This window comes from Streptomyces sp. 3N207, assembly GCF_052246355.1.
GTDB lineage: Bacteria > Actinomycetota > Actinomycetes > Streptomycetales > Streptomycetaceae > Streptomyces.
This window is the reverse complement of record NZ_JBQQBV010000002.1, coordinates 1-57671: the sequence shown is the minus strand read 5'-3', so window position 1 is coordinate 57671 and position 57671 is coordinate 1. Positions and strand designations below refer to the sequence as shown.

General features: G+C 68.4%; 33 protein-coding genes and 2 pseudogenes (1 of these 35 running past the window's edge). 13 read left to right on the top strand and 22 right to left on the bottom strand.

Annotated features, from left to right (window positions below; translation table 11 throughout):
* From ACTWP9_RS03380 to eccD, 9 genes are all read right to left on the bottom strand, one after another.
* Positions 1-15465, bottom strand: partial view of a lonely Cys domain-containing protein gene (locus ACTWP9_RS03380; RefSeq protein ID WP_443244433.1) — the 5' portion only. The gene continues 59703 nt to the left of window position 1, outside the view; only the first 15465 of its 75168 coding nucleotides appear in the window; it begins with the start codon at positions 15463-15465; the stop codon falls past the left edge of the window.
* A gap of 15 nt (positions 15466-15480) precedes the next feature.
* A complete protein-coding gene (locus ACTWP9_RS03375; protein WP_443244432.1) occupies positions 15481-15873 on the bottom strand; it encodes a hypothetical protein in 393 nt (130 codons plus the stop codon).
* Positions 15870-16343: a YbaB/EbfC family nucleoid-associated protein gene (locus ACTWP9_RS03370; RefSeq protein ID WP_443244431.1), complete on the bottom strand. Its 474-nt coding sequence runs from the start codon at positions 16341-16343 to the stop codon at positions 15870-15872. Before ACTWP9_RS03370 ends, ACTWP9_RS03375 begins: the two co-directional genes overlap by 4 nt.
* 136 nt (positions 16344-16479) lie before the next feature.
* Complete coding sequence (locus ACTWP9_RS03365) at positions 16480-19461, bottom strand: AAWKG family protein (protein ID WP_443244430.1); 2982 nt, start codon at positions 19459-19461, stop codon at positions 16480-16482.
* 141 nt (positions 19462-19602) lie between these two features.
* Positions 19603-20133, bottom strand: coding sequence for a type VII secretion system-associated protein (locus ACTWP9_RS03360; protein ID WP_443244429.1), 531 nt, complete (start codon positions 20131-20133; stop codon positions 19603-19605).
* Between the two features lie 288 nt (positions 20134-20421).
* Entirely contained in the window at positions 20422-20748 is a 327-nt protein-coding gene (locus ACTWP9_RS03355) for a WXG100 family type VII secretion target (RefSeq protein ID WP_443244428.1), read from the bottom strand.
* A 75-nt stretch (positions 20749-20823) separates the two neighbouring features.
* Complete coding sequence (locus ACTWP9_RS03350; RefSeq protein ID WP_443244427.1) at positions 20824-21057, bottom strand: hypothetical protein; 234 nt, start codon at positions 21055-21057, stop codon at positions 20824-20826.
* A gap of 308 nt (positions 21058-21365) precedes the next feature.
* Positions 21366-22871 (bottom strand): type VII secretion protein EccB, encoded by a 1506-nt coding sequence (eccB, locus tag ACTWP9_RS03345; protein WP_443244426.1) that lies wholly within the window; start codon positions 22869-22871, stop codon positions 21366-21368.
* A 16-nt stretch (positions 22872-22887) separates the two neighbouring features.
* Complete coding sequence (eccD, locus tag ACTWP9_RS03340; protein ID WP_443244425.1) at positions 22888-24288, bottom strand: type VII secretion integral membrane protein EccD; 1401 nt, start codon at positions 24286-24288, stop codon at positions 22888-22890.
* A gap of 382 nt (positions 24289-24670) precedes the next feature.
* Between eccD and eccCa the strand changes: the two genes are divergently transcribed.
* Complete coding sequence (gene eccCa / locus ACTWP9_RS03335) at positions 24671-28642, top strand: type VII secretion protein EccCa (RefSeq protein WP_443244826.1); 3972 nt, start codon at positions 24671-24673, stop codon at positions 28640-28642.
* A 138-nt stretch (positions 28643-28780) separates the two neighbouring features.
* Here eccCa and ACTWP9_RS03330 read toward each other — a convergent pair whose 3' ends face one another.
* Complete coding sequence (locus ACTWP9_RS03330) at positions 28781-29983, bottom strand: S8 family serine peptidase (protein ID WP_443244424.1); 1203 nt, start codon at positions 29981-29983, stop codon at positions 28781-28783.
* Positions 29984-30238: 255 nt separating this feature from the next.
* Between ACTWP9_RS03330 and ACTWP9_RS03325 the strand changes: the two genes are divergently transcribed.
* Positions 30239-33553: a right-handed parallel beta-helix repeat-containing protein gene (locus ACTWP9_RS03325; protein ID WP_443244423.1), complete on the top strand. Its 3315-nt coding sequence runs from the start codon at positions 30239-30241 to the stop codon at positions 33551-33553.
* 346 nt (positions 33554-33899) lie between these two features.
* Here ACTWP9_RS03325 and ACTWP9_RS03320 read toward each other — a convergent pair whose 3' ends face one another.
* Positions 33900-34241 (bottom strand): hypothetical protein, encoded by a 342-nt coding sequence (locus ACTWP9_RS03320; protein ID WP_443244422.1) that lies wholly within the window; start codon positions 34239-34241, stop codon positions 33900-33902.
* A 102-nt stretch (positions 34242-34343) separates the two neighbouring features.
* On the opposite strand from ACTWP9_RS03320, the gene ACTWP9_RS03315 reads away from it, so the two are divergent.
* The 3 genes from ACTWP9_RS03315 to ACTWP9_RS03305 all read left to right on the top strand — a co-directional run bounded on the left by ACTWP9_RS03315 (position 34344) and on the right by ACTWP9_RS03305 (position 39517).
* On the top strand, positions 34344-35561 hold the full coding sequence (locus ACTWP9_RS03315; protein WP_443244421.1) for a DMT family transporter: 1218 nt from the start codon (positions 34344-34346) through the stop codon (positions 35559-35561).
* Between the two features lie 254 nt (positions 35562-35815).
* Positions 35816-37108, top strand: coding sequence for a hypothetical protein (locus ACTWP9_RS03310; protein ID WP_443244420.1), 1293 nt, complete (start codon positions 35816-35818; stop codon positions 37106-37108).
* 438 nt (positions 37109-37546) lie between these two features.
* Positions 37547-39517 carry a DUF6461 domain-containing protein gene (locus tag ACTWP9_RS03305; RefSeq protein ID WP_443244419.1) on the top strand — a complete coding sequence of 657 codons (1971 nt, stop codon included), beginning with the start codon at positions 37547-37549 and terminating at the stop codon, positions 39515-39517.
* A 129-nt stretch (positions 39518-39646) separates the two neighbouring features.
* On the opposite strand, the gene ACTWP9_RS03300 is transcribed toward ACTWP9_RS03305, so the two are convergent.
* Positions 39647-40411 carry a TetR/AcrR family transcriptional regulator gene (locus ACTWP9_RS03300; RefSeq protein ID WP_443244418.1) on the bottom strand — a complete coding sequence of 255 codons (765 nt, stop codon included), beginning with the start codon at positions 40409-40411 and terminating at the stop codon, positions 39647-39649.
* 92 nt (positions 40412-40503) lie between these two features.
* Between ACTWP9_RS03300 and ACTWP9_RS03295 the strand changes: the two genes are divergently transcribed.
* Complete coding sequence (locus tag ACTWP9_RS03295) at positions 40504-41574, top strand: amidohydrolase family protein (protein ID WP_443244417.1); 1071 nt, start codon at positions 40504-40506, stop codon at positions 41572-41574.
* A gap of 9 nt (positions 41575-41583) precedes the next feature.
* Here ACTWP9_RS03295 and ACTWP9_RS03290 read toward each other — a convergent pair whose 3' ends face one another.
* Together ACTWP9_RS03290 and ACTWP9_RS03285 are read right to left on the bottom strand one after the other, a co-directional pair.
* Positions 41584-41856, bottom strand: a complete 273-nt coding sequence (locus ACTWP9_RS03290; RefSeq protein WP_443244825.1) for an SDR family NAD(P)-dependent oxidoreductase — start codon at positions 41854-41856, stop codon at positions 41584-41586.
* Between the two features lie 26 nt (positions 41857-41882).
* Complete coding sequence (locus tag ACTWP9_RS03285) at positions 41883-42620, bottom strand: SDR family oxidoreductase (RefSeq protein WP_443244416.1); 738 nt, start codon at positions 42618-42620, stop codon at positions 41883-41885.
* 129 nt (positions 42621-42749) lie between these two features.
* Between ACTWP9_RS03285 and ACTWP9_RS03280 the strand changes: the two genes are divergently transcribed.
* Together ACTWP9_RS03280 and ACTWP9_RS03275 are read left to right on the top strand one after the other, a co-directional pair.
* The gene (locus ACTWP9_RS03280; protein ID WP_443244415.1) at positions 42750-43334 is read left to right on the top strand and encodes a TetR/AcrR family transcriptional regulator; all 585 of its coding nucleotides are present in this window, start codon (positions 42750-42752) and stop codon (positions 43332-43334) included.
* Positions 43334-43471, top strand: coding sequence for a hypothetical protein (locus ACTWP9_RS03275; protein WP_443244414.1), 138 nt, complete (start codon positions 43334-43336; stop codon positions 43469-43471). The genes ACTWP9_RS03280 and ACTWP9_RS03275 overlap by 1 nt, the downstream gene beginning before the upstream one ends.
* A gap of 93 nt (positions 43472-43564) precedes the next feature.
* On the opposite strand, the gene ACTWP9_RS03270 is transcribed toward ACTWP9_RS03275, so the two are convergent.
* A complete protein-coding gene (locus tag ACTWP9_RS03270) occupies positions 43565-44575 on the bottom strand; it encodes a formylglycine-generating enzyme family protein (RefSeq protein ID WP_443244413.1) in 1011 nt (336 codons plus the stop codon).
* Positions 44572-46107, bottom strand: coding sequence for a sulfatase-like hydrolase/transferase (locus ACTWP9_RS03265; protein WP_443244824.1), 1536 nt, complete (start codon positions 46105-46107; stop codon positions 44572-44574). The genes ACTWP9_RS03270 and ACTWP9_RS03265 overlap by 4 nt, the downstream gene beginning before the upstream one ends.
* 471 nt (positions 46108-46578) lie before the next feature.
* Between ACTWP9_RS03265 and ACTWP9_RS03260 the strand changes: the two genes are divergently transcribed.
* The 5 genes and pseudogenes from ACTWP9_RS03260 to tnpA form a co-directional block, all read left to right on the top strand.
* Positions 46579-47820 carry an ROK family protein gene (locus tag ACTWP9_RS03260; protein ID WP_443244412.1) on the top strand — a complete coding sequence of 414 codons (1242 nt, stop codon included), beginning with the start codon at positions 46579-46581 and terminating at the stop codon, positions 47818-47820.
* A 16-nt stretch (positions 47821-47836) separates the two neighbouring features.
* Positions 47837-48652 (top strand): ABC transporter permease, encoded by an 816-nt coding sequence (locus tag ACTWP9_RS03255; RefSeq protein WP_443244411.1) that lies wholly within the window; start codon positions 47837-47839, stop codon positions 48650-48652.
* Entirely contained in the window at positions 48649-49431 is a 783-nt protein-coding gene (locus ACTWP9_RS03250) for an ABC transporter ATP-binding protein (RefSeq protein WP_443244410.1), read from the top strand. Before ACTWP9_RS03255 ends, ACTWP9_RS03250 begins: the two co-directional genes overlap by 4 nt.
* A gap of 102 nt (positions 49432-49533) precedes the next feature.
* Positions 49534-50517, top strand: a complete 984-nt coding sequence (locus tag ACTWP9_RS03245) for an aliphatic sulfonate ABC transporter substrate-binding protein (protein WP_443244409.1) — start codon at positions 49534-49536, stop codon at positions 50515-50517.
* Positions 50518-50592: 75 nt separating this feature from the next.
* Positions 50593-50805 (top strand): annotated as a pseudogene (gene tnpA / locus ACTWP9_RS03240) (IS200/IS605 family transposase); the annotation flags it as partial.
* Between the two features lie 418 nt (positions 50806-51223).
* Here the strand turns inward: tnpA and ACTWP9_RS03235 are convergent.
* From ACTWP9_RS03235 to ACTWP9_RS03210, 6 genes and pseudogenes are all read right to left on the bottom strand, one after another.
* The gene (locus ACTWP9_RS03235) at positions 51224-51496 is read right to left on the bottom strand and encodes a hypothetical protein (RefSeq protein WP_443244408.1); all 273 of its coding nucleotides are present in this window, start codon (positions 51494-51496) and stop codon (positions 51224-51226) included.
* 330 nt (positions 51497-51826) lie between these two features.
* Entirely contained in the window at positions 51827-54358 is a 2532-nt protein-coding gene (locus ACTWP9_RS03230) for an FtsX-like permease family protein (protein ID WP_443244407.1), read from the bottom strand.
* Positions 54355-55173 (bottom strand): ABC transporter ATP-binding protein, encoded by an 819-nt coding sequence (locus ACTWP9_RS03225; RefSeq protein ID WP_443244406.1) that lies wholly within the window; start codon positions 55171-55173, stop codon positions 54355-54357. The genes ACTWP9_RS03230 and ACTWP9_RS03225 overlap by 4 nt, the downstream gene beginning before the upstream one ends.
* A 372-nt stretch (positions 55174-55545) precedes the next feature.
* The gene (locus ACTWP9_RS03220) at positions 55546-56256 is read right to left on the bottom strand and encodes a response regulator (RefSeq protein WP_443244405.1); all 711 of its coding nucleotides are present in this window, start codon (positions 56254-56256) and stop codon (positions 55546-55548) included.
* Positions 56253-57500 (bottom strand): sensor histidine kinase, encoded by a 1248-nt coding sequence (locus tag ACTWP9_RS03215; protein WP_443244404.1) that lies wholly within the window; start codon positions 57498-57500, stop codon positions 56253-56255. The genes ACTWP9_RS03220 and ACTWP9_RS03215 overlap by 4 nt, the downstream gene beginning before the upstream one ends.
* 38 nt (positions 57501-57538) lie before the next feature.
* Positions 57539-57671: pseudogene (locus tag ACTWP9_RS03210) on the bottom strand (FAD-dependent oxidoreductase); the annotation flags it as partial.

Genomic DNA, 57671 nt, shown 5'->3' with positions numbered 1-57671 from the left:
GCCGATCCAGCCACTGTCCCCATACAACACCAACCCGGTCGGCTGGTGCAGGAACCCGCCCCCCAACCGCCTCCACCCGTCAGCCTCCAGCACCTCAAAACGCGGCTCTCCGCCCGGCTCATCCGCCGGGAGTTCGATCGCGATGCGCCCCGCATCACTCACCTCATACCGCCACCGGAACGGCTCAGAACGCGAATCCGCACCCCGCCCCGCAACACGCTCGAAGGAGAACCACTGCTCCTCAGCGCCCTTCCCCTTCCCCACCTCGGGAACGTCCTTACCAGGCACCTCTTTAAGCTTCGCCTCAAGCTTCTCCACCACCACCTCACGCCCCAGCGCCCACCCCGCCTCCAGCGGATCCACCCCGGTATCCCGCGAACCACCCCGAGCACCACCTGTCTGGCCCGATTCCCGGCCGAGGGCGACCAGGTCCGGAAGGCTGTTGATGTTCCGTCCCGCAGCGAGCGCCTGTGCCCACATGAGCTGGACCGACCAGCGCTTCCCGGTGTCCCAGGGGGTCGTCTCAGGCAGGTGCAGCGCCGCGCGGCCCCACCTGGCGAACTCCTCCTCGGACAGCCCGTTCATCCGCGCCCCGGCATAGGTGAGGGACCACAGGGCACGCGTGAGATCCCACTGGCGTGCTGAGGCACCCTTCGGCAGCTGCAGTACGTACTCCGCCACCCCGTCCAAGGTGAGGTACCGGGCAGCGCTGAACAGCTCTTGGGCCCTCCCCTGTGCGCGCAGGATGCCAAGGAGATGCGCCTTCGGGTCCCTTTCGAACCACGTCAACGCGTCATCCAGGACCGCCTGATGCGCATCCTCCCTCGACTTGCCCATGCGGATGTGGTCACGCGCGAGGAGATGCCACAGGTCGAGGCGGAAGGAAGTGAATTGGGTCAACCTTGGGTCATTGTCATGAATCATGCCCAGCGCGGTGATGCCCCGCATCCTGTGCGAGAGCGTCTCCTGGTTTTCCTCGACCGCGTCACCGAAGACCTCCCGCAGCATCCGCATCAGAGTCGGGTTTCGCCACTCCGTCGACTTCCACCGTCCGGGGTCACCGGTGTCCGGTTCGGGCAGCAGGCTGATGCGCGGCCGGGACGAACCATCGCCCGGGTCCACATCGATACCGCCGGTGTAACTGTGGACGTCCCGTCCGTTGCGGTCGGAGTACCACTGGGTCTCGAACCACGGCGAGAACAGCACCAACGGCCTTCCCAGCTCCACCTGATCCAGCGTCGGATCGACGTCCAACAGGGCCATGACCTGCTCAGGAGGTACCGCCAGGGTTTCGTTGGGCAGGTGAAGCTCCACCGCACCCGTCCCGGTCCGATCACCGGTGCGCGCGATGTAGGCGTCCTCAATCCGTTGCGCCCCCGGTAGCGCAATGCCAGCGCCGGTGAATTCGGTCTCGCCCTGTATCGGGTCGCGGCTCCAGTCGCGGCCGTACGCCGTACCGTCAGCCTTGCGCAGCACGGTGGAGCTGCTGAACGCGCCGCGCCTCTTCAGATCGGCGACGGCCAGATCCTGGGGGCTGTCGATGTCCTCTGCCGCGGCGAGGGTCTGCGCCCACAACATCTGCATCAGCAGGAGTTGCTCGTCATCCCAGGGAGTTGCCTCGGGCAGGTGCAGCGCCACGCGGCCCCACCTGACGCGTTCCTGACCGGACAGCTCGTTCACCCTCGCTCGGGCGTTGGTCAAGGCCCAAAGGGCACGCGCGAGATCCTGTCTGAGTACTGGGGCGCCCTTCGGCAGCTGCAGCACATGCTCCGCCACCCCGACCTCGTCCAGGTCCTCAGCAGCGTCGAACAGCTCCTTGGCCCTCCCCTGTTCGCGCAGGATGTCACCGAGCTCCGCTTCCGGATCGTCGTCGAACCACGCCAACGCCTCATCCAGGACCGCCTGATGGGCATCCTCCCTCGACTTGCCCGAGCGGATGTGGTCACGCGCGAGGAGATACCACAGGTCGAGGCGGAAGGGAGTGAAAGCGCTCAGCTCCGCGTCGTTCTCGAACAACCTGCTCAGCCGGGCGATGCCCCGCAGCCTGTGCAAGTACATCCGCTTGTCGTCCTCGACCCTGTCGCCGAAGACCTCCCGCAGCGCCCGCACCAGAAGAAGCATCTGCTCTTGTGTTTCGACCGGCACGGGACCCGGCTCGTCCGGGTCATACAGTTCTACGTCGCGTACCAGCTTCTCCAGCCCGGGCAACTCCCTTCCGTCGGGCAATATCTCCACTCCACCGGGCAACCTCCGTTCCTCGGGCAACTCCTGCAGTTCTTCACTGGACAACGGCTCCGGCTTGAAGAAGACGACCGACGTCGCCCCGCCCCCAGGGAAGGCCGAACGGTAGCGGGTTGAGATGTTCGCGTCCCGGAGGCGGCCCACGGTGCCCGTCATGCTGCGGATCCTGGTCCTGCTCACGTTGGCCATACGCCGGCCAAGCGGCACCTCCACCAGCGGATCATCGACGCGCCGCGCGGGCTTGTGTATCACGGGACGCCGCCGGGGGTCGCCCGTCACGCCGCTGTAGCACATCTCCGTGAGGAGCGTGAACCCCTTGGCGACCGCCTCGACAACATCAGGGTGTTCACCCCAATACAGGGCGGTCTGCCCATTGTCCAGCTGTACCTTCTGGCCGTCCCATTTCCGGAAGTCGTTCGCACCGGGCACGCCGTGCCCAGTGAGAGCGTAGACGCGCGCCCCCGGACCGACAGGTATTTCGATGTCCTCCTCGGTGTTGACGCCCCGGCGAGCGGCCTCGAACAGCGTTTTCACCGCCGAGCGTTCGGTGTAGTGCCAGGATGACCACTCACCGAACCGGCTATGGTCGTCGGCGTCGGCCGTCGCGCTGAGGCCGAACCAGTTGCCGCCGCGGTCGACACTCGGCCGGTTGAAGAGATCGCTGGCTCTGACCGACTTGCCGTCGAGCGTGCGCAACAGCCGGTCGTGGGGCCGTACCGGTCCCTTCACAGGATCCACAGGCACCCAGCTTCCGACTGGCTTCTCGGGATCGTGATCGATCAGCGCCAGCACATACTTACCGTCGATCCGCCCAAAACGTCCGTCGCCGCTGGGCACCCACACCCTGCGACCCAGCCGAGTGGCGACATCGCGGATCATCCCCCGAAGGGCCAGCCCCGCATACGGCACGGGCAGCACCAGCTCCGCCTTCCTGCCCTTCCTGCCCAGCACCGCGTCCAGCTCCGCCAGCCTCGGGTCCCCGTTCACCGCGGCGACTACGAGGTCCGCGGTCAGAGGTTGGCCGTTGAGGCGGGCCGTACCGTCCTCATCTATCCCGGCCGCAAGCAGGTAGCCCCCATCCCCCCACAGCGCTTGCGCGTCCGGCCCCAACTCCGGCGGCGCGTCCGGATGTTTCTTATAGACATGGACCCGGTTCGGCACAACCGGTCCTTCCAATGGCAAACCGGTCCAATTACGTCCAAACGCCACCACCGTGCCACTGCCGCCCGCCACCTGCCGGAACATCGCGTTTTCGTCCGACCGCAACGAGGCGATATCGGGCCCAGCCACCGCCTGCGCCGCGCCACTGGACTGCACGTCCTCCATAGCATCCGAATCCGACTCGCCGTCGGAGATGCTCTCCGGGTCCGACTCGTACTCACCGTCGGACGACGCGTCGGCGTCGGACGAGTCGGCGGCCTCGTCCACGGGGGCGGGGGCAGAAGCGCTCCAAAGTACCGGGCGGCCCGGGAGCGGAGCACTTGTGGGAGAGGACGGGTCTTCGGGTACTCGCAGGTCGAACTCATCGGCCGTCGGAGGCGGCGCCGTAAACACGCTCGAGTTGACCAAGGCGAGCCTCGGGAGCCCCTGGGACGGGGCCGGGGCCACGTTCACGGGGTAGAAGGACGCGTAGACGGGGTGGCCGAGCCGCTGGGCCGCCGCGTGCGCGAAGCCCGGAAGGCGCCGGTCGAGCTCCGGGATGGCCAGGACGATCGGGATCTCCAGGCTCCCGTCCTGAAGATGGGGATCATTGGCCAGCAGCTCGATGAACGCCGCGCGCGACACGCTCTTGGTGATCTTGTCGAAGGTCACGAGAACATGGCCGGATCGGTTCGGGTCCATCGACGCCCGCACGACATAAGGCTTCGGCTTGGGGCTCCCGTTCGCGTCCTTCCCCGCCCAAGGCGCGTCCACAAGTCCGCCGGGCGTCTGGAGCTTCGACAGGTCGATCGGTGCCTTCGGACCGGCCGTGAAGTCGCGCCCCGACGCCTGCTTCGAGCCGACGGACGGCAGGATCGTGCCGTCTCCCAGGGCGTTGAGAGTCTCCAGATGCAGTGCCTCCAGGACGCCCGGGTCCGACACCTCGCGGCCGAGGGCGTGGGCCTTGGTGACCAACTCCCGGATGTCCGCCCGTTGCGATCCGGTCACCTGGGCGGGGTCGATGTTCAGGACCTCAGCGGCCGTTTCGACCTCCGTGTCGGGCGTCGGCAGTGTCTCGTGCATCGCGACCCGCGCCCAGAACATTCGGATGCGTTCCGCCTCGCCCACCTCATCAGGGCCGGACAGATCAAGGACCTGGACGGCCTCGCTCTGCAGGTCGACGCCGCGCATCCACTCCAGGGCCTGGTCCACCGCGGGCGGCAGCGTCACGAAGTCGCGCAGGCTCGTCCCGGAAGGCGCACTGGCCGCCGCGAGGACGACAGCCCGGTAGTCCGCCCGCTTGGCCTCCGTCCTACCCTGCGGCAGCCGCGCCTCGACGATCCGGTGGAACAGATCCATCGTGAACGGGCCGGCGTCAAGGGGCCCGGAGGCCCGGAGTTTGGTGTCCTTCTCCCACATCCGGTCCAGTGCGGCGGCCCCGCGCAACAATTCGGCGTACTCGGGGTCCTCATCCACGTGGACGTCGTCGTCCACCTCGTTCCCCAACGCCAGCTTCAACGCCCGTATCAGGACCAGCGTTCCGTCCGCCGACAGCCCCGCCACCTCCGCTCGGCGGTCGAGTTCGTCGGCATCGGGCTCCGGAAAGTTCACTACGACCGAGCCTCGCCGCCCCTGGCGGTCGGTGGCCACAACCCAGACCCACTCGCCATCGACCTTCCGGATCCCCACTTTCCCGATGACGCAGCGGTTCTTCTTCCGGGTCTCGTTGGCGAAGTGCTGTCCAATGGAGGGGGTTCTGAGTAGGTCCGCGACGTGCAGCGCGCCTTCCGGCCCGCTTTCCTCGAAGAACGGCACGTTCCTGCTCCTGGAGGAACCGGCGAAGCAGATCAAGAGGTCAAGCCAGTCGTTCTTGTCGAGGGCTTGGATACTCGGGCGGCGCGCGATTTGCCGGGGACCCTCCGCGCCTTGAGCGGTGTAGGTGTCGCCTCCCTTCAGTGGAAACGTTATTTCGACCGGTTGGCCGTGAATGTTCGCCTGGTGCCCCTTCGTGCCCGGCACCAGAGACGCAGCGGGCATTCGGTACTTAGCGGAGTAAGTACCGGTGGCAGGGTTGTAATGGACGAAATTCGATATTTGGCCTTGATGACGAACGGCCTCCTCCAGCGTCTCGCCGTCGTCGTCTACCTCTGGCAAATCGTCGGGCGCGACCCAAACACGACCGGTCTGCCACTCCGATTCGTCGCCGACGATGACGTGGCTCAGCACCTTGCTGTACCAGTCGGGAACGTCCGCGGTCGGGCCGGGAGCAAGGCCGGGCGGTGTTATGAACCAGGCGCCCTTCGGTTTACGTTCGGCGTAGGCCACCCCGATGCTGAGGGTGCCGGGCGCGAGTTCTGTGGCGGCGGCATGCCCGCTGTGCGACCACACCATCCGGCCGGTCCGCTGTGCCAGCAACCTCGGCAGATCAACATCCCCGGCGCCGGCATGCTGCATGACCAGCACGATGGGGTGGTTGGCGGGAAGGCCCTCCTGCTCCAGGTCACGCGCGACCAGTTCGACGAACTCGCGGTAGCGCATGTGCCGTATCGAGCCATCCCGCCACGGCACGTCGACCGTGCCGGGACGTCCGAAGGAGGCCACCGCGAAGTAGGGCCTCGGCCCACGGCGCCATGGAGCGTCCCGCGGGCGCTCATCCTTCACCTTCCCGTACGTCCCATCCAGACGCCGCTTGAAAATGTGGTAAGTGTCGGCCTCCAGCTCACTGACCTCGCTTGTGTCCTCGATTGTGTCCTCGGCCCAGTTGAGGCCGGGGACGCGCTGGCCGCCCAACGTGAAGTAGCGGTTCCGGTGCTCGCCGATCATGTCCTGACGGAAGGCTTCATACGCGCCGAGCGACGCGATGTCGGTTGCCCAGCCGTCCCGGTGCGCGTCGACCACGAGCTTGTAGAGGTCGAATCGGGCAGTCGCGTCCACAGACTCGTCCTCGGACGCGTCCTCCACGGACTCATCGTCGGACGCCTCCTCCGCAGACTCATCGTCGGACCAGTCACCCACGAACTCGTCCTCGGACGGTTCCTCGGGCAGCTGCAGGAGGCGGCGAGCCAGGGCGTCCATGTCCAACGGGCCGGCACTCAGTTCAGGTTCGGCCATGCGGAGCTTGTCCAGCGCCAGAGGCGAGACGAGGTCAATCGTCACCTGACCCTGGTGAGCGCCTGTGCTTCCGTCGCCGCGTCCGACGATGTCGAAGTGGGCCGAAGTCAAGCGGCTGTCCGGCGACTCATCGGCCTGGCGAGCGTCCAGGGCACGGCTGAGATCGCGGATGAACTCGTCGGACACGGCCTTCGCGCGGTCTTCGCCCAACTCTTCGCCCTGCGGCTGTGCGCCCGGACGGTCGGCGTACCCGGAGATCACGACAACGTCCAGGGGCTCGCCCCGATGCCAGCTGCGCAGACCCTGCTCGGCCACCTGGTCGGCCAGCTCTTGGGTCTTGCGCCGGTCGTCGGGATCCAGGTCGCTGGAGCCCGGGGCGAACTGAAGCCGTGGCGCCTCCTTCACCACAGGACCGGCGGGCTGCTGCACAGTGCTCGCGGGAGTCACCGGCGCGGTGTGGATCGGCAGCGACGAGGTGGTCCCGGGCCCGGGCATCGTCGGCGCGGAGGCCGACCAGACGAAGAAGGGCGGCCTCACGGACTGCTCAGGCACACCGGCAGGGTCCTCGACGAGCGTCCTCCCATCATCGGACAGCGGCCTGGCCGCTTCCGGGAGATCCGAGTCGCTGCTGCTGGTGGTGGCGGAGCCGGAGTCCGACTCGCCGTCGAAAATGCTCTCCCGGCCCGACTCGTACTCACCGACGGACGACGCGTCGGAGTCGTCGCTGCCGGACATGCCGAGGTCGTTGGACAGCTCCAGCACCACCTGACCCCGGTGGTCGTCCGTGCCTTCACGGCTCCGCTGAACGACGTGGAAATCGCCCACAGCCAGGCGGCGGCTGCCCGGCGGCACGGGACCTTGGAGCCTATCCAGCTCAATTTCGAGATAGTCGAGGAACGCGCCATACACGACCTGCGCGCGCTCTTCGCCCAACGCCCGGACCTGCGACTGCACGCCCGGGCCGTCGCCGTACCCAGAAATCACCACACCGGACACGGCACCGTCCCGACGCCTGTCCTTCAGCCTCTCCCGGACCACCCTGGTGGCCACTTCCTCGATATCGAGTGCGTCGTCCGCTGTCAGGCCGATGGACCCCGCGTCGAACTGAATCCGCCTCAGCTCCACCGGTGCAGGACCAGGCTGCTGTCCCGCGCCCACGGGAGCAACCGGCTCAGTGTGGATCGGCCGCGACGACGCGGCCCCGAGCCCGATCCCAGGCACCGCCTGCCCCGATGCCGTCCGGGCGACGGAAGCCTCCGGGGACGCCGTGGACGCGGGGTCCGGCGCCTTGTTCTGGCCGCTCGGCGCCCTACCCTGGCCGCCCGCGACGACGAATGCCTCGTCATCGGAGAACGCGCTCTCGTCGTCCGAGGAAAGCGCCTCGCCGCCGGAGAACACGCTCTCATCGCCCGAGGAGAGCGCCTCGTCATCGGAGAACACGCTCTCGTCGTCCGAGGCTTTGTCCTGCGAGGACGCGAAGTCAGCCTCAGCCACGTCCCGACTGGCCGAAACCTGGGCCGGGGCACCGGGCGCCGGGGCGGGGGCGGGCTCGGTCGGTACCGAAGCCTCCGGGCGGGGCCGGGGGGAATCGGATGCGCCCGGGGCCGGGGGGGCGTAGGCGGCGGGTGCGGGACCGGCCTTCGCCGCGGCGCGGGGGGCGACCTTCCACTTGCCCTGCGCCCCGGGGCCCGTGTGCGTGATGACGACGGGGCCCGTGCCACCGGCCCCAGGCAAGGTGAATGCTTCGTCGGTGTACCAGGCATCCCTGCCCAGCGCGTCCCGGACCTTGTCCGGCAGATCGGGGTTCAGCCGGCCCAGCTCCGAGATCGCCAGAACCACCGGCGTCTCCAAGCTGCCGCGACCGTACAGTTCGCGGTCGTGGACCAGCAGCTCGACGAACTCCTCCTCTGTCACCTCACGCCGCAGCCCCGCCCGGTTCGTCAGCGCCAGCCGGCCGTTCCCGAGCGCCTCGGCCGCAAAAGCGGACGCCCGCTTCTGGGCCTTGGCCTGCCACTTCGCATCTTGTGGGTCCGCCGACTCCGAGGGCTTGACCCGGGCCATGTCCAGCCCGCCCGGCAACTCCAGACCCGACCAGTTACGTCCGCTGAACTCCTCCCCTATGCGGGTGTCGTCGTCCATGAAGCCGTCGGAGCGTAGCTGGAAGGCGGCCAGTGCGTCCCAGTCGCGCGGCTCCCGGCCGACGAGTACCGCCCGGGCCACCGCCACCTTCAGGTCCTCGCCCGTTCCCGCGTCCTTCCGGTGCAGCACCCGGGCAGCGAACTCCGCCAGCCGGCCACCAGGGTGTTTGTGCGTCGGCTCGGCCTCGCGTGCCAGCGCCTCCTCGGCCTCGACCATCGCCCAGAACAACTTCGAGCGCTCCAGCGGCCCCACATGACCGCCAGCAGGCAGATCGAGTACCCGCCGGGCAAGGCCCTCCCGGTCCTGATGCTGCCCCACATAAGAGACAGCCCGCGCCACCGAAGGAAGCTTGTCTCCAGTGAACTCCGAGATCTTGAGCTTGGGCTTGGCCGCCCGGGCTGTGACCGCGGCCGCCAGCATGGCACGCAGCTTGCCCCGGTAGTCGGCGTCATTGACGGCGTCACCACTGATCACACCGGTCCGCACGGCAGCGACCCGATGGAACATGGCCAAGGTGAACAAGGGGGCCACCTCGGACAGTTCGGTGTCCTTCTCCCGCATCAACTCCAGCGCACCGACGCCCCGCAACAACTCCCCATATTCAGGGCTCTTGTGCACATCCGGGCCGAACACCTGCCGCAGCGCACGCATCAACCGCCGCCCACGCAGTTCCAGATCGCCGGAAAGGCCTGCGTCCCTCGCAACCTGCTCCAGCGCCTCCCCCACCGGCTCAGGCGGGGCAAGCACCCACTTCCCCCTCCGGCCCCGCGGATCGGTGTACAACCACAGCTCGTAGTCCTGGTTCCCCGTGTGCTTCGGCCCCGCCGTTGCGGTCGGCCTCGTTCCGCCTCGCACGTCCATGTTGAGGTCGGTGCCCACGCCCTCGACGAGGGAGATGGTCGCCAGCGGATCAGCCACAAAGGGAGGGGGAGCACCCAACTGGCCGTCAGCCGCGTCAACAGGCCGGTCGCTCACTGCGGCGCCCCAGCATGGCCCGAGGGACGTGAGGCCGTCTTTCCCTTTCTCCTCCTGGACTTTCCGCATACTCGGCCGCCGAGTGAGAAACCTCGTAAACGCGTCACGCCTCATAAACGCCTCGGTGCCGTCTTCCAAGACCACGGTTACGGAGTTCGGCCCTCCGTGGCTGTACCAGGTGTAGTCCGAGCGACCACCCGGCACCGGCTCCGACTCACTGAGCTTGTTCCTGACGAAATCGTAATGGCGCGAGCGGGACATATCACCCAGATGCCGCAAAGCGTCTTCTTGGTCGGCCAGTTCGGGGCGCGGGAGCGAAACGCGGCCGTTCGGCCGGTGGTTGTCGTCGATGAGGGTGTAGGTCACCACACGCCGATGCCACTCCGGCGCGTTCGGGTCGGGGGCCCTCCAGTCCTCCGGCTCGTTGCGGATCCAGACCCCGGTCGTCACCCCCTTCCGCCACACCGTCTCGATCACACGTACACCCGGGGCGAGTTCCGTGGCGGTGGGCTCCTCACCCGAGAAGGCCCACAGCGTCCTGCCGGTCTTCTTCGACACCCACCTCGGCAGCACCAGCTCACGCCCACCAGAGGAGGGGAACGCCAGAGCGATCGGCACATCCTCCGAAAGCCCCGCCAGCCGCGGATCCTCCGCCAGCCCGTCCGCAAGCTCCTCAAACCCCAGCCGCACCTGCGAGCCGTCCAGCCACGGCATCATCACGTGATCGTGCCCGCCCCGGGACGCCGCCACCACGAACGGCTCCCGACCACCCCGCCACGGAGCCAGCTCAGGTGGTCCGTCGGGGTTCTTGGCACTCCCCGTCCTGACCAGCATGGTTTCCAGACGGAAGTCAGGATCACCCGTCCAGTTCAAACCGGGCGTCCCCCCGCTGCCGGTCAGCTCCGGGTACTTCCGCACCCGGGACAACAGCTCCGCACGGTGCTGCGCATTCACGCGGACGCCATCCAGACGCAGCACCTGACGGGCCACAGCATCAATATCCAACGGCCCCTCACGCAGCGCCGGATGGTACTTCCGCAGCACATCCAGCTTCTCGACCACCGAGGAATCCGGAACAGAAAACTCCACCAGCGCATGTCGCCGCACCACATCAGAGGGCATTCCGGCATCCAGCCCGCGCCGGACCACCGACCGCCCCCCGGTCCGCGCCCGCACCAGCACATCATCCACATCCAGCCGCCGCGCCCCCTCCGGCAGCCCTTCCTGCGCCCACGCCAGCCTGCGGTCCAGCGCACTCCGGAAGTGCCTCACCAGCGCTTCGGCCCGCTCCAGACCCGCATCCGTGGCCGACTTCTTCCCGTTGAGGAACGTCCCGTTCCCGAAACCCGTGACCTCCACTACTACCGGCAGCCCCGTCCCGCGATTCGCCACCGCCACCTCGGCCACCCGGCCGGCCGCCTCCTCCATCTCCCCACGCCCCACCCCGGACGGCTGCTGCCGCGCGTTATGGTCGAACTCCACCCGCCACAGCCCCGACTGCCCCGGAACGGCTTCCGACTGCCCCGACCGCGAGACCAGCGTCGGCCCTGATACGGGGTCAGGGGCGCCGTAGCCGGGCTTGGTCGCCTTGTCGGCCACCACGTGCGCTTGGGAGGACGACTGCACGAACTCCGGCAGCCTGTCCGTCGCGACCCTCCCCGTGGGATCGATCACCAACGCCTGCGCCTCGAAGGACGAAATGCCCGGCAGATCCTCCGACAGCCGACTGCCCTCGCCCTTTGACACATCCACCCACACCACACCGTCCGAACCACCCTCCGCACCACCGAGGTGGTAGGCAGCCCACGCGTGCCCCACCGCACCGCCCGAACGCCGCGCCAGCACAAACGCCGCCGTACCCGGCTTGCCAGCAGCAACCGCCTCCCTCACCACATCCCACGACCGCACCCCACGCCAACCCGGCCCCGGCACCAGATCAGACGCCGCCGACTTCCGGCCGATCGCCGAATCGTCCAGCGCGACCGCCGCCTGCACACCGCCCGGATACAACTCGTTCCGCAGTGCCTCCAGCAGCGTCAGACACCGCTCAACCGACACGCCCTCCTCCGGCCCGTGCTGTGCCACACGGTCCACCAACCCCTGCAACTCCTCACGAGTCAGAACCGGACGGGCCCCGCCCGTGACCGGCCCCCGCCCCGGCTCCGACTCCCGCTCCAGCCCCGGCGTCCCCTCACCCGACAACGGACCGGACACACCCAGGGGCGCTGCACCGACGCTGCTGATGTCCGAACCGGCGTCCGACTCGCCGTCGGAGATGTTCTCCGGGCCAGGCCCGTACTCACCGACGGACGAGGCCTCGGAGTCGTCGCTGTCGGACATGCTGAGTTCCAACCGACCCCGGTGACCGGATGGGGACGCGGGCGCGATCGGGACGGACGACTCCGCAGCGGCCGTCACTGCGCCGCCGAGGCCCCGGGCCGGCAATCCCAGCGCACGCCGGAACGTGTCGGCCAGCTCCGTGCCCGACGGCACGCCCGGCTCCGCATCCGGGCCGTACGTCAGCAGGTGTTCGGCGACCTGCCGGACCGCGTCGCGGAAGTCCTCTCCCGCGTGCCGCGAGTCGGCGAGCGCCGGATGGCGCTCCAGCGGCAGCACCAGCGAAACGGCCGAGTCCCACGCCCGGCCGAGCGCCGCCGCGCCCACGCCGCGCGGCGCCGCGTCCGCGAACTCCGCGTACGCCGACTGCCACATACGCCGGGACGCGCTGGCCGCGACCGCATCGAGTGAACCCCTCCAGGGCCCGGGCCGCACCATGAGCGCCTTCACCTGCTCCAACGGGCCCAGTTCGCTGCCACGTACCGGCAACGGGCCGCCGACCGGCTTTGCGGTGGTCTGCTGTGGCGTGTCCAGAGTGATGCCCGCGGCCTCGAGGTCGGCCCTGCTGACGCTGTCGTCCGGGCCGAGCAGCGGCAGGTCCTGCGACAGGTTCTCCGGCAGATCCTCTGCGAGGATCTGCCGGGCGATCCACTGCCGTTGGGCGTCATCGCGCGTGACGGCAGGCACCTGCGGCGCCTCGTCCGGGGCGCCGGGGCCCGTCGAGTACGGCGTGACGCCGAGCGCGCGCAGCCGCGCCGCGGTGTCGAGCAGCTTCCCGCGCGCCCGCTCGGCCCGGGTCCGCGCGTCAGTCAGCGTGAGGGCGTCGCTAGCACTGATCGTGGTGCCCTCGTCGGTCCCCGCGTCGATCCGCTGGCTGAGCGTATCGAGGGCGTCGACGGCGGTGACGAAGGTGCCGAGTGCGTCCGCGTAGTCCTCCTGGGCATGGCGGAGGTCCTGTTGGCCCGGGGTGTGCGGTCCGGCAGCGCCGGATTCCAGGTTCTGGTACGGCGGCGTCCCATCGGACGAGGCGACCGGTGACGGCGCCTTGCCGTTGACCGGGCCGGCGGGGCCCGTGACGGGAGTCGGCGTGAGGTCGGCGGACGAGTCGTGCGTTTGAGTGGGTACGGGTGTCGCAGGTCCGGGCTCGCTCGGCTGCGGCGTGTCGGAAGTGACCGGGCCGTCTGTGTCCGTGCCGTCTGCGATGCGGCTGTCGCTGCCTGGCGCCGAGGCCGGGGCTGCCCCGCTGCCGGTGCTCGTCTCTCCGTCGGGCGCCGTCTCACCGTTCTGGCCCGGCCGCTGTGCCGTGGGCTGGTTGCTGCCGGACTGGTTGCTGCCCGGCTGGTTCGCCCCCGGCTGGTACGGAGCAGCGCCCGGAGGCAGCGCGGACGGGGTGGGCTGGGCGCTGGTCGGGTCCTGGCCCTCGCGCGTGGAGTGCGGCTGCGCCCCGGGGGTGTCCTCACCCAGCGACGGATCGGGAGTGCCGTCGCCCTTCGCTGAGCCGTCGGCGATGCCCGGGTCCGGTCGCGAGACGGTGGAGACGGGGGCAGGCGAAGTGGGCCCGGTGGCCGCACCGTTGGGGAGCACGGAGGAGCCCGGTGGAGGCGCGGTCTGCGTCGGGCCCTGACGATCGTCCGGGCTCAGCCCCGCAAAGTCCTTACTGGCGTTGAGGTCCGTCGCATCGTTGGAAGAGAACTCCGAGACGGTGGGTTCGTCCATCCCGGACTCGTTCAACGGCGGGTCCAGCATGCTGTCCGGGCCGAAGCCCTTGTCCGCCAGAGCGTTCACGTTGGGGGTGTACGGCGCCGAGGTGCCGTTACCCGACAGCGCCGTCGGCGAGTTGAGACCGGACGCGTCAGTCGGGTCGGCGCTCAAAGGATCGTCGGTGCCGGTGCCGAACGAGCTGACGGAGGAGTTGTCCGAACCGTCGTCGAACAGGTCACTTTCCGGGGACGAGTCGTCCTCCGAGGAGGAGTCGTACGGGGGCCGGGAGGAATCCGCACCATCGAGACCCGTGGAACCGGATGCGGGTCCCGTGCCGGTGCCGGTGCTGGGTCCCGTGCCGGTGCTGGAACCGGGGCCGGATCCCGTGCCGGTGCTGATGTCGTTCTGACCACCCGTCCCGGAGGAGGGGTCGGGCGTGAACTCATCGGAGGTGGACGGTGGCCCCTCGGGGGGCGTGGCCAGGGTGTCCGTGGACGTGAGGGGAGATGTGCCCGGGGACGTGGTGGGGAACGGCTGAGGAGGTGCCGGGGTGGAAGAGGCGGAAGGGAGCGTAGTCGGCGGCGTGTTGGTGAGCGATGCGTCCGGAACGCTCTCCGGGAGGGTCGAAGTGCCGCCCCCGGCGGAAAGAGTGTCCGAGCCAGAACCCGCCCCGGTCCCCGTTCCGTTCAGCGCATTCTGGAAAGAGGTGTAGCTGTTCTTGATCCAATCAGTCAAGGCGTTCCCATGGGGGAACGCCTTGGTGTGCAGCCAGCTTGCGGCATCCTTCAGCGCGCTCCCGGCGCCCATGTGGACGAGTGCACTGGTTCCGGCGCCGGCGAAGGTCAGCACGCTGAATTCCCCGTCGCCATAAATTGCTTCGAAGGTGGCCATCTCGCCCAGACCCTCACCGGTGCCGTGGGTCAGGAAGGTCTGGGGAATGTCGTAGGCCGCGTTCGCCACCGGGTCTGGCCTCTTGAGGTGGTCCTTGGCTCCCGGGTTGTCCGCGAGGTTCTTGAGAACGTCGTCGAACGTGTCCTTGCCGACGTTCCCGAACGGGTCCTTGTCGATCTTGTTGAAGAGATCGGTGTCCAGGTTGTTCTTGTAGAAGTCGTTCAGGCCACCCTTGAAGTACTTTGCGAGGTTCCCCAGAAACTCGATGAAGGTACCCGTCAAGAAGCCGGCCAGGGCGGAAGGTCCGAGGGACTCCGGGTTGAAGTCGGGTTTGCGTTCGGGCGGGTTGATCGTCATCTGAGCGAGCTGAACCCCGAGGTTCTGGAGCAGCTCCTCCATCATTTCCACGAACCCGCCGACGATCGGAACATCCGTCAGCAGCCGCTGCATCGCCATTATGATCGCCAGCGCGGTACGAGCCCTGACCAACGCCGCCTGTGTCAGCGACAGACCACCGGTGAAGTAGGCCATAGCAGAGAGCGCCGCCAGCTCCACGAGCATGAGGGCGATCTCCGAGACGATTTCCCAATGGGCGTTCTGGATCTTCTGGGAAAGTCCGACCTGTCTGAGCGCCAGATCGCGCAGCTCCTGGAAGACCTGATCGAAGCTGCCGGACGAGGACATCAGAGGCTTCATGCTCTGTACGAACACTTCCGCGACGGCCGGCGGAAGGGCGTAGCTCGCCCCACGCACGAGTTCCTCGGCCTCACCGAGGAACTCTTCGAGTTTTTCGAGGACGTTGGAGTAGAGATTCTGGCTCTGCCAGGCGAGGAAGGCTTTGGCCTGCAACGGCATTTCGCCGGTCAGGATGAAGATCCAGACCCGCTCTTCCTCGGTGAACTCTTCCGCACCGAGCCCGCCCTCGCTCACCTCCTCTTCCTCCCCTTAGCGCTTCCCGCCGCTGGAACCGGCGTCGCCCGCATCCAGGTCGTCCAGGTCGTCCAGGTTCATGCTGCCGCTCTGCTGACTGATCATGTCCTCTGCATCTTGCTGCGCCCCTTCAATGCTGCGCAGGCTCTGCATTGTCGCGCTGGCAGCTGCCTTTGTGACTTCCCTCATCGTCTCCAAGAGGGCGCTGATCTGTTCGTTCGCCTGCACATAGTCGGGGTGGACAGTGTCATAGAACTTGTCGCTGTAACCGTCCCAGCCTTCATGCAACGCCTGTTCAGCTTTGAAGTCTCCGTTGATCTCGTCAGGCTTCTCCCCATGTTTGTCCATCTCGTCGATGAACGGTTGCAGCTCCCTCGGATATGCCTCGAAGGCTCCGTAGCTGCTCATGACCGGCCTCCGGATGCGTCGTCCGCGTCCTCGTGAATCTCATCGTGCAGCCGGTTCCTCGCGGACCTGCCTCCCGCACGCCCACCGCCCTCGAGCGCCGACCCGAAAATCCGGTCCCAGTCCACGTCGACGCCCTGGGAGCCGGGCACGGAGGGGTTTTGCTGGAGCAGCGGTTCGAAGGTGTCCCGCACCCGCTGGGCGATCTGCCGACGCCCCCGCTCGGCCGCCTCCAGTACCGAGGAGGCCAGTTGCGGGCCCGTCATATTCGCGTGCTTGCCGTCGAGAAACTTCAGGCCGGCCAGCTCTCCCTGCGGACCGATGGTGACCTCCACCGCTCGGTCACCCGAGCGCACCGTCTCGGAGGTGTCGCGCAGGTCCTCCTCGGCCCGCGCCACGGCGGCCCGGGTGGCCTCCAGGTGAGCTCTGGCCTGGGCGACGCGCTCCTCCATCGACTCTGTCGGCTCTGTCATTGGGACCTCCTCGATAGCACTTGGCGAACTGGTCGGACTGCGGTTTCGGTACGCGCTCGGGCAGCGGCTTCGTTGCGGGCTCGGGCTTCGTTGCGGGCTCGGACAGCGGGCGCGCGGACGGGGGCCTGGGCGGGGCTCATCGGCCGATCACGGCGGGTGTCCCTCCCTCGTCGCTCCCCCAGACGTCCTCTTCCTCCGGCACCCACGCTTCCCGTTCGCGGTCTCCGCTCTCCGTCTGCGGCCGGCCGCCCTGCCCGCCGGCACCCCCCGTCGGCGGAGAGAACGGCGTGCCACCGCTGGTGTTGATCATTGCTTCGCGGTCGTCGTAGCGGCCGGCTGCCCTGCCGCTACTGGCTCGCGGGCGGCGGTTGCTGACGACTTCACCGTTGTCGATCACATTTCGGACCCGCTCGGAGGGCCCGTCGCCGCCCCCGCCGCCGCCTCCCCGCCCCGGCATCGCACCAGGGTTCAGCGGCATACCGCCCGGGGAACCGGTACCGGAACTTCCGCTCATGGCACCGCTCTGGGACGAGGTAGGTGAGGATGCGTCTTGCGGCCCCTCGTACGGCTTGGCGTCGTACAGCTCCTCCTCCGGATTGCCATACGCGGAACCGGAGTTGTCACTGCCGCCGGAGGTGCCGGGGTCCTGAGAGCCGCCGGAGGCCGAACCGCCGTCATTGAGGTAGCCCGTGGTAGTGGTACCGTCCGGGCTGGTCATCGAGGTCGCGCCGGTGTCCGGGTCGATGGTCGATGTGCTCCCGTCCGGGAAATCCGTGACGACCTGACCCTCCGAGTCCAGGTGCGAGACGCTGCCATCGGGATTCGTCAGCACATCGCCCGCGTTGAGTGGGCCGGATGTCTGCGTACCGTCCGGGTCGGTAACCGTCGCACTCTGGGTGTCCGGGTCGATCGTTGTAGTACTGCCGTCGGGGTATTCCGTCACGATGCGACCGTGGGAGTCCACATAGGACTCGCTGCCGCCGGGGTTGGTCAGTGAATCGTCGCCATTGACCGGACCGGTGATCGTCTCCGGCGACGGCTGGGGCAGATCACTGCCGTTGAGCGAACCGCTCTGGTTCAGATAGTCCTCGGCCTGCTGTTGCTGCTCCTCCTGATACGCCAGCTGCTGCTGCCGGTACTCCTCCTCTTTCTGCTCTTGTTCCCTTTCCAGTTCTTCCTGTTCTTTCTCCTGCTCGCGCTGGAGTGCTTCCTGCTCGGCTTGCTGCTCTTCTTGATACGCCAGCTGCTGTTGCTGGTACTCCTCCTGCTCCTTCTCCTGCTCGCGCTGGAGCGCCTCCTGCTCTTTCTCCTGCTCCCGCTGCTCCTTCTCCTGTTCGCGCTGGAGCGCCTCCTGCTCCGCCTCGTACTCCCGCTCCTCCTTCTCCTGCTCCTTCTTCTCCCGTTCCTGCATAGCCCGCTGCTGAGCCATCTGCTGAGCCGCGAGGGCCTGCTGTTCCTGCTGGTACTGCTCCTGCTGCTTCTCCTGCTCCTTTAGCTCGGCCTCTCGTTCGGCTTCTGCCGCCGCTTGCTCCTTCTCGGCCTCCTTCTCCTCGGCCTCCTGCTCGGCCTTCGCCGCAGCCTGTTCCTGCTCGTACTCCCTCTCCTGCCGGGCCTGCTCGGCCTTCGCCGCAGCCTGTTCCTGCTCGTACTCCTTTTCCTGCCGGGCCTGCTCCGCCTCGGCCTCAGCCTGCTCCTGCTCGTACTCCCTCTCCTGCCGGGCCTGCTCGGCCTCGGCCTCAGCCTGCTCCTGCTCGTACTCCTTTTCCTGCCGGGCCTGCTCCGCCTCGGCCTCAGCCTGCTCTTTGTCGGCCTCTTTCTCGTCCTGCCATGCCTTGTCCACCGCAAAGGAATCCGACATGGTATCCCCAACGGGGGGCCTGATCGCGCCGAGGTGGAAGCCGTAAGGGGCCCACGCGCTTTCGATATTCTTCAGCGCCTGCTCCGCCGGCTTCCCGAGGTGCTCCTGGACGGAGTCCCACCAACGCTGCTGCGCTTCCAGACCGACGGCTTTCCAGGTGGACATCTCGTTCAGCTCCCCCTCCCCGTAACGAGTCCCGGAGTGGTCCACGGCGTCCGAGCGGAAAGCAGACGTGACGGTGTAGAATTCTACATTCTCACCTTCAGTGTGCCCGTACTCGTCGGAGGCAATACCTGTACCCGTGTCAAAGTGGTAGAGGATCTGCGATATATTATTGTCCCAGACGTGATCAACAATTTCCGACAGCAGGTCCGACAGCCACCGCAGGGGATTCCCCATAGCAATCTCCCACGACGCCCAGGCGTCGTAAAGGTTGCGGACCTCCGTGTAGAGAGCCTGTGCCGCTTCGCGTATCGCGACGCCCTGCTTTGACTCAAAGTCATTTCCAGGCGCCGTCATGTCCTCGAGAAGCCGCTCATACCTCCTGTTCAGCAGATGGATCAGGTCCCAGAACACGCCGGCGGCCTGCCCCTTCCACTGGTCGCTCTCCTCTCCACCGAGCGTCTTCTCCCAGCCGTCCAGCACCTGCTTCCGCTCATCCACAAAGGTGCGGACCCGGTCGAACGCGGAAGCCACGGACTCGAAGGACCCCAGTCCGACGCTTGACTCGGGCTGTACCGACAGGCCGTTCCACACGAAATCTTGCGTACCCAGGGGCTTGTTGAGCAGTTCCGAGAGAGCCAGCCCGGTCCCGTACGCGTACTGCGTCAACGCCGTCGTGTCCCACGTCTTGCCCTCGTCCGACCCTTCGCCACCCCTTAGCCAGCCACCCGTCGGAGGCCCATCGGTCCTCTTGTCACCGAAGAGCGTGAAGCGGGCCTTGTAATAGACAACCGTGTTCCCCTGCTCCGATTCTGGCGCTTCCGGATCTGGCTCTCTCATATAGAAAGGGATCACGAAGTCCATGTCCTCGATGCCCCAGCCGGCGTTGTTTACGCGCCACTGGAGATCATCCGGATCAACACCGACTACGTCTTCCTGCTTCTCAATATAGATTTTCATGAGCGGAATACCGTCGTCGGTGACAAGGCTGTCGAAAACCTCGTCGACCGTCGGGGCCGGATATCCCGTCAACTGGCTGACCGCATCCCGCCAGGGATCTTTGTCATAGGGGGCACGTCCATCAGAAAGCGATTCCATAACTGAGCTCCGTCGTACTGGGGGAGATCTGCCGGAAAAGGTGCCGATGACTCCCGGTCGGAGTGCCCCTCACCCGGGGCTTCTCGTTCGGATATTCGTAGGGCCGCGCAGATCCGAACGGGAGTCCCTGAACTATTGTCATCAGACTCCGCTGGAGCTACCCGAGTTCTCGGCGGCGAGGTCGTCCTCCACGTCCTCCAGGGCGTCGATCAGTTTCTGCCCGTCGATCTTCTCCAGACTGTCCCCCTCTGCGCTGAACAGCGAATCAATGCTGTCACGCAGGTTTTCCTCAATGTCGCGGAAGAGCGTCACCTGATCGCTCAAAAATCCATGGAGCTCCGTGGCCATGTTGGAGACACGTTTACTCATCTCCGCACCGCCGACCGTGTCCCCTTCGCCTGCCATCGGCCCGATCATAAGCGGCCACGGCGCGTCCTTCGCCACACTGTCCGGAGGAGCCGCGCCCCCCGCCAGCATAGCCATGGTGGGGACCATCCAATCCGGCATGGGCATACCAGCGATGGCCAGAACCAGGCTTATCGGTGAGTAGGGCCCCGATTCCGTTCGAATCTTCTTGAGTTCCGCCTGGAACTCCTCGATATCGACGTTCAGGAATTTCTCGATCCACGCCTTGTCCAGCGTGAGCGGGGGCTTCCCGCCGGGGTCCGTCATCTCCTTCGTCCTTTCCCGTCGTCCGGTCCCACTGAAGCCTGTCCGCCCGGACCAAGCCGGCCGTATGGCAGCTGGTCGAGCATGCGGTCTGACTCTCTTGTCCGACGGTTTCGAGTCGTCGGCGCGGAGAGTTCCGCGGAAGCCTGGTCAGCAACCCCGCGGAGGGCACGGCGGCCTTACAGCAGCCGTCACCCGTTCTTTCGATCCATCCGCCGGGCATCGCCCGACGGCGAGCGCCCGCGTGAGCCGTCGCGCAGGCAGCCGCCCGGCTGCGTTGCGAGCCGCCGTTCAGCGGCCGATGTTCACGCCTTCCCAGCCTTGGGTCAGATTGCGCTCGGTCTGCTTGAAGCCCGCGGACACGTCGTCGAGCAGTGCCGCATTCGACTCGACCAGGTCACCCATCCGTTGGGCGGCGTTGTCCCAGGCGGTCTGCTTGTCGTCGTAGGCCGCCCTGTCGTCGCCCTCCCAGCTTGTCCTGAGCGCCTGGAGCTCCATGTTGAGCTGGGAGAGAATGTTCTTGATCGCCTTGTTCTGCATACGCAGGTCTTCGGCGGCGTTGTCGGCGTGGCCGTAGTTGACATAGATCACGCCATCGGTGAGTCCGGAGTCACTCATGAGATGCCTCGTTTCGGTTCGACTCAGCGGGGAGCGCGGCAGGCAGTCGGCCCGGCTCCCGGGTCAGTTGTGTTTTTAGCCCGCAGTCGAGGGGCCGGCGAGTTCGTCGAAGATGCGGCCTGACTCCTGGTACTGCTGGTTGATGGCGTCGTTCGACGAGCCTTCGGTCAATCCCTGCTGCCTCAATGTCTCGTTCAGCTGCTCGACCATGTCCCGCAGATTCTTCGAGATGATCTCGGCCTGCTGGTCCCATGCGTCGAGCAGGTCCCGGTAGTTCTTGCCGACGGATCCACCGACTGCGGTGCTCATGTTGAACTTGGTTTCCTCGACGCTCTGCCGACTGTTCTGAACACCGGTAAACGCCTGTTCCAAGGCGTTGATACCGTTCCGCGTCGACTGTTCCTCGGACCGTGTAAGAGCTGACATGGAATTCCCTTTCTGGTGGGGTCGCCGCCAGGCGTGACGCACTGGTGGCTGACGCGACCAATTGCGTTGGACCACCATCCAGTTGGCCCAGTAAATAAAATGCTAGAGGCCGCGAACGGTGATCGCAACACTTGCTGTCAAGTATTCGTAGAATTCAACACGTTCATCAACACGACAGCAGGTGAATTAACTCAGTGCTTACTCGTTGCTGACTCGGCATCACCTGACGTCTTCTCGCGGAACTTTGTTTTCTTGTCAGCGCATCGTGGAGCCGTCGAGTCGCCCCGTCCCTTACTCGCGCTCTTCCGAGTCAGATCAGGACCGGTGGGCAGCATGGACAACAGCGCGGACGGAATACCCTGGGCCTGTTTCTCGTTGTAACCGAGCGCTTTCAATCCGTCGCCAGAAGGCACCCGGTATTTCATTCCGGTGTCCGTCACGAGATAGAGCGTGTCGCCGACATCTCCCCCGCCTGCGCCCAGCGCGTGCACCAGGGCGCCACCGCCCGGCGGCACCGCTGTCCGGTGCACCGTCACGCAGGCCGGAACCAGCTTCTCCGGCGGGGCCTTCGTGGTCGGACCGAGGTCGGCGGGCCGGGCGAAGGTCACGCTCACCCGCGTTCCCTCAGCTCCGGGCCGCACCCCCACACACGGGGTGCGCCCGTCCGCAAGGCCCGCCGGGTCCGGAGGAGTCGAAGGCTGCTGCTTCGCCGCTTCAGACAGCCCCGGGTCCGGAGCCAGTTGGCCGCTCAGCGCGTCGGTCCCCAGCTTGCGGGCGGCCACCGCACGGCCCTGGTACGTCTTCTCCTTGGTGTCCTTGTCCCCGAGCACCAGGGCTGCGCCGGTGGCGGTGATCCGCGTCAGACCCTTCTCCTGCAGCAGGTAATAACGGGCGGTGCCGCCGGACCCGGCGACCTTGAAGACCTCACCGATCCGCGTCGGCCGCCCATCCAGCCGGGGCCCTTCCGCGCCCTGGTCCGACACCTCAGGTGGCGTCAGATCCGGCCCGGTGGGCAAAGAGTTGAGGAAGGCATCAGAGACCTTGAGAGGCCGCTCGGAGCCGTAGCCGAGCGCCTCAGGGGCGTCGGACTTCTGGTCGAGACGGAGCTTCCTGCCCTGCCAGACCAGGTAGAAGTCCTTGTCCGGTCCGGACGCCAGCAGGCCCTGCGTCTTCTTCAGGCCCTGCCCTTCGGCATCCGATCCCACAGCCAACGTAGTGCCGGTCGAACCCGTGGACGACCCCGAACAGACCTGCCACTTCCCGTCACTGAGGTCGCCCTCGGCCGGCGGTTCATCGGGGGCGCCGCTGATGCCTACCGGAGCCCCCCGCGGGGTACCGCGCAGCGACTTGCCGCCGATGGACATGACCTTCATCTCCGCACCCGCGAGCAACCGCGCGGAGGTGTAGTTACGGACAGGCCGTAGCCGTTTACCCAGGTAGAGGTACCGGGCGCCGGTGTCCTTGTTGACGATCAGCATGCCCGGGTCCCGCCAGGACTCCTTCGTACCGGGCTTGAGCAGGCCGAACACAAAGGCACCCGCGCAGATCAGGACGGCGATCAGGATGCTGATGGTGATCCCCCGGTTGGTCCGGCCCTGAGGGCTCTCCGGCGCATCGGGGTCCGCACGCAGCATGCCCGAGGTCAGCCGCCCCATGATGAACATGTGCGCCTGGACCTGATCACGTCTCGACTGCATTGGTCGCTCCCTCCCCTCAGGCGCTCAGTCCGCGCAACGCGCCGTATACGCCGAGGAGCCACAGGACAAGCGGCAGCAAGGCGACCGCCGAAAGGGTGTGCAGCACTTCGCCGATCCGACCCCAGTACGGCACGAGGCGGCGCCCCGGCACCGTCCAGGAAGCGATGGCGATACCCGCTGTGACGGCGAGCAGCGCGGCAACTGCCAGGAGCCGCCGCCCCGGTGCGGAGGGCGCGGCGTCGACCAGGAGCAGCATGAGCGGCGCCGCCGCCCCCGGAAGGATCAGCGAGAGCCGCTGCCACGTGTTGCCCAGGCCGCTTCCGTGCAGCATCAGCAGCAGCGACAGCACCAGTACGGTGATCAGGGCCGCCAGGTCCGCGTCCCAGGCGAGCACGGCGAGGCAGGCGGCGCAAACGGTGCCCACGGCGCCGTAGAGCGAACTCATCCAGCCGTCCGCCAGGGCGGTGCGAGCGGCAACCGCGGATGTGGAGTGCGGCTCGATGCCTTCTTGGAGCTGTGCGGCGTTGGTCGGCAGGGGTGGCATGCGCAGCCCGGCCATCCGGAAGGACAGTGAGGGGACGAACGCTCCGAGTACCACCGCCACCAAGGCGGCGATTCCGGCGACATGGTGCGGTCCCAGGTCCGCCGCCATCATCAGGGCACCAGCGACCGCCCCGAACACCGCGACCACGGCGACCGTCAGGAAGAGCGCCGCGTAAGCGGCCACAGCGGCGAGGACGACGATCGCGCAGCCTGCGCTCACCGTGCTGGTCGCCAGCAGCCGTGAGCCGAGCACCTCGTGGGCGTGCGGTCCCGTCAACTCCCCGCCTGGCAGCAGCCATCCGGTGACCGCCAGGTAGGGGACGGCCATGATGCCGAGCACGGCGCCCGCTCCGGCGTCGCCGACCGCGCGGCTGGCCGAACCGGCGCCTGCGATCAGCAACAGCCCGACCGCCGCGGCGCACAGAGCACGCTGACCGGCGGAGCCGCCGGGCAGTGCGAAGAGCACCACTCCGCCTGCGAGTACGAGGGCGGCGAGACCGCGCAGCAGCCGCCGGCTCGCCTTGGGGGTCCAGCCGTAGGGGCGCGACTGCATGGTGGTGGATATCCCATCCACCAGATCGTCGAGGTGCACCTCGGGCAGGGCTTCGGTGCGGGGTCTGAGGTAGAGCGTCTCACCGTCACGCAGATCGTAGGAGTCGAGCGTGCGCTCCTCGTCCATCGGCTCGGCGCCGAGGCGTTGCAGCACCCAGCCGCCGTGGTCGATGCCTGCCTCTGCGAGGTCATCGCCGCCGTAGCCGAGGACAGCGGGCAGCAGGTCGGCTACGGGAACGTCGGAAGGCACCGCGAGGTCGATGCTCTTCTCCGGTGCGCGTACGGTCAGACGGCACAGCCCGGCCGTCTGGGTATCACTCATGCTGCTGACTCACGCTTCTCCGGAGGACGTTGCTCACTGCTCCGGTCATAGGAACAATCTGCCTGTACGAGACACCCTTTGAGGGCGATGGTTCTTTGAGGGCGATGGTTGTGTCTCTACGTTGGATGCATTCGGAACGGCGTTGGTTCACGATGACGGCCCGGATTAATTCGCTGTCGGCCAATCGGCCGCGTATGCAGGGCAATCTGAGACTCCGCCCACACCGCTGAGCGTAGAGTCAGCACTGAATCGGTGAACTGGTATACCGGAGAGACCGAGCTCGCCCGCGCCTACGCCCTTGTTCTCTTGCCGTGCCCGATCGGGCGTCGAACAGTGCCCGTTTCCCGCGCAGGGCTACCCGTAAGGAGACCGTTCGTTGAGTGTGGTTCTGTTTCGCAGGCCGGCCCGTCGCCGCGGACCGGACATGCCCGAGGGCGAGTTGAGTCTCCAGGAGCCGCCCACACTTCCCGAGGTGGTGCCGGACAGTTCCGCGGTGTGGACTTATCTGCCCATGGCGATGATGTCGGTCTCCATGATGCTGATGTTCATGCGGCCGGGCATGAGTCGTTCCTCCGGCAGCCACTTCCTGTACCTGGCCGTCGGCATGATGGTGCTGGCTTCGGGCGCCATGATGCTCGGCCAGTTCATGCGCAAGAGCAGTGAGCGCAAAGAACGGTTGAAGGGCGAGCGGCGCGACTATCTGCGCTACCTCACCCAGATCCGGCGCAAGGTCCGCACCGCGGTGTCCGACCAGCAAGAGGCGCTGGCCTGGCGGCACCCGGAACCTGCGGCGCTGTGGTCGATGGTGGGCACCACCCGGCTGTGGGAACGCCGCCCCCAGGACGAGGACTTCGGCGAGATCCGGGTGGCCGTCGGGGAGCAGAAGCTGGGGCTGCGGCTGACGCCCAAGGCCACCACCCCCGTCGAGGACCTGGAGCCGCTGTCCGCGCACGCTTTGCGCAGCTTCATCCGTGCCTACTCCACGGTGCCCGAGCAGCCCATCGCGATCTATCTGCGCGCCTGGGCCCGGGTGCTGTTCCGCGGTGACGAGGAGCGGATACGTTCCGTCGTGCGCGCCATGATCGCCCAGCTGGTGACCTTCCACGCGCCCGATGACGTGTGGGTGGCGCTGTGCGTGTCCGACGAGCGGCGCGAGGAGTGGGAGTGGGTCAAGTGGCTCCCGCACAACCTTCACCCCCAGGAGAGCGACGGAGCGGGCCCGGCCCGGATGTTCGTCTCGGCCTTCAACGAGCTGGAGGATCTTCTCGGCGCCGAGTTCCTGGAGCGCCCGCCCTTCGACCCGGACGCGGTGCCGGGCCGCGAGGAGCCGTTCACGGTGATCGTGGTGGACGGCGGGACCGTGCCCCATGGGCACCGGCTGGACGGCGTCGGCTTCCGCAACACCGTCGTACTCGACCTGAGTGAAGCGCTGAGCTGGCGGCCGGGGCGCGTCACGCTGCGCTTCGCCGTGGACGAGTACGACTTCGCGCTGGTGCGCACCGACCGCGAGCGCAAGGAGCAGACCACCCGTCTCGGCCGCCCCGACAGGTTCGGACCGACGGGCGCCACCGCGTTGACCAAGCGGATCGCTCCGTACCGGATGGGGGTGGGCGCCGAGTCCTCCGAACCCCTCTCCGCGACGCTGGAGCTGACCACCCTGCTGGGGATCCCCGACCTGTATCACCACGTTCCGGCCACGCTCTGGCAGCGCAACACCGGCTCGGCGCGACTGCGGGTGCCCATCGCCGTCGGCGCCGACGGCAGCCCCGTGGAGCTGGACATCAAGGAGTCGGCCCAGGGCGGCACGGGGCCGCACGGCATGCTCATCGGCGCCACCGGCTCCGGTAAGAGTGAGCTGCTGCGCACCCTGGTACTGGCGCTGGCACTCTCCAACTCCTCCGAGACGCTCAACTTCGTCCTGGTCGACTTCAAGGGCGGGGCCACCTTCCTCGGTCTCGACGAGCTGCCGCACACCTCAGCGGTCATCACCAACCTGGCCGGTGAGGCTGCGCTGGTCTCCCGGATGCAGGACGCCCTGCACGGCGAACTGATGCGCCGACAGGAGCTGTTGCGTGCCGCCGGGAACTACACCTCGGTCTTCGACTACGAGAAGGCACGGGCCTCCGGCACCCCGCTCGAGCCGCTGCCCAGCCTTTTTGTGGTCGTGGACGAGTTCAGCGAACTACTGGCTGCCCACCGGGAGTTCATGGAGCTGTTCGTGATGATCGGGCGACTCGGTCGCAGCCTCGGCGTCCATTTGCTGCTGGCCTCGCAGCGGCTGGATGAGGGCCGGATGCACCAGTTGGAGAGCCATCTGTCCTATCGCGTGGGCCTGCGCACCTTCTCCGCAATGGAGAGCCGCGGCGTGCTCGGTGTGCCCGACGCCTACGAGCTGCCCCCGCAGCCCGGCAGCGGCTACCTCAAGTCCGGCATCGAGGGACTGACCCGGTTCCGCGCCGCCTACGTCTCCGGCTCGTACCAGGAGCGGCGCGCCGGCGCGAACCAGGCCAGGGTGGCCAGTCAGACGGTGCCGTGGACCTCGGGCTACGTGGTGCCGCGCCAGTTGCCCGACCTCCCGGAACCCGAGCCGGAGCCCGAGGAGGAGCCGGAGGAGACCGGCGACACGCTGCTGTCCGTAGCGGTGGACCGGCTGCGTGACGCGGGGCCGCCCGCCCACCAGGTGTGGCTGCCGCCGCTGGACCTGCCCGCCACACTCGACCAGGTGCTGCCGCCGCTCACCCCCGACCCGGAGCTGGGGCTGACCACCGTCGGCTGGACGGCGCGCGGGCGGCTGACCGTGCCCATCGGCATCGTGGACAAGCCCTTCGAGCAGATGCGGGACCTGCTGACGATCGACCTGTCGGGCGTCGGCGGGCACGTGGCGATCGCCGGTGGCCCGCAGAGCGGCAAGAGCACCCTGGTGCGCACCATCCTCACCGGGCTCGCCCTCACCCACACCCCACGTGAAGTCCAGTTCTTCTGCCTCGACTTCGGTGGCGGCGGACTGTCCGCGCTCTCCGAGCTGCCGCACACGGCCGGAGTGGCGGCCCGCCTGGAGTCCGAGCGGGTGGGCCGTACGATCGCCGAGGTCAACTCGTTGCTGGCCCGCCGGGAGAAGTTCTTCCTCGACCACGGCATCGACTCCATGGCGAGCTTCCGGCGCCGCAGGGCCGCCGGGGAGTTCCCCGACGAGCCGTACGGGGACGTGTTCCTGGTGATCGACGGCTGGTCCACGGTGCGCCAGGACTTCGACCACAACATCCAGACGTTCAACGCCATCGCGGCCCGCGGCCTCAACTACGGCGTGCACCTCATCGTCACCACGGCCCGCTGGGTGGAGCTGTCCGCGAGCGTGCGCGACCAGGCCGCCACCCACCTGGAGCTGCGGATGGGCGACGCGATGGACTCCGAGATCGACGCCCGCCGCGCCGCCAACGTCCCCCGCCTGGCCGGGCGCGGCCTGACCCGGGGGGACAAGCTGCACTACCTCGCCGCACTCCCCCGGATCGACGGCGTGGAGAGCGCGGAGGACCTCGCCGACGGCGTCGGAGGGCTGGTGGCAGCGATCAAGGAGAGCTGGCCGGGGCAGCAGACCCCGCAGGTGCGGATGCTGCCGACCCAGCTGCCTCTCTCGGAACTCCCTGCTCCAGAGGGCGACTTCCGGATGCCGATCGGCTTGGAGGAGAACGAGCTCTCCACGGTCTGGCACGACTTCAGCGAGAGTCCGCACATGATCGTGGTCGGCGACACCGAGAGCGGCAAGACCAACCTGCTGCGTCTGACGACCAAGGCCATCATGGAGCGCTATACGCCCGCCGAGGCCCGGATCATGATCGTGGACTACCGCCGCGACCTGGTCGAGGCCGTCCCGGACGAGTACCGCCTCGGGCACGCGGTCTCCCTCGACGCCCTCAAGGACCTGGTGGACGGGGCGTCCCGCGCGATACAGACCCGGCTGCCGGGCCCGGAAATCGCCCCGGGCCGCATGCGGCTGTGCGACTGGTGGACGGGGCCGCGGCTGTTCATTCTGGTCGACGACTACGACATGGTGGGCACGAGCATCGGGAACACCCCGTTCGACCCGCTGCTGCCTCATCTCGCGCTCGGCTACGAGGTCGGGCTGCACCTCGTCGTCGCCCGCTCCGCCGCCGGGGCGGGGCGCGGACTCGGCGAACATCTGATGCGCAGGCTGCAGGAGGTGAACACGCCGAGCCTGCTGATGTCGTGCCCGCCGTCGGAGGGCTTTCTCTTCGGCAACGTCAAGGGCCGGGTCCTGCCCCCGGGACGGGCCACCCGTATCGCCCGCCGCAAGACCACACGCGTACAGACAGCGCTGGTCGACGCGCCGGAATGATCCTGCGCCGCTGTCCGGGGTTCGACGGCCGGACGGTTCCGGGCGGGGCCGGGCGGGGCCAGCCGTAGCCGCAGGGCCACAGGCGCCGGTCTCAGCACCGGCGGCGGTGCGTCGCCGGTGCTGAGGTCGCGGGCACGACTATCGGCCCTCGGCCGGCTGCCCGTTCTCCGGCTGTGCGTCCGGGTACTCGCCCGTCGCCGGGCGCCAGCCCCTCGCCCTGCCGCGGGGGATCACCACGGCCCCGGCCGCCACCAGGAGCACCAGCCCGCCGCCCACCCCGGCGAGGATCAGCGCCCGGTCGCGGGGCTGGGTCGAGGCGGGCTTCGGGACGTGCGCCTCGGCGGGACGCGGAGTGGCGCCCTGCTTGTCGGGGAGCGACTCCGTGACCGCCGCGTACGGATCGAGCCGCGGGGTGTCCGCGGGGTACGCCGAGGCGGTGAGCTGCCGGGAGACCTGGGCGGCCGTCATGTCCGGGTGCCGCGCCCGCACCAGGGCAGCGGCACCCGCGACATGCGCGGCGGCCAGCGACGAGCCCGAGCCGAAGTAGTGCCCTGAGCCCTTGGGCCCGACGCTGACCACCTCGTTCCCGGGCGCGGCGAGGTCGGCCCCCTTCACCTCGGGAGCGTCCTCGGGACGCTTGCCGTCCGGGCCGTAGTCGATGGTCGAGAGCACCCCGGGCGCGGCCGCGGGCCAGTACCAGGGCGCCGGATCGGCCGCCTTGCCCGTTGATTTCTTCGGCAGGGTGTCCGGGGCGATCGGCGCGACGACGAGGGCGTCCCGCTCGGCCGCGTGCTTCGCCGCGGCGGTCAGTTCGGACTTGCCGGTGGCCGTGACCCGCCCGACGTAGATGACGTCGGCCCCGCGATCGGCCGCGGTGCGGATGCCCTTGGCGAGATTCGCTGCCGTGCCGCCGCCCCGGGTGTCCGTGCCGCGCACCGCCAGGATCCGGGCCCGCGGCGCGAGTCCCGCCACTCCCACGCCCTCGCGGGGCGCGGCGGCTATGAGGCCGGCGGCGAAGCTGCCGTGACCCACGCAGTCCTCGCCCCCGTCGCCGACCGGGGTGACCCGGCCGGACAGCGCAGGGATGTCCGTGCCGACACCGGAGTCGACCACGGCGACGGTCACCCCTTCACCCTGGCTGAGCTGCCAGGTTCGGGACGGTCCCAAGGGCTTCCTCGTCCACGGCGCGTCCTCGGCCGTCTTGGTGGATGCCTTCGCGCACGGCTCTCCCGAGGGCAGAACGGAGGCGACGGCGGGCAGTTCGACCGAGTCGGCTGCGACGGGAGCAGCGAAGGCCAGCGGTACGGTGGCCAGCACAGCGGCGACCACCGCCCGCGTCATCGGATGACGGTGAGAGCGAGCACGACGCATGACCCGATGATACGCAGCGACCCGACGGCACCCTCTGAATCGACCGCCGGAACGTGCGCCAACTCGTCCTAGGAGTCTGGCTGTCTGCAACTGAGGTCCCGTAGCCTTCAACAGATCAGGTCACTTGGGTCGTGGTACAGCCGCCCACTGGTCAGGCTCAGGTCACCGTGGCTGACAGCCCGACAAGACAGAGGCCGACAGGCTCGACAAGGAGGAGGTCCCAGCGTGTCACGCCAGTTGCTCAGGGTCGATCCAGACCGTTCGGAGAGCTTCCGGACGATCGGTGAGGCGCTGGCGCATGCGCGCACGGGAGCGGTCATCCGCATCAAGCCCGGCCGCTACCGCGAAAACCTTACGGTCAAGACCCGGCTGACTCTCGTCGCCGACGGGGAACGCGGCAGCGTGGAGATCTGCCCGCCCCGCGGCACCGCCGTCGTCCTGGTCGCGGACGCCGTGATGCTCACCGATCTGGTGTTGCGGTGCGGCAGCGAGGACCTTCCGGTGGTGGACGCACCGCGCGGCCAGGTCGCCATGGACGGCTGCACCGTCGTCGGCTCCGGCTGGACGGCAGTCCTCGCCCGGGAGAGCGGCTCGCTGGCCATGCGTGACTGCCGGATCTCCAATCCGGAGGGCGCGGGAGTCGTTGACACGGCGGCCACCGGCAGCGTCGTCGACAACTGCCTGATCGAGCACCTGGGCACATCTGCCGTCGTCCTCAGCGAGCAGGCCCGTACCTCTGTCACCGGCTGCCGGATCCGCGACGCGCGCGGCAACGGCGTCCTGGCCAACGGCGAGGCACAGGGCCGGGTGGCGGACTGCGACATCTCCGGCACGGAGAAGCCTGCCCTCGCGCTGGAGGGCCGATGCGCCACCAAAGTGGTACGCAGCCTCGTGCACGACACCGCTGTCGGCATCTACGTGACCAGCGGCTCCCGGCCGGTATTGGAAGAGGTCACGGTCACCGACACCAGTGGACCCGGCGTCGTGCTCGCTGCCGGCGCCGACCCGGAATTCCTGCGCTGCGTCACCTCACGGACCAAGGGCAACGGTCTGGCGGTGACCGAGCGTTCCCGTGGGAGCTTCCAGGACTGCGAGTTCGACACCTCTGCGGTCTCCGCGATCCGGGTGGTCGGGTCCAGCGCACCGCTCCTCACCGGTACCACTGTGCGCGACTGCGCCGACACGGCTGCGAGTGTTCTGCTGGCCGAGGGGTCCTCGGCGGAGTTCGACCGTCTGGAGGTCTCGGACGCGACCGGCGTCGGGGTCTCCATACGCACCGGCGCCAACCCCCTGCTGCGCAATACCCGGATCACCTCGACGGGTGGCCATGGCATGGAGGTGCTGGAGGACGGTCGCGGCCGACTGGAGAACTGCACAGTCGAGCGCACCGACGGCGCAGGTATCCGCGTCGGGACCGGCGGCGCCCCGGACTTCGACCGGGCGGTGCTGCGTTCGACGGGCCAGGCCGGCATCCGGATCGAGGCCGAGGGGCGCGGCACCGTGCGGGACGGCGAGATCCACTCCAGCAGCGCCGCGGGCATTCATGTGGAGAGCGGCGGCGAGCTGCGCGCCGACCACACCCGTGTGTCCGAGTCCGGGGCGCACGGCGTGCTGGTCGCGGACGGCGCCCGAGCCACATTCACCGGCTGTCACATCGGCGGCAGCGTGGGCGACGGCATCCGCGTCGACAGCTCCGAGCAGGTCCACCTCACCGACTGCGCGGTCCGTGACAACCGCGGAGCGGGGCTGAAGCAGTCCCGCGCAAGCGAACGCCTCACCGTCGAAGGGCTGAACAGCAGCGGCAATGCCGCCCCCGACGCCTGGGGCGAGTCGGCCGAGGGCATCGCCGCACAGAGCGAACGGCCCGGCCCCGGGGAGAAGCGGCCCGAAGGGCCGCTGGCCGAGCTGGAGTCGCTGATCGGCCTGTCCGACGTCAAGCACCAGGTGCGCACCCTGGTCAACCTCAACCAACTCGCGCAGCGCCGCGTCAGCCTCGGCATGCCGGCCCCGCCGATGAGCCGCCATCTGGTTTTCTCCGGTTCACCCGGCACCGGCAAGACCACCGTGGCCCGGCTCTACGGCGGCATCCTGGCCGAACTGGGCGCGCTTCGCTCCGGGCATCTGGTCGAGGTCTCCAGGGCAGATCTTGTCGCCCGGGTCATCGGCGGTACGGCCATAAAGACCACTGAGGCCTTCAACGAGGCCCTCGGAGGCGTGCTGTTCATCGACGAGGCCTACTCCCTGCTGTCCGACAGCAAAGGCTCGGGCGCCGACTTCGGCCGGGAGGCCATCGACACACTGCTGAAACTGATGGAGGACCACCGCGACGACGTCGTGGTCATCGTGGCCGGATACACCGACGAAATGGCCTCCTTCCTGTCCTCCAACCCCGGCCTGGCCTCCCGGTTCACCCGCACCGTGGAGTTCGCCAACTTCTCCGTCGAGGAGCTGGTGACCATCACCGAGAGCATGTGTGCCGCCCACAGCTACGAGCTGGACCCGCGCACCCTGGATACGCTCGCCCAGCACTACGAACGGATGCCGCGAGACGCCGGTTTCGGCAACGGCCGCGCGGCCCGTCAGGTCTTCGAGGAAATGGTGGACCGCCAGGCTTTCCGCCTCGGCTCGATGGCCGACCCCGCTGAAGCCGACCTCTCGCTGCTGCTGCCCGAGGACGTCGCCGAAGAGTCAGCCACCCGGGGCGGCGCGGATACCCGCGGCTCCGAGGAACTGCTGGCCGAACTCGACGCCATGACCGGCCTGCACGCCGTCAAGCGCGAGGTCACCGACCTGGTCAATCTGCTCTCGGCCACCAAACAGCGCCAGGCCGCCGGTCTCCCCACTCCGAAGATCAGCAACCATCTGGTCTTCTCCGGCCCGCCCGGCACCGGCAAGACCACGGTGGCCCGCCTCTACGCCGATCTGCTGCACTCCCTGGGCGTGCTCACCACCGGACAGCTCGTGGAGGTGGCTCGCGCCGACCTGGTGGGTCGCTACGTGGGACACACCGCGCAGCTCACCAAGGAAGCCTTCGAACGCGCTCTGGGGGGCGTTCTGTTCATCGACGAGGCCTACGCACTCACTCCCGAAGGTGCCGGCTCCGATTTCGGGCAGGAGGCCGTCGACACGCTGCTCAAACTCATGGAGGACCACCGCGACGAGATGGTCGTCATCGTCGCGGGATACACCGAGGAGATGGGTCGCTTTCTCGCCTCCAACCCGGGCCTGGCCTCACGCTTCACCCGCACGGTCGAGTTCGAGAACTACACCACGGACGAACTGGTCGAGATCATGAGCGGCTACGCGACAGCCTCCGGGTACGACTGCGCGCCTGACACGCTCAAGGCGCTGCGTGCGTACGTGGACGAGCTGCCGCGCGACCGCTCGTTCGGTAACGCCCGCACCTCTCGACAGATCCTCGAGGCGATGATGACGCGCCAGGCGCGGCGGATCGGCGCGATGTCCGCGCCCGGCCTGACCGACCTCCAGCTCCTGCTGCCCGAGGACCTGCCGAAGGACTCCCGGCAGCCCACGGGCTGATCCCGACGGGGCCAACTTCGCTGGTGCGGCGCTGACTGGCGCCGCGTCAAGCAACTTTACGGGTGAGTACAGGACGGCCGCTTCGGCCTGCGCAGCGTCGAGACTCTGTGTGATCTCCGCAGGTGGCGGCCACGGCATCCGTCATGCTGACCACGCCTCGGCAAGCTGCTCGTCACCTCGGCCTCGTCCCGTCCAGCACGGTTGTGAGTGGGCCCCCGGGTGAGCAAAAGGGGCCTTGCCCTCGTTCGACGGCTCGATAACGACCTGGTAACGGCTCGGGCCGCACGAAAACTTCGGTGCTTCCTTCCGCATCCCAGTGAAACGACGCACGGGGTCGGCTGACACCTCAACCCGACGCGTCGACTTCGGCTGTTCTCGTCGCGCTTTCGCTGCCTACAGGTGGCCTGAACGACGAGCACGTCGGCATCGGCATCGGCCAGCTTCTCTCCACACCTCTCTCGAAGCCCTCGGCCCACTCTTCCCATCCCTCAACGGCACAGAAATCTGCGGGCTCAATGATCGAGCTGGAAAGGACAGTTGATGACTTCACCACCGCATTCACGTCCGGGGAAGGGGACGGGGTGAACAACACACCGGCCCGGAACGGTATGGACATCTTCAGCTTCGGCGGAAAGGTCAGTGCGGCATACGCCTCCGCGAACTCACTTACGCCTTCAATGGGTTCCACGCGCGACGACCACGGCGATGCGGCGTTCCCCACAGCTCGGTCGGTCTCGGGCGGGGGTTGAAAGGAGTGAAATCCAGAGTCGATCCTCTGACCGTGGCGGCGATGACGGTCACCGTACTCGCCATCTCGGCCACCGCCCCTCTCACCGCGGCGGCCTCCGCCCCGCCACTCGCCATGGCGTTCTGGCGCAACTGCCTGGGCTTCGCCACACTCGGGCCGTTCCTGTTGTTACTGCGCCGCCGCGAGGTGGTACGCCTCGCCAATGGCGAGCGCAGCCTCCTGCGCCGGGAGCAGTGGCGGCCCATGATCTTCGGCTTTCTCGCGGCCACGGCGCTCGCCCTCCACTTTGCGGCCTTCATGACGAGCACCCGGATGACCTCGGTGGCCATGTCCACGGCACTCGTCGCCACCCAGCCCGTCTGGCAGGCCCTCATCGCCCGAGGTCAGGGTGTCCGGGCAGCTCGCAAAACATGGACGGGTCTCACGCTCGCCGTGGTGGGAGCCGGCACGGCCGCCGGTCTCGACGTGCAGGCCGGCGGCACAGCGCTGCTGGGTGACCTGCTCGCCCTCCTCGGGGCCATAGCTCAGGCCGCGTACACCGCCTTGAGCGAAAAGGCGCGCCCCTCGGTGAGCACACCCCTGTATTCGACGGTCACGTCGCTGGTCTGTGGTGTGGAACTCCTTGCCATCTGCTGGCTGGCAGACATCCCGCTCACAGGTCTCGACCAGACCACACAACTGTCGCTGCTCGGACTGCTCGTCCTCCCCCAGCTTCTGGGGCTCGGCTCCATGAACTTCGCCCTCGGCAGAACTTCGGCGACGACGATGAGCGTCCTCCTCCTGCTGGAGACCCCGGTGGCCGCGCTCACCGCATGGTGGCTGCTAGGACAAAGTGTCGAGGCCGCGACCGTGCCCGGACTCCTGATGATCATCATCGGCGTCACGATCGTGATCAAGAGCGGCGGGGAACAAGCCGCCCCGCAGCAAGGGAAGCACCATGCAGGAGTGCCCCCATATCCGGACTACGCCCCCGACACACTCCAACTACAGCAATTGGTCCCCGATTCCACCGCCCGGACACCGGAACACAAGACACCGGCCCGAGCCTTCGAGACCGCTTGGACGACGTCACCACGACCCCGACCGCTCCGGCACGCTGCCGTACGGGACCCGAGAGTGGACTGGGCACGGCACACCGGGGACGAGTCTCCGACGGTTCAGCTTTCCCTTCATGGTGCGGGAGCGTTCAGCACCATGTACGTGCGCAGGCCGCACGTGGTGGACGAAGAGCCGGCCTCGACGGTTCACCTGACACAGTGACCCGCCCAGGGATTGCGCGGAGTTGAGAACACGGGAGGGCCGGCGGGCTGCGTAGCCTCCTCGTCGTACTACAAGCTGCATGCGTACCTCCCTCATCGGTAGCCGGACAAGCTCAGCGAACTCATAGGTCACGAGGAGAACGCGGCGGCCCCTGGGCGTTACCGCGCACACGGTGCTTACCCGACCACACACCGCCAGTCGCGAGACAGTTCACAGCTTGACCGGCTGTGATCACGAGAGAAAGGAAAGTTTGCATGGGGAATGGCTTCGGCGGGAACTCGACCGGAACTTCCGAGCGGCCCGCGTTGTCGCGTCGGCGAATACTCGGCATGTCCGGGGTTGCTGGGCTGGCGGTGTTGGGCGCCGCGGCGTGCAGCGACGACTCCGGATCGGGTAAAAGTAAGGACGCCGAGTCCGGCAAGCAGGGCAAAGGGAGCGAGGAATCAAAGAAGGCCAAGGAAGGCTCTCGCGTTACCCCACCGCCCCCCGTCGGAATCCTTGGGGCGAACTTCAACGGCGATCCGGCCAAGGTGACATTCGACGAGCTCGAGGGTGTCTCGGCCACTTGGCTGCGCGGGTTCTTCCCCATGCGCGACGCCGATAAGGGCGCCATCTCTGAAAAGCCGCAGATAAAAAAGCTCCTGGAAGCCAAGGAGCGTGGGTACGGCACGGTGCTGTCGCTGAAGTTCCCGTACAACGAGCAGGACATCCCGACCCCTGGCACCGATGCCTGGAAGACCGCGTTCGAGCGCGTAAAAAAGGTGCTGCCGACCATCATGGACAGGGTCGACATCCTGGTGATCGGCAACGAACCGTTCCTCGAAACCCGTAAGAACCAGCGCGACCGTCGCCTCAACCTCTTCTACGAGAAGATCGCGCAATACATCATCGCCTACCGTGCCGAGCACTCCGCGCGTAAGACCAAGCTCTACATGGGGGCGCTCAACCACCTCGACTGGGCCAACGGGCAGACAGGTGCCACCAAGCGCTGGATGAAGTTCGTGAAGAAAACCAAGGACATCGAGGGAGTGGATATCCACCCTCATGTGACGTCCCTTGCGGGTGCCAAGAAGTACCTCGACTACATTCTCCCTCGCATGCGTCCCGAGCAGAAATTCCTGGCTACCGAGTTCTCCCTGGTCCTGCTCTGGAAGCAGCACCAGACAGATCCGGTTTCTGCCCAATTTGCAAAAAAATACAAAGATGCCCAGGGGAAACAGGTGTGGGAGGTGCTCCGCGAAGCCACCGAGCACCGCTTCACCCAGCAGAAATGGGACGATTTTCTTTCCATGACCCCTTGGTTCGAAGACAACAAGACCTATCTTCAGGATCAGCTTGAGCAGTTCCGCAAGACCGAAAGGCTCGCGGTGGCCACCTACGGGGTGAGCCAGGACGAGGCCATGACGACGAACTTCACCGCGAAGAAAAACCCGTGGATGCTCAACAGCCTGTACTGCCCGTATACCGTCCGGCAGGGCAAGGGCGGTCTGCCCGGACGGAACCGCGTATGGATCGACCAGTTCCGTGCGCTGCAGAAGACCGACTGAGGGACCGGGAAGACAGTGGGGACGTCCGGTCGGACAAGACGGCCGGACACCAACCACGATCTTGCATGAGGGTCCGTCAGCCGCTTGCTGACGGACCGTTCTGCTCGTTTAGAGCGCCGAGCATCGACATCCGGACCAGCAGGTCCGGGGCGATCTGGTCCCGCTGGCGGCTCGCGACAGATGCACGCCTCCAGGCGTCCCGTCACACGGGGAAGCTTCAGACGCGGCCCGATCCGGTCCCCGTGGACACACAGAAGCAGATGGCACCCGGCTCGGCGCACTCCACCGCCACCACAAATGCCTGCCGACGGCGTGCCGCTGTATCCCGGTGGGGGGCCTGAGTGCGAAGCAGTTGCGGCGAGGGGCTGTCAGATCCCCGCGTGAACCTGGTGAAGCACACGTGGTCCGAGAGCAGCCACAGGAAGGATGGAACAACACATGCGCGAGTTGCATCTGAATGAGCCGCTGAGCTGGGACGAATCGCTGAGGTCGCCGAAGGGCCGGTTCAAGGTGAGTTACGACCCCGAGGGAGTGGCCGTTCTCACGGAGCACAGGACGGGGGAGGTGTGGTGGCGCGCGGGGGAGGGGAAACGGGCGGCAGTAGGCCGGCTTCTGCTCGGTGACGGCGGGGCGGTCCAGGTCGTGGATTCCGCGAACAAGACGGTCTGGCTCTCGGAGATCGCGGTGCCGGGGGCCCGTTCCCTGACCGTCACGGACGGCGGCGATTTCGTGTTGTGTGACGGCCATGGCATGCCGCTGTTCAACTCGCGGACCGGCCCGACCGGGGCGGTGGCCATGGAGGACGCCGCACCCGCCGCGGACATCACCGCCCAGCGCTACCTGGTACGGGAGGGCAAGTGGCGCCAGCTTGTCACACGCGATTCCGACGGCTCGTTGCGGATCTCGGCCCAGGACCCGGGCGGCAGCGGGTGGAGCCGGCCACTGGCCGGTCCGCTGGTGCGCTGGCTGGAGCAGGACGGGACGGTCCTGACCTGGCGGTTGCTCAACAAGAAGTGGTCGCTGTGTCTGGTGGGCGCCGACGGTGAGCTGATCTGGCAGGAGGGGATGCGCAACGTGCCGATGACTCTGCCGCCTCCGGCGGCGGAGCACGCGTACGGCGGTCCGGAACTGGGCCTCGGCGGACGGCTGCGGCACCAGTCGCTCACCTCGCCTTCGGGCGCGTACACGCTGGTGCACCAGGAGGACGGGAATCTGGTGTTCTACGACAACCGGACGCAGCAGGCGATTTGGGCGAGCGACACCTGGTGGGCGGGCGACGGGTGGGCCGAGCTGGCCGAAGACGGTGAGCTGGTGATCCGCAATCTCTATGGGGCGCCGGTGTGGCAGTCCGGCACCGCGGGCCGGGGCGTTGAGCGGCTCGTGGTCGGCGACTTCGGCGGCGCGGCGCTGCTCGACGCAGCCGGCTCGGAAGTCTGGGGCTTCAGGGCCTCTCGGGACGCCACCGGCACTGAGGGGACCGCAGACACGACGGCGCGCGGATCGGTCCTGCGCCGTGGCCAGACGCTGCGTCGCCAGTCCCTCACCTCCGCCGGCGGCGGCACTGTGCTGGCGCACGGAAACGACGAGAGGCTCGTGCTCTACGGCGAGGACGGCCGCTGGATCTGGGTCGGGTGCACGTGGAACGCCGGGCGCAGCTACCTGGTGCTCGACGACGACGGTGTGCTGCGGGTGCGGGCCGAGGACGGCACGGTGGCCGAGGAACTGGGCGGGCCGGGTGAGGAGCTGGTCGTGCTCCCCGGAGAGGTCCAGCTGCGCCGCGACGACGGGACGGTGGTCTGGCGGAACGGGCAGCGAGTGGCCCCGCCCGAACCGGGTGCTTCGCCGCCCGAGGACTTCACCTCATGGGCGAAGACCCTGATAGACATCGACGATGGTGACTACGGCGTGAGCGTCGTCCACGACGTGGCGCCGGACGAGGCCCTGCGCCGGCTGGGCGTCGAGCCGACGCAGATCATGACCGGAACGTGGGAGGAACTGCAGGAGGACGCCGCGCGCCAGGACCTCACCCTGGACGAGGGGGTCATAGCCGCGTTCGCGCTCGGCCCGCACAGCTTGCTGGTCCAGGACCGCCTGGGGGGATCGGCAGTGGACTGCCCGGAGCTGTCGGAGGGCACCTTCGCCGTGTCGTGCGCCCTGAGGTACCTCGACAGATATTTCGTGGTGCACCGCGATGGCGAGACAGTCGCCGATCACAACACCTTTGACGGTTCCCAGGAGCCGAGTACACCCGAAGTTCAGCGGGCGCTCGCCGCGATGGGCTCCGACAACGTCATCGAGACCGTCCAAGAACACGATGTTGAACTGCTGTGCCGCACGGCGGGGGTCAGGCCGACAGAAGCGGACGTGGCCGGGACGGCCCTGGGCGCGATCCTCCGTTGGAAGCGATGAGGTGATCCGCGGGACCAGCCGGCCATAGTCGCGCGCCGCACACGATTCCTGGCGGCTCCCCCACTCCCGACACCTCCCGGTACCCCACGGGAACCGGGTGCTGGTCGAGATACCTCTCGACCAGGACTGTCAGGCTTGGCCCGGCCTATCGGCGTCGGCGGCGAGGCGGTCCAGCCATTCCCGCAGCAGGTGCTGCTCCGCGCCACTGAGGGGCGTCTGTTCGGGAAGTGCGGCGCGCAGGGCCCTTGCCGCACCGGCCGGTCCCGTGTGCTGGACGGCAGGCTCCTGGTTGGTCACGGCGGTGATCATGGATTCCCGAAGGATGGTCAACAGGGCCGGGTCGCGCCGGTCTTCGGGCAGGGAGAGCCAGGTGAGCACCGCCCCACGCGCTGTGGCGTGGATGAGCGCGACCGCCATCTCCTCGTCGACGCGAAGCCAGCCGCCCACGGCGAGGCGCCGGATGCGGCCCAGCAGGATCTGCATGCCGGCCTTGAAGGCGGCCGACGTCTCTCTGGTGGGCTCGCTGTACATCAGCGTGTACAGCGCGGGGTTGGCCAGACCGAATTCGACCGCCAGGTCCCAGCCGGCCTTGAGGTCCTCGATGGGGTCCTGCGGATCGGGGGCGACGTGCTTCGCCGCGAGGAACATGGCGAAGCCGTGCTCGGCCACCGCGTCGAGCAGCCCGTCCTTGTCGCCGAAAAGCCGGTAGATGGCCGGTGGTTGTACTCCTGCCGCGACCGCGACCGCGCGAGTGGTGACCGCGTCGCGGCCCTCGCTTACCAGCAGGTCGATGGCGGCCTCGATGATCCGCTGTCGGGGCTGCCCGCGACCGGTGGCTGCGCTGACGGATTCGACGGCGGCTGCGTCGTCCGTTCCATGTGAACGTGATGCCATGTTCCAACGATAGCGCGCGAGCGGTTCCATCGTTAGTTTCAGTGTTACGGTATCTACGGTTCCAATGGAACCAATGAGATGAAGGAGTGCAGATGTCAGACGGAATCAAGATCGTGGCACTTGAAGAACACGTTGCTCTGCCCGCGCTGCTCGATGCGTGGGCCAAGGCGGGTGTGCCGCAAATACCGCAGCTCGGGTTCGGGGACGAGCCCTTCGCGCGGCGGCTGCGAGACTTCGGGGAGCAGCGCCTTGCCGACATGGACGACCAGGGCATCGATGTCGCAGTCCTGTCCCTGGCCTCGCCCGGTGTGCAGAACCTCGCAGCCGAAGACGCCGTGAGCGTGGCCCGTGAGGCCAATGACACCCTGGCCGGGATCGTCGCCGGGCGGCCCGACCGGTTCCAGGCATTCGCCGCCATTCCCACAGCGGCGCCCGAGGCCGCCGCTGCCGAACTGGAACGTGCGGTCACTCAGCTCGGCTTCCCCGGTGCGATGCTGTACGGGCGCACAGGGGACAAGCTGGCCGACGCCCCGGAGTTCGACGATCTGTACGCCACGGCTGAACGCCTTCAGGTGCCGCTGCACTTCCATCCCCAAACGCCGGTTCCCGAGGTCCTCAAGGCGTACTACTCCGGCTTCGACGACGGAGTGGGGATGGCGCGCAGCACTGGCATGGGGCTTGCGACGGCGGGACTCGGCTGGTACTTCGACCTGGGTATCCAGTACCTGCGGATGATCTTCTCCGGCGTCTTCGACCGGCACCCCGGGTTGCAGGTGATCGCGGGGCACTGGGGCGAGGTCGTCCTGTTCTACCTCGACCACACCGGGATCATGGCGCACAACGGCAAGCTGGAGCGCCCGCTTGCCGACTACTTCACGCAGAACTTCTGGGTGTGCGGCAGCGGCACGGTCAGTGAGCGCTACATGAGGTGGACGTCGGAGGTCGTCGGAACCGAGCGCATGATGTATTCGACCGACTACCCCTACACCTTCGGGACCCGACCCGGGGGATTCCCCTTCCTCGACACCGCCAACGGGGTCGCCCGCTCGTTCCTCGAGCAGGCACCGTTCAGCCACGAGGAAAGGGCCGCGATCGGATCCGGCAACTGGGAAAAACTGACCGGGCACATTACAGCGAGCCGCGCACAGCGCGAGTCGGCTTGATACTCCGCCTCAGCCGACCTGAATCCAGGCGCGAACCATGCTTCGCCGTGCGGCCTTCGCACCGCCGTACAGACTCATGCCGACACCACCCTTGATGGACGCCGTGGATCCGGTGATCACGACGCTTCCGTCTTCCGGCAGGATTGCGATCGTGGTTGGACGGTGTTCAGCACGCCCTTTGACGTTGGTGTCGAAGATGTTGTTGAACTGGGCTTCCGTGGCCTTTCCCAGCGGGTTGCTGTCGCCTACGACAGCATCGGCGAGGACGTCGAGCGCCCGCAGGTGTCCAGGGCTGCTGGTGGTGGGAGTCAGGCTTGGACGGTGGGGCGGACGACGATCTCGCTGACATCGACACCCTCGGGCTGCTCGATCGCGTAGCCGATCGCGGCGGCGATGGCGGAGGGCGGCATAGCGATCGCGTCGCGCTGCTGGGTCATCGCCGCCGCTGCCTCGGGGCTCGCCCCCTTGCCCACGCCCTCGGTGTTGGTGAAGCCGGGCGAGACGAGGGTGACGCGCAGGTCGGGGCCGGACTCCTGCCGGAGCCCTTCGGTCAGCACCTTCACCGCCGTCTTGGTGGCCGCATAGACGGCCTGTGGGGGCTTCACGACGTAGGCCGCGGTGGAACCGACGTTGACGAACTGTCCGGAACGCTGCTCCCGGAAGACGGGCAGCGCCGCGCCTATACCGTTGAGCAGGCCGGTGATGTGGACGGAGACCATGGCGTCCCAGTCGTCCTGGCGCAGGTCGTCGAACGGCGAGACGGCCATCGTGCCCGCATTGGAGACGAGGACATCGAGCCGGCCGAACTGGTCGATCGCCGTGTCCGTAAGACGCTGGAGGTCCTCGCGGCGGGTGACGTCGACGATGACGCCGGTAGCCGTGCCGCCCGCTGCCTTGATCTTGTCCACGACGGCGTTCAGCCGGTCCTCCCGGCGGGCGCCGAGCACGAGCCGGGCGCCCTTTTCACCGAGATAGGTCGCAGTCGCCTCCCCGATGCCGCTGCTGGCTCCGGTGACCGCAATGACCTTGCCCTCAATGCCCGACATTTCCGCTGCCCTTCCCGGCGTGTGCGCAGGTCAAGCCATGACCTACAGTTGAAGTGGAGCCGCCCCCACTTAATTTCAGACTAAGTGGGGGAGCCCCCGTTTAGCAAACCGGGAAGAAGGGCGAGTGCTGTGGACGGGAGTGCAGCGCGTCCGCTGCGAGCGGACGCACGGCGCAATCGAAACAAGATCCTTGCGGCGGCAGTACGGGTGTTCGCCGAGGAAGGGCTGGACACCCACCTGGATCGCGTCGCGAAGGCGGCAGGTGTGGGCAGCGCGACTCTGTACCGCAACTTCCCCACCCGCGAAACTCTGATCGAGGCCGTCTACCGCAGCGAGGTAGTCGAGCTGTGCGACGCCGTCCCCGGCCTGCTTGAGACGCGATCGCCCTTCGAGGCCCTGCATGAGTGGACCCGCCTCTTCTTGGACTACGCCTCCGCCAAATACGGCATGATCGAGGCCCTCCGCGCCATTGCGGCAACGGGCGGCAATCCCTACGGCCACAGCCGCGACATGATTCAGGCAGCCATCACCACCCTCATGGACGCGTGCACGGCCGCCGGAGAGGTACGCACAGACGTCAGCGCGACGGATGTGGGAGCCGCGCTCGAAGGCATTGCCCTCACCTCGGCGGGCCCCGAAAAGCGACAGCAGGCCGAGCGACTGATCGTTCTCATCCTTGACGGTCTCCGGGCTCGACGTGAAGGACGTGACTGATGATCAGCTCCGAGAACGGGCCGCACCTCGCCCGGCGTTCCCTGTTGGTCGGTGTCGTACGGCTGGAACGGACCGGCCCGGACGGCACTCGCCTGTACGTCCGGCGACGGAACCGGAATCGCGCGATCGCCGACTGACCACCCACCCGACGGCCGGTTGGCTGTGAACGGTGCCACCAGCGGCGGGGGCCGGGACAGTCACCCGCGTCGGGTCTGCGGGACGTGGATCGCTCAGGAGCCGGGGTTGGCCGGCTGGTGCGTGTCTCCTCGCCACGAGGCCGCGGGGGCGCGGGCCACGCGGAAGCCGAGGTTTCCCGTGGTGCTGTCCGGGGTGTTGGCGGTGCGTGCGGCGACGCGGTAGCGGTTGCAGTAGGAGTCGTGGCACAGATACGAGCCGCCACGCATCGCCCGCAATCCCGGCTCCTTGGGGTGCCATGTGTCTGCCGTCCATTCCCACACGTTGCCTGAGACGTTGAAGAGCCCGAAGCCGTTGGGTGGGTAGGTGTGCACCGGAGCGGTGCCGGTGTAGCCGTCCTCGGCGGTGTTCTTGGCGGGGAAGGTGCCCTGCCAGATGTTGCAGCGGTGCGCTCCGCCGGGGGTGAGATCGTCGCCCCACGGGTAACGGGCCTGGTCGAGCCCGCCGCGGGCCGCGTACTCCCATTCCGCCTCGGTCGGCAGGCGTCCGCCGTCCCAGGCGCAGAAGGCACGGGCGTCCGCCCAGCTGACGTGGGTGACCGGGTGGTCCCAGCGTCCCTCCAGCCCGCTGCCGGGTCCCTCGGGCGCGTCCCAGCGGGCCCCCTCCACACCGCACCACCACGGGGTGGTCTCCGGGCGCGGTGAGATTTTGCGCAGCCGCCCGGGAAGGAACTTCGCGAAGACATAGCTCCAGCCGAAGCGTTCGGCGTCGGTGCGGTGACCGGTCGCCTCGGCGAAAGCCGCGAAGCGGGCGTTGGTCACCGCGTAGGCGTCCATGGCGAACGGGGCCATGGTGACCTCACGTACAGGTCCTTCCCCGTCGCCGGGGTTCGCGTCGCTGTCCTCGCTGCCCATCCGGAAGGTGCCGCCAGGCAGTTCGATCCGGGTCCGGTACGCGTCGGCCACGCCGTCCGGGGCATCGGCCGGCGCGTCGGGGGCGGTCGCCCGCGAAACCGGAACCGAAGCGGTGGCCGCCGCGGCTTCGGCCGGCCGGCGGGTGGGAGCGCAGCAGGAGCGGGCCACGGCGTCGGAGCCCGCCGGGCTCACGAGCGCTCCTCCCCCGCCCGCCCGGGCACGGGCACGTTGCCGGTGCCGGGCTCGCTCTCGAACGCCGAGAGGGTGGTGTCGTAGTCGGTCTCCACGTCGTACATCGGTGTCATCCAGTGGAAGAAATTGTCGCCCCGCTCGCGCAGCAAGTCGTAGAGCGTACGGGTCAGTTCAGCCCGCACGTCGCGCAGTTCGGGGTGGTCGTAGCGGTTGTGCAGCTCGTCGGGGTCGGTGTGCAGGTCGTACAGCTCGTTGCGCGACTCGGGGTTGACGACCAGCTTGTAGCGGCGGGTGCGCAGCATGCGCTGCGGGTACGGGAAGTGATGGCCGTGGAACTCCGCGAGATGATGCGGGGCCCACTCGGGCCGCCCACCGGCGACCAGCGGCAGCAGACTGCGGCTGTCCACGGCCGGCTTGGTGTCGCAGCCGGCGAGGTCGAGGATGGTGGCGGCGCAGTCGGTGAGGGAGACGAACTCGTCCCGCACCTGGCCGCGTGGCGCGCCGGGGACCTTCAGGAGCCCGGGTATGCGGTAGATGTCCTCGTACATCGCGGGGCCCTTGTCGTGCAGCCGGTGGGCGCCGGTGAACTCGCCGTGGTCGGCGGTGAAGAACACCGCGGTGTGCTCCTCCAGCCCCAGTTCGCGCACCGCGTCGAGGATCCGGCCGATCTGTTCGTCGATGAGGGTCACATAGCCCCAGTAGACGGCGATCAGTTTCCGGCTCTCCTCCAGCGGCATCGTGTCGAAGGCCCACAGCTTGCTGTAGTTGCTCTGCACCGGCGGCTTGGCGGCGAACGTCTCGCTCACCGAGGCGGGCAGCTCGACCAGAGCAGGGTCGTACATGTCGTAGTACGCGTCAGGGAGGATGTACGGCAGGTGCGGGCCGAAGAAGTGGGTGGCCAGGAAGAACGGCTTGTCCTCACCTGCTCCGTCCCCTGCTCCCCCCACCCCGTCCTCCGCCCAGCGGCGCATCATCTCGATGGTGCGGGTGGCGAGATAGTGCTCGAAGGTCGCCTCGACCGGCTGGTGCAGCCGCGCCGCGAGAAGGTTGCCGGGGCTGCCGTTGGGTGTGGTGCCGCGTACGGGGTCGGTGATGCGGTACGGCGGCAGGCCGTTCTCCGCGAGATAGGCAAGGTAGTCGGGGTGATCCACGGGGTTGTGCCAGCCCGCCAGGTCCGGGCCCTCGAAACCGTAGTCGGCAGCCGTACGCCGCACACCTCCGTGCCACTTGCCCAGCAGCCCCAGCCGGTAGCCCTCGGAGCGCAGTTGTCCGGCGAAGGTGAACTGGTCGTCGGCGAGGTCTTCCAGATAGCCGACGTTGCGTTCGTAGTTGGCCAGCAGCTTGTGCCGGAACGGGGCGGCGCCGGTGAGCAGGCTGGCACGGGCGGGGGTGCAGATGGCGGTGGGGGTGTAGCAGCTGTCGAACCGGGTGCCTTCGGCCGCGAGCCGGTCCAGGTTCGGGGTGCGGACATGAGGGTTGCCGTAGGTGCCGAGGGTGTCCACCCGGTGCTGGTCGGTCATGAGGAAGAGCATGTTGGGGCGCACGGTGACCCTTTCGGTTCGGTCGGCCTGGGGTCAGCGGGAGCGACCGGCGCAGGCAGCGTCGCGGGTGACTGGCGTCCTGCCCGCCCGGCCGGCCGCGGCCGAGGAGACACGTCCGCGGCGGAGTCCGTCGTCGCTGCCGCGACATGGGGCGATCTTGGCCAGTGTCATGCGAGGCATGGTCCGGCTCGCTTCAGATTTATGTCAATAGTGCGAACATAAACCCGTCGGCAACCACCGCCCACCGCCCACCGGGCTTCCCCTCCGGAGCCGGATCCGCCCGCGCTGCGCCGCCGTCAACAGCGACCCAGAGCGCCATCGCAGCAGTTCAGGGGCGTCTTCGCGACGCCTACGGAACACCTGGGGCGCAACGACAGGGGCACGGTGATGACCACGGAACCCGTCGGCACATCCGCAAATGTTTTTCTTCCGACTCATTGACGAAAAACAGCGGCGCTCTCCATGCTGGGCTTCATGCAGTCACCCGACGGTCCGCTGACGCGGCTGCGCAAGAGTCACGAGCAGTCCGTCCTGGGCCTGCTCCGCAAGCACGGTCCGCTCAGCCGAGCTGAGCTGGGATCGCACAGTGGTCTGTCGCGCACCACGCTGTACGACATCGTCGCGGGCCTGGTGGAGGGCGGCGCCGTGGTCGCCTCCACCCCGCCGGTGGAGGTGCGCAGGCGCGGCCGACCGGTCGAGAAGCTCAGCCTCAATCCGAATGCGGGGGAGGCGATCGGCATCGACTTCGCGCGCCGCGCCGTGCATGTCTCGGCGGTCAACGTCGCGCACGAGATGATCGGTTCGGCCAGTGAGGCACACGCATCCGACCTCACCTGGGTGCAGCGGGTCGACATCGCCGAACGCCTCCTCGGTTCGCTCGGCAGGTCTTCCCAGGACGACGCGTCCGTCGGCCGACCCCCGCGGCGCGGCACGCTCGGGCTCGACTCGCTCAGCGCGATCGGGGTCGGCGTGGTCGGACCGATCAACGATCCCGGCAGCGCGGACGCGCACGCGCTCAGTATCGACGGCCTGCCCGGGCTGCTCCGCGAGCGGTTCGGCGTCCCGGTGCTGCTCGACAACAACACCAGACTTGCGGCCCTGGCCGAGGCCGTGTGGGGCGCCGCAGCCGACGCCGGGGACGTGCTGTATCTGCGGCTGTCCCACGGCGTGGGCGGCGGTCTGGTGGTCGGCGGCTCGCTGCACCGCGGGATGTACGGCATGTCGGGCGAGTTCGGGCACATCACCGTCGACCCCGACGGCGCACCGTGCGAATGCGGCGGCACCGGCTGTCTGGAGACCGTCGCCTCGATCGAGGCCGTCCTGCAACGCTACCGCTCAGCCGGTGGTCGGGCCGAGGACATCTCCGCGTTCCTGACCGCCGCCGCGTCCGGCGACCCTGCCGCGCGGACGGTGCTGGAACGGGTCGGCACCGATGTCGGCACCGTACTGGCCGCCGTGTGCAACGCGGTCGGCCCCGGCGTCATCGTCATCGGCGGTGAACTCGCCGAGGCCGGGGCAGCGTTGACCGAGCCCCTCGAAGGGGCCCTGGGTGCCCACGTGATGCCCATGGCCCGGCACCGGGTGCGCGTACGGCACGCGACCCTCGGCGAAGCCGGCAGCGCATTGGGCGGCATCGCCCTCGTCCTTCACGAATCTCCCCTGCTCTCCCGCTATCCGCAGCCCGTCACCGAGGAACTGGCGTGAATCCAGTGAGGCACCCATGGCCGTGATCGTCCCCCCCGAGAAGACCGCCGAGCCGCAGGCCCCTCAACGGGCGGCGCGCCGCTCCCGACAATGGCCGCTCGCCCTCAACGCCCTCGCGCTGGTGGCCGGTGTCCTCGTCTGGGCGGTCGTGGCCGCGCTCGGCCTGGTCGAGAACCTGCCGACGCCACTCGCCGTTGCGCAGAAGGCCGGCGACATGGTCGCCGACGGCACCCTGACCACCGACACGCTCGCCAGCCTGCGCCGGGTCTTCCTCGGCTATGCCCTCGGCGTGGTCGTGGCCGTACCCGTGGGCTTCCTCATGGGCTGGTACCCCATGGTGCGCGCCCTGGTCGAGCCCTACATCCAGTTCTTCCGCACCATCCCACCGCTCGCACTCATCCCGCTCACGGTCGTGCTGCTCGGCATCGGCGAGGTGCCGAAGATCGCGGTGATCTACCTCGCCTCCTTCATGGCCTGCGTCGTCTCCTCCTTCCAGGGCGTCGTCGATGTGGACCGCACCCTTATCAACGCCGCCCGGGTGCTGGGCGCTTCGGACCGCGTCATCTTCGCCAAGGTGGTCGTCCCTGCCTCCACGCCGTTCATCCTCGTCGGCATGCGCATCGGGCTCGGCGCCTCCTGGGCCACGGTGGTCGCGGCCGAACTCATCGGCGCCCAGGAAGGACTGGGCTATCGGATGCAGAAGGCGTCCACCTGGTTCGAGATGGACACGATCTTCGTGTCCCTGATCACCATCGGCGTGCTCGGCCTGCTCATGGACCGGCTGCTGCTGCTCGCCGAACGACGGCTCACCGGCTGGCAGGAGCGACGATGAACAGCAAGATCAGTTTTCAGGACGTGGTGAAGACATTCCCGCTGAAGGGGGCCGAGTTCACTGCCTTGGACGGGGTGTCCCTGGAGGTCGCCGACCAGGAGTTCGTCACCGTCGTCGGCCCCTCAGGCTGCGGCAAGAGCACCCTGATGAGCATGGCCGCCGGACTCCAGGACCCCAGCTCGGGCCAAGTGCTCGTGGACGGCAGGCCGGTGACAGGACCCGGGCCCGACCGAGGTGTGATCTTTCAGCAGTACGCACTCTTCCCGTGGCTGACCGTGCGGCAGAACGTGGAGTTCGGCCTCAAACTCGCCGCTGTCCCCGCCGAGGAGCGACACCGCCGGGCGGGCCAGGCCATCGGCCTGGTGGGGCTGGACGACTTCGCGGACGCGCTGCCCAAGACGCTGTCGGGGGGTATGAAACAGCGCTGCGCCATCGCCCGTGCCTACGCGGTGGATCCGCAAGTCCTGCTCATGGACGAGCCGTTCGGCGCGCTGGACGCCCTCACCCGGGTGCAGTTGCAGGATCAGCTGCTGGCGACCTGGAGCCGTGAGAAGCGCACGGTGCTGTTCATCACCCATGACGTCGACGAGGCGGTCTATCTGGCCAGCCGCGTGGTGGTCATGGCCGCCAGGCCCGGCCGTATCCACCGCGTCGTCGACGTGGACCTGCCATACCCCCGTACGGAGGAGATCCGGCTGTCCGCGGAGTTCCGACAGATCCGCAACACGGTGTGGACCTCTGTCTACCACCAGGAGCACGCCACCTCCGCTGCCGCGTAGCGGCCCGTTCCGTACGGCCCGTTCCGTACGGCCCGTCACCCCTGCGGTCCGGCCGAGCCCTGCCCCCACAAACTGCCCCTCCCCGGATAGGACACCTCCGCCATGCCCAGAAGCACCATCCGCCGCACCCTGTCAGCACTCTTCTCCGTCACGGTCCTCCCCCTCGCCATGAACGCGTGCTCCACCAGCGCTTCCCAGGACGACAACACGGTCAACTTCGGCTACATAGACGACTACAACGGGGCCAGCCTGCTGGCCATCGCCAAGCAGCAGGGGCTGTGGAAGAAACAGGGCCTCACCGCGAAGGCGAAGGTGTTCAACAACGGACCGGTGCAGATCCAGGCGCTGGGCTCCGGCGACCTCGACTACGGCTACATCGGCCCTGGCGCGATGTGGTTGCCCGCCTCCGGCAAGGCGAAGGTCATCTCGGTCAACACCTTCACCTACGCCGACCGCGTCATCGCCCAGCCCGGCATCACGTCGATGAAGGACCTCAAGGGCAAGCGGGTCGGCGTGCCCGAGGGCACCTCCGGCGACATGATCCTCAACATGGCGCTGGAGAAGGCCGGGATGACCACGAAGGACATCCAGAAGGTCGCCATGGACCCGTCCACCGTCGTGTCCTCCTTCACCTCCGGAAAGATCGACGGCGCCGGCATCTTCTACCCCGCCATCGACACCATCAAAAAGAAGGTCCCGAAGATGGAGGAGGTGGCAAGCACAAAGGACACCGGGGACACCTTCCCCACCGCATTCGTCGCCGGGAACAAGGTGCCGGAGAAGAAGAACACCAAGGTGATCAAGGTGTTGCAGCAGGCCAACGACTGGCGCAAGAAGCACCCCGAGGAGTCCATCGCCCTCACGGCCAAGATGCTGCACGTCACCAAGGCACAGGCGAAGGCCGACGCCTCGCACGTCGAGACCCTCTCCACCGGCGAGCTGGCGGCGCAGACCAAAAGCGGCGAGATGGACCGCTCGCTGAAGAAGCTCGGGGACTTCTTCGTCCGCAACAAGCAACTGGAGGAGAATCCCGACCCGTCCGACTACTACACCGGCGACCTCTACCAGAAGGTGCACGCCGGATAGTCCGCCCGGTCGAACTCCGGCACACCATGGTGCTGCTCACGATGGAGGCGGAGGGCGGTGGCGACTTCGCAACGGGAACTGGCCGGGTCCAACGGCGAACGCGACCACGTGCACCCTGCTCGTGCGCTACCCGCCGAAGGTCGCCCCCTCCCGGCTCGTCGGCTCCCTCAAGGGTGTCTCCGCCAACAGGCTCCGCCAAGAGACCCCGACCACATCCGCGAGTACCTGTGGGGTGACCACTTCGGGTCGCCGTCCTACTTCGCCGCTTCCTGCGAGGGCGCACCGCTGCGCTTTTGCCAGTCGGGACGCTTCTGGCTCTCGATGTACGCCTTGCTGCAGATCTCTGCACAAGTGCAAGTCAGAGCGGTCCCGAAAAGCTGCTCCTCCCGAGCGTGAACGCCCGGAGGCCCGTGCTGGATCCGGCTGATTCAAGCACTGGATCGGCCGATGAGATGCTGCGCAAGCCGACGACATTCGATGGACGAGGCCATCGATGCGGAGACCGTCAAGGCATCGTCGTGACATCCGTGGGGCGAGACGACAGCCCAGGACTGTGACACGGGCACGACCAGGCGTACTCGCGGCTCGTGATGCCGGAGTGGATCGGAGACATGATCGCGGGCGGTCGATCCGACCGCCCCTGTCGGTGCGTCCCCAGAAGCATGTCACCGCGCGGCGCCGAGGCGCCGCGCGGTCACCGTTGCTTTCAGTACAATTCCGTGACGATCCACTGGCCGCCCTCGTCAACTTCCTTGCACGTGAAACCTGAAGCCCCCGTGGCCAACATCAGGGTTTTGCCCCACCTGATGCACCCCTCCGCAGTTTCAAACTTCGGGACCGGGTTCTTCTTTGCCTTCTCTGCTGCCGTTACCGTCCTTGCCTCCTTGGCCTCTACAGCTCCTGCCGAAACCGCGGTCGTACCGGTGAAGGCCGCAATACCGGCCAGGACAACAACTGCCTTCGCAAGCTTCCTTCGCATTTTTCTCCTCAGTTCGTCTATGTGCAGGCCGCGTTGACTACTTCCTCACGCGCGGCGCCGGGCGACCAACCCCTCTGTCCTGCCGGTAGATGACCCGGGAGGCCAATAAGTTCACCGAAGATATGTGACGCGCACCATAGCGATCACAGGGGGGCGCGCATGCCTCGCCCGTGCGCACCCGCCTACCACTTCCGAAACACGCCCTGGCTGGGCGAGGCCGGTCTCGCCGCGATCGCCGACCTCGGCTTCGTCGGCCTGCACAACAATCCCGGCAAGCACAGGCACGACCTCAACCAATCACGCACGAAGAGCCGGTTACGCGTCACGGTCTCAGGCCTCCCGGTCGCGCAGTGCCGCGCGGGCGGGGAGGGTTACGGCGAGGAGGCCGAGGGAGACCGCACTTGCGACGAATGTGGCGTACAGCAGCGGGGGTATGTGTGGAGACTCGCCCGTCAGGCCGCGCATCATCGGGGTCAGCGTGATCATGGCGATGGTTGTGCCCAGGGCCACGCCCGCTGCCGATACCAGCAGGCTCTCCCAGCGGAGCATGCGCAGCACCTGGCGGCGGGTGGAGCCGACGAGGCGGAGCGTGGCCAGTTCGCGGCGGCGGTCCAGGACCGTCATCACCAGGGTGTTGACGGCGGCGACGGCGGCGAACCCGCCCAGGACGCCCGCCATCACGTAGTTGGCCCAGGCACCGACTTCGCGGTCCGTGTTCTGCTCGACGGCGTAGCCCGAGGCGTCGGTGACCTTGCCGAGTGCGGCCAGGGACCCCGCCTCTCCGCCGCGTACCAGCAGCGTGCTGTCGAAGCCCGACGTGACGTGGTCGGCCAGGGACGCGCGGTTCATGGTCACCGCCGCCAGGCCCAGGCCGCGGCCGTAGACCGCGACGACTTCCGGGCGGGCCTTCGTACCGTCGGGGAGGTAGAGCGCCAGCTTGTCACCGACCTTGACCTTCGCCCCGGTGGCGAGGGTTTTGTCGATGGCGATGCGGCCCGCTCCCACGCGGTCCAGGCTGCCGTCGCGTACGTCCAGGTCCTGCACCTTGGCGAGCTGGGCGCCGGAACCCGAGATGCCCTGGGTCGCCGACCCCGCCAACGACGTCTCGCCGCCGGATTCGACGGGCACCAGCACCTGTGTGTCGAGCAGGCTCACGGCCGCCTCGACGCCGGGAGCGCGGGCGGCCCGGGCGGCGGCGCCGGTGGGCAGGCCCGCCGGGTTGGTGACGACGTGGTCCGCCGTGATGCCGTCGCGAAGCTGTTCCGCGGCGACCTTGCTCTCGCTCGTGTGCATGAAGACGAGCGTCGAGGCGAAGGCCATCGCCAGCACGATCGGAGTGATCGCGGAGGCCAGTCGGCGCGCGTTGGTACGGGAGTTGGCGGCGGCCAGCGCCGCCGCGGCGCCGCCGCGCAGCAGCAGGCCGAAGAGCGCCGCGCACAGCCGGGCCAGCAGCGGGCCGAGCAGGCCGACCGCGAGCATGAAGAGCATGATGACGCCGAGGGAGGCGTTGGCCGCGTTGTCACCGGCGGCGGAGGCGGCGACGCCGGCGAGAACCGAGCCACCGCCGAGGGCGGCAAGCCCGAGGACGGCACGGATGATGCCCGGCCGCAGCCGCTCCACCGAGGCTTCGGTGAGTGCCTGCCCCGGCTTGATCTTCGCGGGCCTGCGCCCGGCGATCAAGCCGGCGCCGAGCGCCGTGAGCAGCCCGATGCCGACGGCGGCGAGCAGCGGGAGCCCCGAGACGTGCAGATCGACCGCCTCCGGGATGGCCCCGCGGTCCTTGAGCTGTCCGAACCACCAGCTTGCGAGCCCGATCCCCGGCAGGCAGCCGAGCAGCCCTGCGAGCGGCGCGACCAGCAGCGCCTCGGCGGCGACCGCGCGGCGGATCTGCCGCGGGGTGGCGCCGACGGCGCGCAGCAGCGCGAACTCGCGGGTGCGCTGGCCGACGGAGAGGGCGACCGTGCCGGCCGCGGTGAAGACGGCGACCAGGGTGGCGACCCCGCCGAAGGGGCCGCCGAGTCCGGTGAGCGTCTCCTTGGCGTACGCCAGGCCCCGGTCCTCGACTTCGCCGCGGCCGTCGCCGGTGTGCACCTGCGCGCCGGAGCCGGCGAGGGACTTCTCGACGGCGGCGGCGAGGGCTGCTTCGTCGTCGGGGGAGGCGCCGTCCTCGGCCAGTACGACGACGGCGTCGGCCTTGCCGGGGTGCCCGGCCAGCGCGGCTGCCTCGGCGTCGGCGAACCAGGCCGTGGCCTTGCCGCCGGCCGCTGTGCCCGCCGTCGCGGTGTCACCCGCCCCGGCCTTGGCCAGCCCGGACACCCGGAAGTCGGCGCGGCCGGTGGCCGTTTCGAGCGCGACGGTGTCGCCGACGCCGACCTTCGCAGTACGGGCCGCGGCGGCGTCGAGCACGACCTCGCCCGTACGCGGCGCGGCGCCCGCGGACAGCGCGGTGCCGGTGAAGGCGTGTGAGCCCCAGCCATGGCCGGTGAGCGCGCCCGACGAGGAGGCGCCCTGCCGTACCGGGAAGGTGAAGTCCGGCACCGCGGCCTCGGCGCCCGGCACCCGGGCGGCCTTCGCCGCGAGCCCCGCGTCCACGCGGGGGGTGTCCGGCAGCGGATACGCGGTTTCGTCCGGGCCGTCGATGGTATCGGCGACGAGTCGCGCGGACTGGTCGGCCGCCGCGACGACCGGCGCCTTCGCGTACCGCTCCGCCGGAACCGAAGCGCGCAGACCGGTCTCCAGCAGGATGCCGCAGGCCGCGACGATCAGTGCCGACATCATCAGCGCGACGAACGTGCCCGCGAACGACGCGGGCTTGAAGCGTACGGCCGCGCGAGCGAGGCCGTTCGGGGCGAAGCTCCTCATGCCGCGGCTCCTGCCATCGCGCCCGTACGGGAGGTGAGCGTCACCATCCGCGCTGCGATCTGCTGCGCCGAACCGCGCTCCAGACTGCCGGCGAAGGTGCCGTCCGCGAGGAACAGCACGCGGTCGGCCCAGGCAGCCGCGGCCGGGTCATGGGTGACCATGACGACGGTGGCGGCGAGGTGGTCCACCGAGTGCCGGAGCAGGCCGAGGACCTCGGCGGCGGTGCTGGTGTCGAGGGCGCCGGTGGGCTCGTCGGCGAAGATCACGTCAGGGCTGGTGACCAGGGCGCGGGCGACGGCCACGCGCTGCTGCTGGCCGCCGGAGAGCTCGCCGGGCCGGCGCCGGGCCTTGTCGGCGAGTCCGACCTGCGCGAGCACCGCGGCCGCCCGGTGGCGGTCATGGCGCTGCCCGGCGAGGCGCATCGGCAGCAGCACGTTCTGCTCCACGGTCAGCGACGGCAGCAGGTTGAACGCCTGGAAGACGAAGCCGAGTCGGCTGCGACGGAGCTCGGTGAGGTCGTTCTCGCTCATACCGGTGATCTCCGTGCCGCCGAGGCACACGGATCCCGCCGACGGCCGGTCGAGCCCCGCGGCACACTGCAAGAAGGTGGACTTGCCGGAACCGGACGGGCCCATGACCGCCGTGAACGTGCCGCGCGGGAGGGCGAGGTCGACGCCCGCGAGGGCGTGCACGGTGCCCGCGCCGCGGCCGTACTGCCGCCGGACACCGAGCAGTTCGACGGCGAGCCCTGGTGTGGTGGCCGGGACCTCCGGTTGGTCGTCCGTCTTCTGGCGCTTGCCGCTGCGCAGCCTCATGTTCCGTCCTTTCGCGATCTTCTCTTGCCGATGAGGTGGAGTGTGGGGGGACGGCTGCGCGCGGGGGGTCATACCCGGGAGCCGATGTGGAGGTACTACCGCGGTACGGGGTGGAGGAGGGGCAGGGCCCTACCCTCCGCCGGGGGTGCCGGCCGGGGCCTGGGGGCGAAGCCCTGGGGAGGGAGCCGCTTTTTGCCGGGTGGGGGCCGGGGCCGCCCCCAGCTTCCGGGACCGTGGAGCGAGCCGCCCCCGACGGGACCGCGACTCACCCGACGCGGCTCAGCACCGTGCAAGCGCCACGGGCCGCAGGCCCCTCCGCCTCCGATGGCGACGTGCTCGGGTCCCGGGGCGCAGCCCCGGCGAGTGGTTGTCCTACTCGCCCGGGGCTACCAGCCCCGATTCGTACGCGAAGACCACCGCCTGGGCGCGGTCGCGCAGGTCGAGCTTGGTGAGAACGCGGCTCACGTGCGTCTTCACCGTCTGCTCGGCCAGCACCAGCGTCTCCGCGATCTCCGCGTTGGACCGGCCGCGGGCCATCAGGGTGAGGACCTCGGTTTCGCGTTCCGTCAGGGCCTTGAGCCGCAGCCCGGGCTTGCCTCGCGCTGCGGGACGTTGCCGGGCGAAGTCCGCGATGAGGCGGCGCGTCACGGAGGGAGCGAGCAGCGCGTCGCCCGAGGCCACGACGCGTACCGCCGCGATGAGGTCGGCCGGCGGCGCGTCCTTCAGCAGGAAGCCGCTCGCGCCGGCGCGCAGCGCCTCGTAGACGTAGTCGTCGACGTCGAATGTGGTGAGCATCAGGACGCGCGGCCGGTGCTCCCCCACCGCCTGAACGGCGTGGGTGGTGCTGCCCCCACCGCCCGGCGGGGGCGCGAGGAGGCGGCGCGCGGCATCGAGGCCGTCCATCTCGGGCATGCGGACATCCATCAGCACGACGTCGGGATGGGTGCGCCGGCTCAGCTCGACGCCCCGCACACCGTCGGGGGCCTCGCCCACCACGTCGATATCGCTCTGGGCGGCCAGCAGCGCGGCGAATCCGGCCCGCACCATGGCCTGGTCGTCGACGATGATGACCCGGATCGTCATGCTGCCCCTTCGCTGTCGTTCTCTGTCACCGGGAGCCGCGCCGCCACCCGGAAGCCGCCGCCCGGCAGCGGCCCGGTGTCCAGCTCGCCGCCCACCAGCCGCACCCGCTCGCGCATGCCGACGAGGCCGTGCCCGGTGCCGCCCTCCTCGAGCGGCTCGGCGGTCGGCTCGGGCGGCGGCCCGTTGACGACGAGGACGGTGAGCCGCGCGCTGTCCTGAGAAACGGACTCCGACACCGATACCTGCGTCGAAGCACCCGGCGCGTGCCGCACGACGTTCGCGAGGGCCTCCTGGACGATGCGGTACGCGGAGAGGCCCACCGCCTCGGGCACATCGGCGTCGCAGGAGGTGAACTCCACCGGCACGCCCGCCCTCACCGTCGCCTCCACCAGCTGCCCGATTCGCGTCAGGCCCGGCTGGGGCGCGAGCTCGCCGTGCGCCTCCTCGTTCCGCAGCACGCCGAGGAGCCGTCGCATCTCGCCGAGCGATTCGCGCGCGGTCGCCGCGATGGACGTGAACTCCTCCTGCTCGTGAGGCGGCAGCCCGTCGAGGCGGTACGCTGCGGTGTCCGCCTGCACCGTGATGACGGACATGTGGTGCGCCACCACGTCGTGCAACTCGCGTGCGATGCGGGCCCGTTCCTCCAACAGGGTCCGCCGACCGCGCTCGGCCTCGCTGATCGTCTCCTGCTCGGCCAGTCTGCGCTGCGCCTCGTACCGCTCGCGGAGCGCACCGACGAGCACGAGTGCGACCCCGCTGAGAATGGTGAGGAGTGTGCTGTTGCCGCTCATACCGTTGGGCACGACGAACTCCAGGCCGACGCCCGCGCCCGCCGTCGCCAGCCACACCAGCAGCAGCGTCCGGCGCGGCTCGCGCAGGCCGAGAGCGAGGCAGAGGCCGATGTACCCGACGATCTCCATGGGCGGGAACGGCCACACGAGCCGCTCTTCGAAGTCGACGGCGAGCAGGGCGAACGCCCCGGCCATGTCCGCGGCGAAGATCACGTACCAGGCCTGCAGCGGGCGTATGACGGCGAGCAGCAGCGGTGCCGTCTGCGTAACGGCCAGCGCGCTGGCGATGCCGCCGTTCAGGCCGTAGTCGACGCTGAGCACCTGGATGGTGGTGGGCAGCATGGCGACGCACAGCACGAACGCCACGCCCCACGGCAGCAGCCGCACCCACCGACGCGAAGCCCCCGCGAGCAGCGCACGCTCGGCCGCTGCCGGCGATTCGGGTGTCTCCATCGCTGTTGTCCCCGGGAAGCCGTTCGCCGTCCCGGAACTCACGCCGTGGGCATGAATTCGGGCAGGGTGAGGGCCGAGTGGGCCGGTCGTCCCTCCGTGGCGGGGGGCATGGTGCTGAGTTTGCGCAGCATGTCGTTGCGCTGTTCCAGGGCCCGGGCGGTGGTGGGGAAG

Coding starts and splice junctions, on each gene's coding strand:
- ACTWP9_RS03375 (WP_443244432.1), bottom strand. CDS start 15,873: ATGAGCAGCTACGGAGCCTTCGAGGCATATCCGAGGGAGCTGCAACCG.
- ACTWP9_RS03370 (WP_443244431.1), bottom strand. CDS start 16,343: ATGACAGAGCCGACAGAGTCGATGGAGGAGCGCGTCGCCCAGGCCAGA.
- ACTWP9_RS03365 (WP_443244430.1), bottom strand. CDS start 19,461: ATGGAATCGCTTTCTGATGGACGTGCCCCCTATGACAAAGATCCCTGG.
- ACTWP9_RS03360 (WP_443244429.1), bottom strand. CDS start 20,133: ATGACGGACCCCGGCGGGAAGCCCCCGCTCACGCTGGACAAGGCGTGG.
- ACTWP9_RS03355 (WP_443244428.1), bottom strand. CDS start 20,748: ATGAGTGACTCCGGACTCACCGATGGCGTGATCTATGTCAACTACGGC.
- ACTWP9_RS03350 (WP_443244427.1), bottom strand. CDS start 21,057: ATGAGCACCGCAGTCGGTGGATCCGTCGGCAAGAACTACCGGGACCTG.
- eccB (WP_443244426.1), bottom strand. CDS start 22,871: ATGCAGTCGAGACGTGATCAGGTCCAGGCGCACATGTTCATCATGGGG.
- eccD (WP_443244425.1), bottom strand. CDS start 24,288: ATGAGTGATACCCAGACGGCCGGGCTGTGCCGTCTGACCGTACGCGCA.
- ACTWP9_RS03330 (WP_443244424.1), bottom strand. CDS start 29,983: ATGACGCGGGCGGTGGTCGCCGCTGTGCTGGCCACCGTACCGCTGGCC.
- ACTWP9_RS03315 (WP_443244421.1), top strand. CDS start 34,344: ATGACGGTCACCGTACTCGCCATCTCGGCCACCGCCCCTCTCACCGCG.
- ACTWP9_RS03310 (WP_443244420.1), top strand. CDS start 35,816: ATGGGGAATGGCTTCGGCGGGAACTCGACCGGAACTTCCGAGCGGCCC.
- ACTWP9_RS03305 (WP_443244419.1), top strand. CDS start 37,547: ATGCGCGAGTTGCATCTGAATGAGCCGCTGAGCTGGGACGAATCGCTG.
- ACTWP9_RS03300 (WP_443244418.1), bottom strand. CDS start 40,411: ATGGCATCACGTTCACATGGAACGGACGACGCAGCCGCCGTCGAATCC.
- ACTWP9_RS03295 (WP_443244417.1), top strand. CDS start 40,504: ATGTCAGACGGAATCAAGATCGTGGCACTTGAAGAACACGTTGCTCTG.
- ACTWP9_RS03285 (WP_443244416.1), bottom strand. CDS start 42,620: ATGTCGGGCATTGAGGGCAAGGTCATTGCGGTCACCGGAGCCAGCAGC.
- ACTWP9_RS03275 (WP_443244414.1), top strand. CDS start 43,334: ATGATCAGCTCCGAGAACGGGCCGCACCTCGCCCGGCGTTCCCTGTTG.
- ACTWP9_RS03265 (WP_443244824.1), bottom strand. CDS start 46,107: ATGCTCTTCCTCATGACCGACCAGCACCGGGTGGACACCCTCGGCACC.
- ACTWP9_RS03260 (WP_443244412.1), top strand. CDS start 46,579: ATGCTGGGCTTCATGCAGTCACCCGACGGTCCGCTGACGCGGCTGCGC.
- ACTWP9_RS03255 (WP_443244411.1), top strand. CDS start 47,837: ATGGCCGTGATCGTCCCCCCCGAGAAGACCGCCGAGCCGCAGGCCCCT.
- ACTWP9_RS03250 (WP_443244410.1), top strand. CDS start 48,649: ATGAACAGCAAGATCAGTTTTCAGGACGTGGTGAAGACATTCCCGCTG.
- ACTWP9_RS03245 (WP_443244409.1), top strand. CDS start 49,534: ATGCCCAGAAGCACCATCCGCCGCACCCTGTCAGCACTCTTCTCCGTC.
- ACTWP9_RS03235 (WP_443244408.1), bottom strand. CDS start 51,496: ATGCGAAGGAAGCTTGCGAAGGCAGTTGTTGTCCTGGCCGGTATTGCG.
- ACTWP9_RS03230 (WP_443244407.1), bottom strand. CDS start 54,358: ATGAGGAGCTTCGCCCCGAACGGCCTCGCTCGCGCGGCCGTACGCTTC.
- ACTWP9_RS03225 (WP_443244406.1), bottom strand. CDS start 55,173: ATGAGGCTGCGCAGCGGCAAGCGCCAGAAGACGGACGACCAACCGGAG.
- ACTWP9_RS03220 (WP_443244405.1), bottom strand. CDS start 56,256: ATGACGATCCGGGTCATCATCGTCGACGACCAGGCCATGGTGCGGGCC.
- ACTWP9_RS03215 (WP_443244404.1), bottom strand. CDS start 57,500: ATGGAGACACCCGAATCGCCGGCAGCGGCCGAGCGTGCGCTGCTCGCG.